Origin of the sequence: Streptosporangium sp. NPDC051023 (assembly GCF_040689595.1) — a bacterium.
Classification (GTDB): Bacteria; Actinomycetota; Actinomycetes; order Streptosporangiales; family Streptosporangiaceae; genus Streptosporangium.
On record NZ_JBFBCE010000003.1, the window covers coordinates 1 to 57089 of the forward strand.

The window sequence follows — 57089 nt, forward strand, 5'->3', positions numbered from 1 at the left end:
TCCCGGTAGACGACCGGGTTGATAGGCTGGAAGTGGAAGCGCGGTAACGTGTGGAGCTGACCGGTACTAATAGGCCGAGGACTTGACCACAAAGCAACGTCTTGTTGCACTGTTGTGGGGTTCTTCGCGGCGCTCTGTATCCTTTGTTGGGTCGGAGTGCGCAGATCCTCTTGTGTGTGAGGTGTGTTGCTCGCGTCCACTAGGCAATTCTGAGACAACAAGCGCCGGGTTGGTGTTTGATAGTTTCATAGTGTTACGGCGGTTATGGCGGAGGGGAAACACCCGGTTACATTCCGAACCCGGAAGTTAAGCTCTTCAGCGCCGATGGTACTGCACCGGGGACGGTGTGGGAGAGTAGGTCGCCGCCGGACAATCTTTTGAGGGAGGGTCACCCGTTTGGGTGGCCCTCCTTCTGCATTTTGGGGGCTACCCGGTTCGGGTGGCCCTTTTTGCGTTTCCAGAGCATTTTCCGATGTTCAGGCGTGGAGTCGTCCTGAGAGCACGGTCACCGCGCGCCCGGCCAGCTCGACCCGGTCGCCTCGGACGGTGGTGCGGATCGAGCCGCCGCGTTCGGACAGCTGGGCGCCGACCAGGGTGTCGGGGCCGAGCTTGCCCGACCAGTACGGTGCCAGGGCACAGTGGGCCGAACCGGTCACCGGGTCCTCTGGAACACCGACCCTGGGGGCGAAAAACCGGGAGACGTAGTCCGCGCCGGGCTGCGATGCTTGGGCCGTGACGATGATCCCTCTCGCGTCCACGGCCTCCAGCGCGCGGAGGTCGGGAGAGACGGTCCGTACCGCCTCCTCGGACTCGACTTCAACCAGATAGTCCAAGTCGTTCCTACCGACCCAGCAAGGCTCGACCCCGAGCGCCTCAGCCAGCCCTTCTGGAGGACCTACCTCCTGAAGGACCTTGGCGGGGAAATCCATACGGATCAGACCCGTGTCGTCCCTGGTCACGGACAGGATTCCGCTCTTTGTCGCGAACCTGAGGGTTTCCGCAACCGAGCCTGTGGAATACAGCACGTGCGCTGCGGCCAGGGTCGCGTGTCCGCACAGGGACACCTCGACCAACGGGGTGAACCAGCGGAGTGAGTACGGTTCGCCGGCCTCTCCGCTGAGCAGGAAGGCTGTCTCAGAGTGCCTCATCTCTGCGGCGAGAGCCTGCATCCAGGCGTCCGACGCAGGATTGTCGAGTATACAGACCCCTGCGGGGTTACCCTTGAAAAACTGATCAGTAAACGAATCAACTGTATAGATATGCATGACGTAACCCTAGCCGTGTAGGAGATAAGCGATCCAAAGCGGGTAGAGGGACCAGGCAGACCGGTGCGCTAGCCGTACAAAGTGGGAATATGCGCTGGGCGTGTCGCGCGGCGAACCTTACTTCGTCGGTTACCGTCCAAGGGTGTAGGGACAGGCCGAGCGCGGCGTGGTCCTGAGGAAAGGACGAGCCGATGGGGGCAGTGCGTAAGGTGGCGAGCTACCTTGGTCTGGGCGGTGCGGAGGACTACGACGAGGCCTACGACTACGAGGACGAGGTCGACGCCGAGGGTGAGGACTGGCAGCCCGCTTCCGAGCGCGCGGCCAAGCGCTGGCGCGCGATGGTCGAGCCCTCACGGATCGTCATGCTCACGCCGCGTATGTACAACGACGCTCCGACCATCGGCAAGCACTTCCGCGAGGGCCAGACCGTCATCATGGACGTCAACTGCATGAGCACCGCGGAGGCCACGAGGATGGTCGACTTCGCGGCTGGTCTGGCCTATGGCTGCGAGGGCCGCATCGAGCGCATCGCGGAGAAGGTCTTCCTACTGGCTCCAGCAGAGGTGGAGATCACCACCGCCTGATTTCCTGGGACGACAGATTTCCAGGGGCGGCGGTGCTCCATGGCCCGGTGACCCTGGTTCTCGGGATGACCATCGCGTTCACCGGGTCGCGCGCCGCTCGCCGTACCGGTGCCGTCAGGGACCTTGGAGACGGCGGGAGAGCTGAGAGGACGAAGGGGCGGAGCGCTTGGGGGAGCGCTCTGTTCCGTGTCGCGGGCTTGGAGAGGCCCGCGAGGTTCGTCGGTTAGGCCGCTCGCGGGCCTCTGCGGAGCAGGCGGATCAGCTCCGCCAGGTCGGAGTTGGCTCCCTGGGAGCGCTTCTCGGCCTCTCTGGCGTACTCGTGCAGCGCCCACACCGCGCCGTCGGCCAGCTCTCGCAGCTCGGAGAGCTGTTTCGTGACGTACTCCGCATCCGCCCGCTCGCGTTCGCGATGAAGCCAGAGCTGATGGGCTCCTCCCCCGGCCAGGAGCAGCGCCAGCGCGGCTGCGGGCAGCGCGATCGGGGTGACGACCGCGGCGACCAGGGCCGCGACCGCCAGGGTGAGCAGGGCGTAGGCGAGCCAGGGCCTGCCTCGTGTGGGGACGCCTTCCACGGTGATGTGCCGTTCGGCGGCGGCGAGCGACTCGGGGTCGGGTCCTCCGGGACGGAGGATCACCTGGTGTCCGAGGAGCGGCATGGTGACCGACTCCGGCGGGGCGACCTGGGTGGCCTTCGCGAGGCCTTCGGCGGCGGTTCGCACGATCGGCGCGACGACGTGCAGGGCGATGGCCGCGAGAGAGGTGTCGGAGCAGGGGCGCAGGTCGGCGAGGAGGTGCTCGACGAGCGGCTTCGTCGGCCTCTCCGGGGCGTGGGAACCAGGTGGCGTGCCGGAACCGTCCGAGGGGCCTGAGCCGTTCAGAGGGCCGTGTGGAGCGCCGGGAGCGGAACCGTTCGAGGTGCCGGGGACGTGGGACGCGGTGGGGCCGTGTGGGGTGCCTGGGGCGTCGAGGGTGTCGGGAGTGTCCGAGCCGATCAGGTCGCGCAGCACGCTCAGCGTCTCGCTCGCGGCCCACGGGGTTGAGGGCGTGCCCGCACGACCAGCGGGTTTCCCCGCGGCACCCGTCCTGGTGGTGGTGATCTCGGTGCAGCGGCCGAGCAGGCGACTCAGCTGGTCCGCGGCCTGCACCGGTTGTGCGAGCTCGGGGAGCTCGGCCAGCTCGGGAAAGTCGACCAGGGACGGCGGCACGACCATCGACGGTTCGTGCAGGGTCAGCGCGCTCAGCCACCTGGCGGGCTCACAGTGTGAGGGTACGGCGACCGCGTCGAGCTTGCGGAGCACGAAGATCTTGCCCGCCGGGCCGTACGCGCCCTGGGCCGCGGCGAGCCAGAGCGCGCGCTGGCCGTGGGTCACCGGACGGTCGAGGGACAGCTCGCCGAAGGCGATGCCCATCCAGGAGGCGTGAATGCGGTCGCCCTGCCCGCACAGGGCCAGGGCGAGGCACAGGAACAGGGCGGTGCGTCGCTCGTCGAGCTGGGCGGCCCGGCCGAGGGGTTCGAGGGCGTCCTCACCGCGGACGAGCAGCACGAGAGCCTCGACGGCGGGGGACAGCCAGTATCCGGGGACGTTCGGTGAGCTCGCCGGAATCGTGGAACAGGTGGCGTCGGAGGCCAGGTTCGCCAGGAGCGCCTCGGTGTGACGGCGCAACTCCGTCCTGGCGTGAGGGTTCGCGGTCAGGTCTGTGCTCAAGGCAGAGAACTCTCCGAAGTCGTGACCGGTGACCGCGCCAGCGTAGTGCGATTCGGTCATCCCCGGCGGGAGGCGCGCCGAACCCAACTTTGCCGGATGATCGCCTTGATTTGCCGAATCAAGGCGATCATCCGGTGAATGGCTACATACGTTCGGGCACCGGGACGCCGAGCAGGCCCAGACCGGTCTCGAGCACGCGCAGGGTGAGCGCGCACAGGGCGAGTCGTGAGGCGCGGGTGGCCTCGTCCTCGGCCTTCAGGACGGGGCACTCCTCGAAGAACGTGGTGAAGGCGCTCGCGGTGTCGAAGAGGTAGGCGGCGAGCCTGTGCGGGGTCGAGTTCTCCGCGACCTCCGCCACGATCGCGCCGAACCCGAGGAGCTTCAGTGCCAGGGCGCGCTCGGCCGGGTTGCCGAGCACGATCGGGCCGGTCGCCTCGGCCGGATCGACTCCGCCCCTGCGGAAGATGGAGCGGATCCGCGCCTGGGCGTACTGCAGGTAGGGGCCGGTGTTGCCGGTCAGCGCGAGCATGCGGTCGAAGTCGAAGACATACTCGCTGTCGTGGCTGACCGACAGGTCGGCGTACTTGACCGCGCCCATGCCGACGGCGTGGGCGATGTCGCCGCGCTCCGCCTCGCCGTACTCGCTGTCGCGGATGACCTGGGCGGCCCGCGTCTCGGCCTCGTCGAGGAGCTCCGCCAGCTTGATGGACTTGCCGATGCGGGTCTTGAACATCTTGCCGTCGCTGCCGAGCACGCTGCCGATCTGGATGTGCTCGGCGTGGACGTGCTCGGGCAGCCAGCCGGCCATCCTGGCGGAGTCGAACAGCATCGACATGTGCTGGGCCTGGGTCGCCCCGATCACGTAGAGGATCCGGTCGGCCTTCAGATCCTGGACGCGATAGCGGATCGTGGCCATGTCCGTGGTGGCGTAGCCGTACCCGCCGTCGCTCTTGCGGATCATGAAGGGGAGCGGCTGGCCCTCGCGCCCGATGTAGCCGGGCGGGAAGACGCACAGCGCGCCGTCGCTGACGACGGCGATCCCGCGCTCCTGCAGCTCGTCGCAGACCTGGGCGAGCACGTGGTTGTACATGCTCTCGCCGGCGATGTCGTCGTCGGTCAGCGTCACGCCGAGCTGGCTGTAGACCTTGTTGAAGTAGCGGACCGTGGCGTTCATGAAGATGTGCCACAGCCGCATGGTCTCCGGCTCCTCGGCCTGGAGGGTCACCACCCGGGTGCGGGCGCGCCTGTTGAACTCCGGGTCGGAGTCGAACTTGGCCCTGGCGGCCTGGTAGTAGGCGTTGCCCTCGCCCGCCTCGAGCTGGGCGACGGCGGCCTTCTCACCGATGTCCAGCAGATGCTCGATGAGCATGCCGAACGGGGTGCCCCAGTCACCCAGGTGGTTCTGCCGGATGACCTTGTTGCCGAGGTGCTCGTGGACGCGGACCAGCGCGTCGCCGACGATGGTCGTGCGCAGGTGGCCGACGTGCATCTCCTTGGCGGCGTTCGGCGCGGAGTAGTCGACCACGACGATCTGCGGGGACTCGGGCACGGCGACACCGTGGCGCGGGTCGGCGAGCACCTCGTTGGCCTGGGCGGTGACCCAGTCGTCCGAGAGCGTGAGGTTCAGGAAGCCGGGGCCGCTGACCTCGACCGTTCCGGGGAAGTCGGTGAGGTGGTCGGCGATCTCCTGGGCGACCTCCCGTGGAGCTCGTCGCAGCCGCTTGCTCAGGCTCATCGCCACGTTCGCCTGGTAGTCGGCGAACTGCGAGGGACGGATCAGCGGGTCTGCGTCGGAGTACTCCGCACCGAAGGCGGCGGCCAGCGCCTGCTGGACGCGCTCGGTGAGTACGAGCTGCGGGTCGGTCATACCTCAAGGGTATCGGTTGGTCCGTTGTGACCTCGCGATTTATCGGGGGATCGCCCGATCTTGAAAACGACCGTCAGCACGGCCGAGGCCACGATCCCGATCCCGATCGCGACGAGGTCGTCGCCGAGGTTCCCCGGGGCGAGGGCGAAGAACTCGCGGGTGAACGGGATGGCGACGGCCAGGGCGAACAGCGCGGCCATGGCGGCCACCAGCGCGACGCGCCACCAGAGGTACGGCCTGGCGATCAGGACCAGCACCCACCAGGTGACGACGAAGAGGGTGATCACCGCCGCCGTGCGGCTCTCCTCGAGCGTCGAGGCGCGGGCTTCGGCGAGCCAGTACGACAGGTGGACGGCGAGCGCGCAGACGACTCCCCAGGGGATCGCCAGGCGGAGCACACGGGGGACGAACCCCGGCCTGGCCCGTTCGTCGCTCGGGGCGAGGGCCAGGAAGAAGGCGGGAACGCCGATCGTCAGTGCGTTGACCAGCGTGGAGTGCCGGGGCGCGAACGGGAAGACGAGCCCGAGGAGACCGGCGAGCAGCGACAGGACGAGCGCGTAGAAGGTCTTGGTGAGGAAGAGGCTGGAGACGCGCTCGATGTTGGCCAGGACCCGTCTGCCCTCGGCGACCACGGAGGGCAGGCTGGTGAAGTCATCGTCCATCAGCACGATCTGGGCGACCGCCCTGGTCGCGCCGCTGCCCGATCCCATCGCCACGCCGAGGTCGGCGTCCTTGAGCGCCAGGACGTCGTTGACACCGTCGCCCGTCATCGCGACGGTGTGTCCCCGGGACTGCAGCGCGCTGACGAAGAGCCGTTTCTGGTGTGGGGTGACCCTGCCGAAGACGGTGGTGGTGTCGAGGATCTCGGCCAGTTTGTCCGGGTCGTTCTCCGGCAGGGTGCGGGCGTCGACCGCGTGTCTCCCGCCGGGGACGCCCAGGGAGACGGCGATGGCCGAGACCGATTCGGGGTTGTCGCCTGAGATGATCTTTATGGCGACGCCCTGCCTGGCGAAGTAGCTCAGGGTCGTGGCGGCCTCGGGGCGGATCCGCTGCCTGAGCACGACGATGGCGGCGGCCTCGACGGGGCCGAGGTCGGCGGAGGTGTCCAGGGAGGCGGTCCGGCCGAGGGCGAGGACGCGCAGGCCGGTCGCGGCCAGTTCCTCCGCCTGGGCGTACTCGGGGGTGCCCGGCGTGAGCAGGATGTCGGCGGCGCCGAGGACCCAGGCGCCCCTCCCGGCGAACTCGGCCCCGCTCCACTTGCGGGCGGAGGAGAAGGGAACCTTGGCGGTCGCGGTCCAGCCGGGCGGTGACTCCGGGTTCTCGGCCCTGATGGCCTGGACGGTGGGGTTGGGGGTCTCGTCCAGGTTGGCGAGCGCGGCCAGGGCCTCGCGTGCGGGCAGGTCGTCGCGGAGCGGGCGGACCTCACCGAGGCTCATGCCTCCCGAGGTGAGCGTGCCGGTCTTGTCCAGGCAGAGCACGTCCACCCGGGCCAGCACCTCGATCGCGGGCAGTTCCTGGACCAGGCAGCGGCGGCGGCCGAGCCGGATCACGCCGACGGCGAAGGCGATGCTCGTCATCAGCACCAGGCCTTCCGGGATCATCGTGACGATGCCCGCGACGGCGCCGGTGATGGCCTGGCCGAAGTCGTCGGCCTTCCTGAGCTGGCTCCAGATGAGCAGGGCGCCGATGGGGACGACCAGCCAGGTGATGTACTTGATGAATGCGGTGATGCCCGTGCGCAGCTCGGAGTGGGACAGGTTGAACGCGCTGGCCTCCTGGGCGAGCCTGGCGGCGTAGGCGTCGCCGCCGACCTTCGTCGCGACGTGGGAGCCGGTGCCCGCGACCACGAAGCTGCCGGACAGCACCGGGTCGCCGGGGAGCTTGTGCACCGGGTCCGCCTCGCCGGTGAGCAGGGACTCGTCGAGTTCGAGGCCGTCGGAGCCGACCACCTCGCCGTCGACCAGCAGGCGGTCGCCGGGGCCGAGCAGGACCAGGTCGCCGAGCACCACCCGCCGGGGCGGGATCTCGACGTCCACGCCGTCCCGCCTGACCCTGACGGGCGCCTCGTTGACGACGGCGAGCCGGTCGAGGGTGCGCTTGGCCCGCAGTTCCTGGACGATGCCGATCGCGGAGTTGGCGACGATCACCAGGCCGAACAGTCCGTCCTGCCACTGCCCGAAGATCATGATCAGTGCCCACAGAACGGCGATCACCCCGTTGAACAGGGTGAGGACGTTGGCGCGGACGATCGCGGAGAGCGATCTGCTTGAGCGTCTGCGAACCTCGTTGACCTGCCCGCGGGCCGTGCGCTCCGCGACCTCCGCCGTGGTCAGCCCTCGCTCCGCCAGCTGCTCCACGCGTCCCCCCGATTCGTGCGGCCCCTCCACCATACGGTGAGGGTCACCGGGGGTGGTGATCCGTGTGGTCCTTCCCCAGGGTGAGGGTCACCAGAGGCGGTGGGGCCGGTGCGAGGTGGCGAGGCGCTCGCCGATGCGGGTCACCACGCCGTGCCGGGCCAGCTCGGCGGCGAGCACGCACGCGGCGCTCACGCCCTTGGCCTGCGAGGCGCCGTGCGCGATGACCACGGTGCCGTTCAGGCCGAGCAGTACGGCTCCGCCGTGCACCTCGGGGTCGAGGCGCCGCTGCAGCTGCCTGATGCGCTTGCGCTGCAGCAGCCCGCCGATCCGGGCCGCGGTGCTCTCCTGGATCGTCTCGCGCAGCTCGGTGAAGGCGTAGCGGACGCTGCCCTCCATGGTCTTGAGCGCGACGTTGCCGGTGAAGCCGTCGGTGACGATGACGTTCACGGTCCCGGTCAGCAGGTCGTGTCCCTCGATGTTGCCCGCGAAGTTCAGGCCGGGGGCGGCGGAGAGCAGCTCGTGGGCTCGTTTGACGAGCTTGTTGCCCTTCTCGGGTTCGCTGCCGATGGTCAGCAGGCCGATCCTGGGGTTCTCGATCCGCAGCGCGGTCTCCGCGTAGGCGGCGCCAAGGTGGGCGAACTGCACGAGCATTTCCGGTTTGACCTCGGCGTTCGCCCCCGCGTCCAGCAGGATGGTCGGGGTCGGGAGGGTCGGCAGGGCGACGGCGATGGCCGGTCTCAGCACCCCCTGCTGGCTACGGAGCCTGAGCTTGCCCGTGGCCACGATCCCCGCGGTGGATCCGGCGGAGACCACGGCCGAGGCGTCGCCCCGCCGTACGAGGTGGCAGGCGATGGCGATGCTCGAACGTGGGCGGCGCAGGCTGGCGAGGGCGCCCTCGTCCATGGCCAGCGCCTCCTCGGCGCGGATGACCGGGATCTCGGTGATCGCGTCGTGCAGGGAGAGCGCGTCCTGGAGGGGGCGGGGCGCGCCGACGAGGACCACGCCGATCCCGTGCTCCCTGACGGCCTGTACGGCTCCCGCCACGATCTCGTCAGGGGCGTGGTCGCCGCCCATCGCGTCCAGCGCGATCGGCAGCGTGACCGGCGGGGCGGCCGCTGTGGCGCGGGGAGCGTCGGTGTCAGGCAAGCGGTCACCTCGTGCGGGATGGTTTGTCCGCATCGTAGGCGGGACTGGTACCGGGTGACGCAGCCGGGGGGATCAGGGTCTGTCCGGAAGGTTCCAGTCGCTTCGTTCCCTGGCCACGATGATCTTGCCGAAGGTGGCTTTGCCGATGACCCTGATGACGGGACCGTTGTCCGAGCCGAGGCCGCCCGAGATGCCGCGCTTGGCGAACAGTGCGCCGACCTCGTCGATGACGTGGGCGTTCTCCGGCACCCTGACGATCAGCTTGCCGAAGAGGGAGTTCACCTCAAGGGTGATCTCGCGGCCGGGCAGCACGGCGTCCGACAGGTCGACGATCAGCGCGCCGAACGTGGCGCTCAGCGTCGTGTGGCGTCCGGCGATCCACCGGCCGCCCCTGACGACTTTGCTGAAGACGGCGCTGACCTCCTGCCGGACGGCGCTCGGTTGACCGGAAGAGGCTGTGATGTCGGGGAGGTCACCGGTGATGGGGGCGAGCTCGCCCACGGTGACGGCGTTGTAGGTCGCTTCGAGGCGGTCGGCGTGCTCGACGCTCGTGAGGCGGCCCGTGGCGAGCGCCTCGGCCAGCACGGTCGCGACACGGTCGCGGTCGGCGTCCGACGCGCGCAGGGCGGGATTGACATCCGGGACGCGCAGCACGGGGTCCGATGCGCGCCGTGCGGGGTGAGGGGAGGTCATAGAGAAGATTGTACGGGTATTCGAGATATATCGCGAGGATGTTCCTTTGCGGATTTGGTGGGTAATGGAACCGGCCGTAGATGTGGTTACGTCCGGGTATATACGCGCCAACGACGCGCGAGTAGTAGGAGAGGTTTACCCCAAGAGCACGAAAAAACGGAAGGAAAGCCTTAGTGAGCATGCAAGAGAGCGCTGCGCGCGGGTTTCGGGCCTACACCGCGAAGCATCTCGACGACTTGCTGCGACGGGCTGGCCTCGATGACGAGGGCCGGATCCGGGTCAGGGCGGTCGCGACCGTGCTGCCCTTCCGCACCAACGCCTACGTGGTCGACCACCTCATCGACTGGTCGGTCGTGCCCGACGACCCCATCTACCGCCTGGTCTTCCCCCAGGCGGACATGCTGCCTGAAGCGGATGTCACCAGGCTGGCGGGTCTCCTGAGGGGCGGTGCCCCGAACGCGGAGATCCAGGCGGTGGCGCACGGCGTCAGGGAGCGGCTCAACCCGCATCCCGCGGGGCAGCTCGATCTCAACGTCCCGCACATCGGAGCGGATCCGGTGCCAGGGATGCAGCACAAGTACCCCGAGACAGTGCTCTTCTTCCCCAAACAGGGCCAGACCTGTCACGCCTACTGCACCTACTGCTTCCGGTGGGCGCAGTTCGTCGGCGAGCCCGACCTGAAGTTCGCCTCCAACGACGTCGCGAGCCTGGTCGGCTACCTGAAGGACCATCCGGAGGTGACCGGGGTGCTGATCACCGGCGGCGATCCCATGGTCATGGGGGAGCCGGTGCTCCGGCGCTACCTGGAACCCCTGCTCGGGCTGGAGCAGCTCGAGTCCATCCGCATCGGCACCAAGGCGCTGGCCTACTGGCCGCAGCGCTTCGTCTCCGACCCGGACGCCGACGACACGCTGCGCCTTCTCGCCTCCGTGGTCGAGACGGGCAAGAACCTGGCCCTCATGGCGCACTTCTCCCATCCGCGGGAGATGGAGTCGCCTCTTGTGGAGGCGGCGGTGAAGCGCGTCCGTGCCACGGGCGCGGTGATCAGAACCCAGGCCCCGCTGATCAGGTCGATCAACGACCGTGCGGAGACGTGGTCGTCCATGTGGCGCGCGCAGGTCGCGATGGGCATGGTGCCGTACTACATGTTCGTCGAGCGCGACACGGGGCCGCAGGACTACTTCGCGGTTCCTCTCGCCAGGGCGTACGAGATCTTCAGGGACGCGTACGCGAGTGTCTCCGGGCTGTGCCGTACGGTGCGGGGGCCCTCCATGTCGGCCACGCCGGGCAAGGTCTGCGTGGACGGCGTGGCCGAGATCGCCGGGCAGCGGGTCTTCGTGCTCCACCTCATCCAGGCACGTGACCCCGGGCTGGTCGGGCGTCCTTTCTTCGCGCGGTACGACCCGGCGGCGGTGTGGCTCACCGACCTGCGGCCCGCGTTCGCCGACCGGTTCCCGTTCGAACCCGCGGAGGTCGGGCCCGTGATGGCCGAGCCCGCGACGGTCGAACCGGCCGGGTCCGTGATGGCCGAGCCCGCGACGGTCGAACCGGCCGGGTCCGTGATGGCCGAGCCCGCGGCCGTCGGGCTCGTGCCGGCCGCCCGGCGGATGCCCGCCTGATCTTGGAGGGTCAAGCGGGCATCCGGCGATCGGAAAATCTGCCCCAGCGCTCCGGAGCCTCTTTTTCCCGGCTCTTTCCCCGGGCTTTCCCGGTTCCCCCGTTCCGGTGTGGAGCGGTTATGCCTCTTGCCTGTGTGGTTTCGTGGCTTGTGTAGCGGCATATGGGGGCGTTGGCTGTCATTCTTAACAATATTGTTTCTGGATTTATCGGTTGTGCCGGGCGGCCTTCTGCGGTCGTCCGGTACGGCCCTGCTGGGGCTCCAGACCCTGCCCTGAGGGGAAAATCGATCATCGCGGGCGGGCCGGGGCGCGGCTCGCCGCGGTGATACAAATGCCGGGCAGCTTCCGGCCGGTGCGTCTCGTGTGGACTCCGTATTACGCCCGCCGGTGATGAAGGGTCTCAGGCCCGTTATTTCCTGGGAATTCCAAGAAATCAGGCGGGCCGATTACAAGCCGGAAAGGCAATCATGAAGCGAGTCATCAGCACGGTCGTGGCCGTGGCGGCGTTCGGTCTCGCGGCGGCGACCTGCGTCCCCGCCCAGGCGCAGTCACAGGGGCGGGGGCGTGACGTGCTCGGGGGGCGTGACGTGGCGGACGCCCTCTCCCCGAAGATCGTCGGGCTCACCGGCGGCCTGGTCGGCGGCGGGACCATGCTGAACGGCCTCGGTGACAGGATCGCGCTGGGCGACGCCCTCGTCGGCGGGAACGCGCCGGGTGGTCTCGACGGGCTTGACCGTCTGGCGGGCGGTTCGGGTCTGACCGGTCCTGACGGGCCGGTGAGCGCCTGGGAGGCGCCGGTGGGTGAGGAGGCGCAGGGCGGCCGGAGCGCCGACGGGGTCGAGCGTCTGCTCATGAGGGTCTCGGACGCCGTCGAGGAGTTCGTCGACATCTCCGCGGACCGCTTCGCCTCCGACGGGGCCTCCTACGGCTCGCCGACGGATGCCGGCGCGAACTCGGGATCGCTGCTGCCGAAGGGGGCAGGAGGCCTCACCGGCCTCATGGAGCTCATGAACGGCCCCGGTGGTCCCAGCGGGCGAGGAGAGGTTCTGGAAGGCGGTGGGGAGGGGCGGTCACCTGGTCAGGAGTAGTGGCCGCGTTGGGGGTCCTGGAGGCCAGGGGGCCGCACGGAGGTGCGACGGGCTATCTGGGCCTGAAGTCTGGCCATCTGCCAGTGCAGCTCGATGAGCTGCTCGGCGAGCTGGAGACGGGGAATCTCGGATGGGTCCTCTGTGGCCAGGTGGTCGATCGCGGTCGACAACTCTTGCATCGCGCGCCCCCACTCCATGACGAATCCCTAGGATCGAAACAACGTTCGAATCATAGCGGAACGCCGATCGTGGTGTCAGTTGATTGCCCTCCGGGGCGCTCCGTTGTCCTTTACCTTCGCGAGAGGGGGGCATTGCGGACGCATGACCTGGAAGAACATCTGCCCGAGAGGGGTGTCGCGACACGCCGGCGGCCGTGCTGCGACACGCCGGCGTCGCGATCGAGGGGTGCTCAGGTCTCGTAGACCGGGGCGATGTATCCACGGGCCAGGGTGTGGGCGGTGATGTTGAAGCCGACCACGGCGGGCGGGGAGTCCGGGCTCACGTCGAGCTTGTCCACGTCGAGGGCGTGCACCGCGAAGAGGTAGCGGTGCGGCCAGCCGGGGGGCGGCGCGGCGCCGCCGTAGGCGTTGATGGCGTAGTCGTTGCGGCCGTGCACGCCGAAGGTGGTGTCCGGGGTGCCCGCGCCCGTGGGCAGCTCGGACACGTCGGCGGGGATGTCGAACAGCAGCCAGTGCCAGAATCCGCTGCCGGTTGGGGCGTCGGGGTCGAAGCACGTCACCGCGTAGCTGAGGGTGCCCTCGGGGGCGCCGGACCAGCGCAGGTTCGGGGAGATGTTCTGCCCGTTCGATCCCCAGTCGTCGAACACCTGGGCCAGGGACAGGGTCTCCCCGTCGCGGACGTCGTCGCTCTCGACGGTCAGCGCGGGGACCTGGGGCAGGAAGTCATATGGAATCGGTGGCCGTGTGGACACGGATTCACCTCCGGTTGGAGCGTCGTATTCGGTCGCTCCTCATCCTGCCTTGTCGCCGGGCCCCGTGGCGATCTTGTGCCGCTGTCAGGCGTTGTAGGCGTCGAGCACCGTCTTCGGGTCGCCGTCCATCTTGATCTTGCCCTTGTGCAGCCAGATGACCCTGTTGCAGGTCTCCTCGATCACGTCGAGGTTGTGGGCCACCAGGAAGACGCTGCCCGCCTCCTCGCGCATCTGCATGATGCGCTCCTGGCTCTTGCGCTTGAAGTCGCGGTCACCGGTCGCCAGGGCCTCGTCGATGAGCAGCACGTCGTGCGCCTTGGCCGAGGCGATGGCGAAGCGGAGCCTGGCGCCCATTCCCGAGGAGTAGGTGGACATGGGGAACTGCACGAACTCCCCGATGCCGGAGAAGTCGACGATCTCGTCGTACTTCTCCCTCACCTGGGCGGGGTTCATGCCCATGGCGTAGCAGCCGAGGACGATGTTGCGCTCACCGGTCAGCTCGCGCATCAGCGCGGCGTTGACGCCGAGCAGGGAGGGCTGGCCGTCGGTGTAGACCGCGCCCGAGTGCGGCGGCAGCAGCCCGGCGATGGCGCGCAGCAGCGTCGACTTGCCCGAGCCGTTGCGGCCGATGATGCCGATGGCGTCGCCGTGGTAGGAGACGAAGGACACCCCGCGTACGGCGTGCACCTCCTTCATCTCCGGCCTGCCCTGACGCTTGACCAGACGCATGAGGGCGTTGGCCGCGTTGCCCTTCTCGGACTCCGTGGCCGCGCCGTACACCCGGTAGATGATGTGCAGGTCGTCCACGATGACCGTCGGAGTGCCCGCGCGGGGATGGCGTGGGGGGTCCGGGGCGGGGTGCACCTTGACGTCCGCGCTCGGGACGCTGGACTCGTCGGCCTTCACTTGGGGCAGCTCCTCGGTCAACTCAGCCACGGCCGTACTTCTCCTCGGCTCGCCAGAAGTACCAGAAGCCACCGATCAGGGCGAACACCGCCCAGAATACGCATGTGAACCATACCCAGGGCCTGACGGGATGGCTCTCGATGAGCAGGTCCCGCATCAGCTCGATGTGCGCAGCGGCCGGGTTGAAGTACATGAGGTCGGCGACCCATTGGGGCAGGTGACCGCTGTCGACGACCTTGTCCTGGATGTAGAAGAACACACCCGAGGCGTAGAGCCAGGTGCGCGTGATGAAGGGCAGCAACTGGTTCAGGTCGCGGGAGGTCGCGCCGATCCTGGCCAGGACCATGCTGGCACCGATGTTGAACATCGTCTGCAGCAGCAGGGCGACCGGGACCAGCAACCACAGCACGGTCAACGGCTCGCCGGTGATCAGCACGAGCACGAACAGCACGCCCATGGAGATCAGTAGTTGCTGGAACTCCTGGATCGTGTAGGCGAGCGGGAGCGCCGCGCGGGGGAAGTGCAGGGCGCGGATCAGCGACAGGTTGCCGGAGATCGACTTGGCGCCGCCGCTCACCGAGCGCTGTGTGTAGGTGAAGACGAACATCCCGGTCATGAGGAACGCGGGGTAGTTCTCCACCTTCTTGCTCGCGCCGAGGATCACGCCGAACATCACCCAGTAGATCGCCGCGTTGAGCAGCGGCGTCAGGACCTGCCAGAGCTGGCCCAGGGCTGAGGTGCTGTACTTCGAGACGTTGCGCGAGGTGGCGTACGTCATGACGAAGTGCCGTCGGTCCCACAACTGGCGTAGGTAGACGGGCAGACTGGGGCGTGCGATGGCACGCCGAAGTCCGTAACGCTCGGCGAGCTTGGCCAGCGGCTCCTGCTGTTTGGCAGAGGTGCCGTTACTCGGGCCGCCCGCCTGGGCGTCCGCGACCGCGGATTCCGGCTGGCTCATGGCAAGGACTCTATTGGATGCGAGTGGATGAAGTGCCTGCGGCGGTGCTCCGCCGCACACATTGGACGGGATCTCCGGGAAAGAGGTTCCAGGGCAATTGTGCGGTTCGCCGCCGAGCCTTCAGCCCTCCGCGACCTTGTCAACGGTAGCCCAGTCGTCCGTCGCCCGTGGGCAATGGACGTGAGCACCCAGGGTACGAGGTATTTTTGCGTGACCCTTCCGTGTCACATGTAACTCTATGTCGCTTTTATTGCTTCCTGTGAGGTTGGACGGGTCGAGTTGGTGGCCGCGCGGTGCCTGGCGGACGTGTGCGTGACCGAACTGCAACGTCACAGAGACGACTCGGTGTGGAGCGGTGCGGGATAGTCGCGTCCGACCGGTGTGGCGTCGGCGCGTCAGCCGGGACGGCGGGGGTGGGGGGACACGGGATCCTCCCCCGGTCGCCTGGGCTTCGGGAGCTCAGTGCGACGTCCGCCTGCAAAGGGAGGAAACACCGTAATGCGCGTTACTAAGGGCGCACGGGTCATCGCTGGTATCGCGCTGCTCGCCCTCGGCCTTGCCGCGTGCGGCGGTCAGGCCGAGACCGGCACGGGGGCGGGGGACCCGCCTGTGCGCATGGAGCTCGCCGAACCGCAGAAGCTCTTCTACCCGGGCGACACCATCGAGACCGAGGGTGCCGAGGTGCTGGGCGCGATCTTCGCCCCGCTGGTGAGCTACAGCGACGACAAGCAGGTTGTCGACAACGTCGCCGAGTCGATCAAGTCCAGCGACAGCAGGGTCTGGAAGATCGAGCTCAACTCTGACTACACCTGGCACAACGGCGAGCCGTTGATCGCGGAGAACTACGTCGACGCGTGGAACTTCGCCGCCAACCGCGACAACGCCCAGGGGGCTAACAGCTTCTTCAGCCGCATCGAGGGCTGGGAGGACCTGAACCCGCCGGAGGGCCAGCCGGTCACGGTCAAGAAGATGAAGGGTCTCAAGGCCCTCGACGAGCACACCCTCCAGGTCACGCTGAGCAAGCCGTTCTCCCAGTTCAAGACGATGCTGGGCTACGTGGCCTTCTATCCGCTGCCCAAGGCGGCCTTCGACTCCGACGGCAAGGTCACCGAGGCGTACGCCAAGCAGCCCATCGGCCAGGGCTACTTCAAGATGGACAAGCCGTACAACAAGGGCACCGATCAGACGATCGACCTGACCCGGTACGACAAGTTCCCCAAGGAGAAGCCCAAGTTCGACAAGCTTCAGTTCAAGATCTACACCGACTCCGAGACGGCGTTCAACGACCTGCGCGCGGGCAACCTGGACATCCACGACTCGTTGCCGCCCGCCTCGATCGCCAGTGCGAAGGCCGAGCTGGGCGAGCGCTACATCGACCAGGCGGACGCGGGCGTCGGTTACATCGGCTTCCCGCTGCAGTACAACGACACCTACTCCAACGTCAAGGTCCGTGAAGCCATCTCGATGGCCATCGACCGCAAGACGATCACCGAGACGGTCTTCGCCGGAACCCGCGCCCCCGCGGACGACTTCATCAACCCGCTCCTCGACGGCTACCGGCCCAACATCTGTACGGCCTGCACCTACGACCCGGCCAGGGCCAAGACGCAGTACGCGGAGAACAACGGCCCGAAGTCGATCGAGCTTGGCTACAACACCGACGGCGCGCACAAGGAGTGGATCGAGGCCATCGCCAACAACCTCCGCGCCAACCTCGGTGTCGAGGTCAAGGTCAAGACGTTCGAGAAGTTCGCCGTACTCCTCGACGGCCTGGTCAAGAAGGAATATGGCGGCATGTTCCGGATGGGCTGGTTCATCGACTATCCCTCGGTCGAGAACTACCTGACCCCGGTCTTCTCCACCAACGCCATCAAGACCGGCTCCAACTATGCGGGCTGGTCGAACAAGGACTTCGACGACTTCTTGACTCAGGGCGATGGTGCGGCCACCTTGAAGGACGGTCTGAAGTACTACCAGCAGGCCGACGACATCCTGATCAAGGAACTGCCGTACATCCCCGTCTTCTACTACCGGACCAACGCCGCGTACTCCCAGCGCATCAGAGGTCTGAAGATCAACCTGATCAACCTGGTCGAGTGGAACAAGATCGAGAAGGTCGCCTGACAGGCGGCGGGAGTCGTCCCCCGGCGGTCCACGGGCCGCCGGGGGACGGCCCTCGCGGACCCCTCGGCGCCGCGTGATCCGTCGGCCCGCCGAAGGGCGTCCCCCCGTGGTACGTACCGGAGGCTGAATGGGCCGTTACATCGTCAGGCGCCTGGTCCAGGCGATTCCTGTCCTGCTGGGCGCGACCCTGCTCGTCTACGCCGTCGTCTTCGCACTGCCCGGTGACCCCGTCGAGGCGCTCGCGGGGGACAAGCGGATGGACCCTCACATCGTCGCCGTCCTGCGGGAGCGGTACCACCTGAACGACCCGTTCCTGGTCCAGTACTGGCACTACCTCACCGGCCTGTTCCACGGCGACTTCGGCGTCACCTTCGCCGGCGTCCCGGTGACGGACGTCATGGCGGGTAAGTTCCAGGTGACCGCCAACCTGGCGATGACGGCCCTGATCATGGAGGCGGTCGCCGGGATCGGCCTCGGCCTGTACGCCGCGCTGCGCCACGGTAAGGCGCAGGAGTCGCTGGTCCTCGCGGCCACGCTGGTGCTGATCTCCATCCCGCCGCTGGTCACCGGCTTCGTGCTCCAGCTGCTCCTGGGCGTCAGGCTCAAGCAGGCCGGGATCGACCTCTTCCCCGTCGCGGGCGTCACCGGGGACTGGCGTGGCTACCTCCTGCCCGGCTTCGTGCTCGCGGGGACGTCGATCGCCTACCTCACCAGGCTCACCCGGACGAGCCTGGTGGAGACGCTGCGCGCCGACTACATCCGCACCGCGGTCGCCAAGGGGCTGTCCAGGCGCAGGGTCGTCGGGCGGCACGCGCTGCGCAACGCGCTGATCCCGCTGGTCACCTATCTCGGTGCCGACTTCGGCACGCTGATGGGCGGCGCGGTGATCACTGAGACGATCTTCAACCTTCCCGGGATGGGGCAGCAGCTCTTCACCTCGGTCTACCTGCGCGAGCAGCCCGTCGTCGTGGGCATGGTGACCCTCCTGGTGCTGGTCTACATCCTGGCGAACCTGGTCGTCGACCTGCTCTACGCCGTGCTCGACCCGAGGATCCGTTATGAGTGAGGCCCCCGCTCAGGCCGCGTCCCGTGACCGGTACGGCAGGCGCGGCAGGCACATCAGAAGGCCGGGACGGTCCGGCTCCCCGGGCTCGTCCAGGCGGGCGGGACGGCCATGGCGGTTCGGGCCGCCGAGGGCCGCGAGCCTGTGGAGCGATGCCTGGCAGGACCTGCGCCAGCGCCCGATGTTCGTCGGCGCGGCCTTCATCATCGCCATTTTTCTGGTTATGTCAGCTTTTCCCGGGCTTTTCACCTCAATCGACCCGTTCGACGCCGCGGGCTGCCACCTCGCCGACGCCAGGCAGGGCATCAGCGACCTCCACTGGTTCGGAACCGACAACCTGGGCTGCGACGTCTACGCCCGCAGCGTCTACGGCGCCCGCAACTCGGTCCTGATCGGCGTGGCGACCACCGTCGTCACCGCGCTGGCCGGTGGCCTGCTCGGCCTCGTCGCCGGGTTCACCGGCGGGGTGGTCGACGCCCTGCTCTCCAGGGTCACCGAGGTCTTCTTCGCCATCCCCTCGGTCCTCGGCGCCCTGCTCATCCTGTCGGTCTTCCGCACGGGCAACGTCTGGACCGTCGTCCTGGCGCTGGCTCTGCTGGCCTGGCCGATGACGTTCCGCATCACGCGGGCCGCGGTGATCACCGCGAAGGCCCACGAGTATGTGCTCGCCGCGCGGGCGCTCGGCGCCTCGGCCGCCCGGATCATGTTCCGGCACATCATGCCGAACGCGATCGCGCCCGTGATCGTGGTCGCCACGATCAACCTGGGGACCTTCGTCGCGGCTGAGGCGGGCCTGTCGTTCATCGGCGTCGGGCTGCGCTCGCCCGACATCTCGTGGGGACTCATGATCTCCGACGCCCGGAGACGGTTTCTCGAGGCTCCGGAACCGCTCCTGTTCCCCGCGCTGTTCCTGAGCCTGACCGTGCTGGCCTTCATCATGCTGGGCGACGCCGTACGCGACGCCCTCGACCCGAAGCTGCGGTAGGGGGAGCTGTGTGGAAGTCCTCGACATCGGCGGCGCGGGGCGGGGAGAGGCCCTGCGGTGAACCGCTGCTCGCCGTCGACGACCTGCACGTGGAGTTCGCCACCAGGCAGGGTGTCGTCAAGGCGGTCAACGGGGTCAGCTACTCGCTGAACCCCGGGGAGACGCTCGCCGTTCTCGGCGAGTCGGGCTCGGGCAAGTCGGTGACCGCGCAGGCGATCATGGGCATCCTCGACACGCCGCCCGCCCGCGTCTCCGGAGGCCAGATCCGCCTGCGCGGCACCGACCTGCTGAGGCTGCGGGAGGACGCCCGCTCCCAGATCAGGGGGCGGCGGATCGCGATGATCTTCCAGGACGCCCTCTCCGCGCTGAACCCGGTGTTCACCGTCGGCTCGCAGATCGGGGAGATGTTCCGGGTGCACGCGGGCGCGTCGAGGCGTGAGGCGGAGCGCAGGGCGATCGAGCTGATGGACCGGGTCCGCATCCCCGGCGCCAGGCAGCGGGCGCACGACTACCCGCACCAGTTCTCCGGCGGCATGCGCCAGCGCATCATGATCGCCATGGCGATCGCGCTCGGCCCCGAGGTGCTCATCGCCGACGAGCCGACCACCGCGCTGGACGTGACGGTCCAGGCCCAGATCATGGAGCTGCTGGCGGAGCTGCGGCGCGAGAGCGACATGGGACTGATCCTGATCACCCACGATCTCGGCGTGGTCGCGGACGTGGCCGACAAGGTCGTCGTCATGTACGGCGGCCGCATCGTGGAGAACGCCCTCGTGCACGACGTCTACCGGGCCCCCGGCCACCCGTACACCAAGGGCCTGCTCGAGTCGATCCCCCGGCTCGACCGCAAGGGCAGGGGGCTGTCCGCCATCGAGGGCACGCCGCCGAACCCGCTGGCCCTGCCCTCGGGCTGCGCCTTCGACTCCCGGTGCTCCTACCGCCAGGACAACTGCGTCACCGACGCGCCGCCGCTGTACCGGATCGGCCCGACGCGCGGCAGCGCCTGCCACTACTGGAGAGAGGTCCTCGATGGCAGCCACGGGTGAGCCGATCCTCGAGGTGCGGACCCTGGTCAAGCACTTCCCGATGAGCCAGGGCGCCGTCTTCGGGAAGCGGATCGGGGCGATCAGGGCGGTCGACGGGGTCTCCTTCGACCTGAGACGCGGTGAGACGCTCGGCATCGTGGGCGAGTCGGGCTGCGGCAAGTCCACGCTGGCCAGACTCCTGATGGCGCTGGAGCGGCCGACCTCGGGCTCGGTGTGGATCAAGGGGCGGGAGATCGCCAGGGCCAGGGGCGCCGAGCTCAAACAGGTCCGCCGCAACATCCAGATGGTCATGCAGGACCCCTACACCTCGCTGAACCCCAGGATGACCGTCGGTGACATCGTCGGCGAGCCGTACGAGATCCACCGGGAGGTCGTCCCCAAGGGGGACCGGCGCCGTGTGGTGCGAGAACTGCTCGAGGTCGTCGGCCTCAACCCCGACCACGCCGACCGTTACCCGCACCAGTTCTCCGGCGGCCAGCGCCAGCGCGTCGGCATCGCCAGGGTGCTGGCGCTCAGACCGGAGATCATCATCTGTGACGAGCCGGTGTCCGCCCTTGACGTCTCGATCCAGGCGCAGGTCGTCAACCTGCTGGAGCGGCTGCAGGACGAGTTCGGTCTCGCCTATGTCTTCATCGCCCACGATCTGTCGGTCGTCCGCCACATCTCCGACCGGATCGGCGTGATGTATCTCGGCAAGATGGTCGAGCTGGGCGCGGAGAGCGAGGTCGGTCACCGCCCGGCCCACCCCTACACCCAGGCGTTGCTCTCGGCGGTGCCGGTGCCGGACCCGGAGGGGCGGGAACGGCGCAGGCGGATCATTCTCCAGGGCGATCCGCCCTCACCCGCGAACCCGCCGTCGGGCTGCCGCTTCCGCACGCGGTGCTGGAAGGCGAGGGACGTCTGCGCCGAGCGGGAGCCGTCACTGGAGGTACGGCCCGGCATCGCGCACGCCGTCGCCTGCCACTTCGCGGAGCCGTACGGCGGGGCGGGCTTCCCGGGCCTCCTCTGAGCCGTACCGCATGACGCCGGGCCCTCCTCGGGGCAGGTAGGGCGGGCAGCGCGTGCCGCGTCTGTTCGCCCCGGACACGGCGAAGCCCCCGCGCCTGTTCGTCCCCCGCGCCTGTTCGTCCCCCGCGCCTGTTCGCTCCGGGCACGGCGAAGCCCCCCGCGAATTCGCGAGGGGCTCCTGCCGGATCGCCCGTTGACTCAGTGGCCGTAACGGTTGTAGGCGGCGAGGTTCGCCCCGTCGTCCACGTTTGAAAGGTCCCTGGGGCCGCACAGGGCGCCCCCGAGCAGGCCACTGCCCCTGTCCGAGCTGCCGAGCACGCCGCAGAGGCCGTTGTACCCGTCGTTGCCCGTGAGGAGGTTGTGGAAGAACTGCTCGACCGGGTCGCCCTCGTTCGGCGTGTCGGCGAAGGCAACGGTTGCCGAGCCGGCCACGACGAGGCCGGCGATCGCGGAGGCGACGAGAATACGACGGATCATGGTTGGTTTCCCCCGAAACACCCCGGAGCGGGCGCATCCCTGTTGACGCGCTCCGCTTCCGGGCGACTACGTAGTGTCGCCACGAGTATTCCGGGCGGCGGCGCGCCGATCCAACACCGACGGGCCCGGACTACGTCAAGCGGTGGCGATGACGGTGGAACCGCGGCGGGCTAAACCCCTGCCCGGGGTAAATCGGGGTCCGCTTCCGGCGATCCCCCGGGTCCCGCGGGGGTGGTTCCCGGGTGAGCATCAGGGCGCGGGGGACAGGCGCACGTGCGCCCCCGGCGGCAGCGCGAGCCGCTGGGAGGCGTCGCCCGAGTTGACCGCCAGCGCGACCAGGCCCGCCGAGTCGGTGAAGGCGACCAGTTCGCCCGGCGGCACCGCGGCGAACGTCTCCCTGAACGGCACGGAGACGTGCCTCCTGCCGAGCCAGACCACCAGCGTGCTTCCCGGGTGCACCCCCAGGGTCGCCAGGTCGCCGGCGCTGATCGAAAGCTGGGTGTTGCCGTGGCCGTCGACCGAGAGCACCTCGCCCTCGACCGCGTCCTCGTGCACCAGCGAGGTCGGCGCGGGCAGCGAGACCAGCCGGTCGAGCGGGACCTCGGGGCCCAGGTCGGCCATGGCCTGCCCGCGCGCCAGGCGCGCGGCCACGGGGGCGAAGACGTCGCGGCCGTGGAAGGTCGGCGAGACCGGTTTCCTGAAGAGCTCCTCGTTGGCGAGCTCGCGGGCCGCCCTCGCGCCGCCGCTGGCACCGACCGCCCAGGAGAGCACCCCGTTGTCCGGGCCGAGGAACACGTGCTCGCCCGCCTCGACGGCCACCGCCCTGCGCGAGCCGCCGACCGGGTTCACCGCGGCGATGTGGATGCCGGGCGGGAGGTGGGGGATCGTCTGTGCCAGGATCGCGGCGGCGCGCCGTACGTCCCCGGCGGGGACCAGGTGGCACACGTCGATGATCCGGGTCTCCGGTGATATGCCGACGATCACGCCGTGGCAGGCGGCCACGTAGCCGTCCGCCAGGCCGTAATCGGTGAGAAGGGTGATGACTGAGGTCACATCTGGTGACTGTACGTCTCCACATCGGTCATGAACAGCAGGAAATTCCCGACTATCCTGGCATCGGGCCCGTGGACGCGGCCTGGTCGCCGCATGCCCGACCGAGGAGGACAGTGATGGACACCGCACCGACTCCCGGTGACAGTGGTGACAGTGGTGACAGGGCCGCCCGCGAGCCCGTTCCGCGGCCTCTCACCGACAGGGAGCGGGAGCTGCTCGCCTTCGAGCGTCAGTGGTGGCGCTATCCGGGGGCCAAGGAGCAGGCGGTGCGGGAGGTCTTCGACATCTCCGCCACCCGTTACTACCAGTTGCTCGCCGAGCTCATCGACAGGCCGGAGGCGCTGGCCCACGATCCGATGCTGGTCAAGCGCCTGCGCAGGCTCCGCGAGACACGCAGACGTGACCGTGCCGCCAGAAGGATGGGCTTGCGCCCTTGATGTCCTGGCCCGCACTCGTATGTTGGTGCTTGCGCCCCTGATCTCCGGGGTACGGCCGGTCATGCGCGCGGCCGTACCTGGCGCCGGAGCGCACCCCACGAGCCGGGCGGACGCCGGGCCGACGATGACCGGGAGAAGCATCGCCATGGAGACCCCCGAAGGACTGCGCGCGATTCTGGCCGATCCCGCGGGGGCGGTGATCGGTCTTGACTTCGACGGCACGCTCTCCCCGATCGTGCCCGATCCCGACGCGGCCAGGATTCACCCCGAAGGCCCCGCGGTGCTCGCCAGGCTCGGCGAGCGGGTCGGCGCCATCGTGGTCGTCACGGGCCGTCCGGCGGCGACGGCCGTCGAGTACGGCTCGCTGGCCGGCGTGCCCGGACTGGTCGTGCTCGGCCACTACGGCCTCGAACGCTGGGAGGCGGGCACACTCACCGCGCCGCCCCCGCACCCCGGTCTCGCCCTGGTCAGGTCCGAGCTGCCCGCGCTGATCTCGGGCATCCCCGGCGCCAGGTTCGAGGACAAGGGGAAGGCGGTCGCCGTGCACACGCGGCAGACGGCGCAGCCGCAGGCCACGCTCGACGCGCTGCGCGAACCGGTGGCCAAGCTGGCGGCCGAGGCGGGGCTGGCGGTCGAGCCGGGCAAGTTCGTGCTGGAGCTGCGGCCCCCGGGTATGGACAAGGGGATCGCGCTGAGCGCCTTCCTCACCGAGCGCGCCGCGCGTTCGGTGCTGTTCGCCGGTGACGACCTGGGGGACCTTGCCGCCTTCGCGGCCGTTCGGGCGTCCGGGCTGCCCGGCGTGACGGTGTTCAGCGGCTCCGCGGAGATCAGTGTTGAGGCCGACATCGTCGTGGACGGTCCCGAAGGGGTGATGGAGCTGCTCGGCTCGATCGCCGATGCCACTGAGCGTTAAGTCATCGACAAGTGGGGGCCGTTAGCGTCCCCGGCATGAGAAAGAGCTCCCTCGCACTCGCCGCGCTGGCCGGCGCCGCCCTGATCCTTTCCCCGATGACCGCCTCAGCCTCGACCCCGACCTCGTCCGCCTCCGCGTCGGCCACGCAGACCCTCTCCTTTCGCGGCATGACCCTCAGGATCCCCTCAAGCTGGGAGGTCTACCGCGACACCGACCGGGTCAAGGTGGTGACCGGAGCGTGCTCCAAACCCTCTGCGGGGTATTTCACGCCGAAGTGCGAGGCTTTCTGGATCTTCGGCCCGAAGGTGATCAAGTACGGGCACGAGGGCTTCTCCGCCTACACGCCGGAGCAGCCCTTCTACCCCGCCAGCGACGTGCAGCCCTGCCCGTTCAACGGCAAGGACGGCCAGGTCCTCGGCAAGGCGTACGCCGCGGGCCTGCGCCCGGTTGGCCGGGGGCACAAGGCCGACTTCAGGGGGTGGCTCGGCCGGTGCGTCAAGAACAGCAACGGCCGGCAGACCGCGACCTTCTACCAGCGCGAGTGGTTCCTGCCCAAGTCCAGGATCCTGATCGTGGACGTGTGGGACAACTCCTGGCTGGTCGACGTGCTCAAGTCGGCTACCTGGAGCTGACCAGGATTCCGCAGACGGCCAGCCCGATCATGACCGGGACCATGAGGAACGCCTGCTGGGTGCCGAAGGCGTCGGCGAGCGCGCCCAGCAGGAACGGTCCCACGCCCGTCGCCGCGCTCGCGTAGAGGGAGGCCACGGCCGTGGCTTTGGCGGCCCGCCCGGGACGGCCGCCGGCCGCCGTCAGCACGCGGGAGAGCGCCAGCGGGAAGTGCAGTGAGACCCCGGCCCCCGACAGGACCAGCCCCGCGTAGGACAGGACGGGGGTGGTGCTCGTCCAGAACACCAGCCATCCGGCGGAGGTGAGCGCGAGCGCGCCGAGGAGGAGGGAGGAGGCAGGGACCCGCAGGGCCAGCCTGGCCCCGCCGAACCGCCCGATCACCAGCCCGGCCGTGAAGGCGGTCAGCGCGGTCGCGGCGACCGCCGCCGACAGTCCCGTCCTGTCGGTCACCAGCTTGGCCGCCCACAGGTTGAAGGAGAACTCCAGCGCGACGCAGCAGAACAGCACCGCTCCCGCCAGGTGGAACCGCCAGCCGAGCCTGAGCCTGTCACCGCCGTCCCCGCTCCCGGGTGTGGTTCCGGCTTTCGCGTCCTCGCGTTCCGCGTCCTCCCGCCCGGAGTCGTCCTGTCCGGAGCCGTCTCGCTCGGAGCCGTTTTGCGCGGGGATCCACACGCGGCCGAGGGCGAGTGCGAGCAGCACGGTCATCAGCGGGGTGACCAGCAGCGCGGCCCGCCAGCCGAGCGCGCTCTGCGCCGCCAGGCTGACGAAGAACGGCGCGCCGATGCCGATGGTCCCCCCGACCGCGTTGGCCTCGCTGATCGCGGAGGGACCCGCGGGGCCGTGGTGGTCGCTGAGCACGGACATGCCCGTGTAGAGGCTGATGGCGCCCATCCCGCCCGCGAGGCCGTAGCCGAGGAGTGTGACCGGCAGCGCGTCGCCGAGGACCACCAGCAGCACCCCGGCGTTCATCCCCGCAAGGCCCGTCCAGGTCGCGGCGCGGCGGCCGATCCTCCTGATCAGCCAGGGGAGCGCCAGGCCGGTCGTGACGCCGCCGATCGCCATCATGGTGCCGTGCAGGCCCGCGACCGTCTGGGAGACGCCCTGTTCGATGCGGAGCATCGGGAGCGCGGCGCTGAGGCCGTACAGGTAGGTGGCGAAGACGCCGAGTTGTAGGTAGAGAAGCCAGGTCGGGCGATCACGGGTGAGCCGGGCGGTCACTGGTTCCCCTGCACATGCAGCTAGTGTGAAAAATCCCCCCAAACTATCTCACGTCAGGTCAAGCCTTATGGGAGAGCGGCGAGCTACGGGAGAGCGGCGAGCTGTTCGGAGAACCAGCGATGCGGGGGGAGCGCGGTCGCCGCGCAGGCCAGCCTGCCTCCTCTGCTGACGCGCTCGTCCTCCGGCATGACGAGGCCCTCGTGGATGGCCTGCGCCGTCGCCGAGACGTCGTACGGGTTCACCAGCAGCGCGTCATCGCCCAGCTCGGCCGCGGCCCCCGCCTCGCGGGACAGGATCAGCGCGCTGCGCGGCGACAGGACGGGCCCCTCCTTCGCCACCAGGTTCATCCCGTCGCGGATCGGGTTGACCAGCATCACGTCGGCGAGTCGGTAGGCGGCCAGCGACCGGGGATAGTTGTCCTGGACGTTGAGGATCAGCGGGTCCCAGTCCTCGGTGGCGTACTCGTCCTCGATCTCCAGGGCGCAGCGCTGCACCGCCGCGGTGTACTCCCGGTACTCAGGCAGGTCGTGGCGTGAGGGGTAGGCGAAGGCGAGGTGCACGACCCTGCCGTGCCACTCGGGGTGCGTCGCCAGGAACTCCCGGTAGGCGGTCAGGCCCCTGACGATGTTCTTCGACAGCTCGGTCCTGTCGATCCGCACGATCAGCTTGCGGTCGCCGACCAGCTCCCGCAGGGCGGACATGTGGGACTCGACGTCCGGTTCCGACGCGCGCGCCCAGAGCGCCTCCCCGTCGACGCCGAGGCCGTGCACGCCGATCCTGGTGGTCCTGCCCTCGTGAGTCACCGTACGGCCGGCACGGTCGACCTCGGCGCCGAGCACGCTCTCGCAGCAGTCCATGAAGGCGCCGGCCCAGCGGGCGGTCAGGAAGCCCGCGCGGTCGGCGCCCAGGATGCCTTCGAGCAGCTCGGCCGCGACCTCGTCGGGCAGCAGGCTGAAGTATTCGGGCGGGGCCCACGGGGTGTGGGAGAAATGGGCGATCCGCAGGTCGGGTCGCTCGACCCTGAGCATGGCCGGGACCAGGCCCAGGTGGTAGTCCTGCACCATCGCCTTCGCCCCGTGCGAGGCCTCTTCGGCGATCGCCGTCGCGAACGCCTCGTTGTATGCCTGGTAGGACTCCCACTCCCTGCCGAACCTGGCGTCGAACTGCGGCCTGTTCGGGGTGTCGTAGAGGAGGTGGTGGACGAACCACAGGGTGGAGTTGGCGACCGCGTTGTAGGCGCGGTGGAAGGTCGCGGCGGGGATGTCGAGCATCCGCAGCGCCCCGGTTTCGTAGCCCGCCTGGTCGAGACGGCCGCCCGGCGCCAGTCGTACGGCGCTGCGGTCGCCGTCGGAGAGGGCCGCGCAGACCCACAGGACGTCGAGGTCCTTGGCCACCTCCGACAGGCCGGAGACCAGGCCGCCGCCACCCCTGCGCATGGTCAGTGCGCCGTCCTCCGACAGGGTGAAGGAGACGGGGCCGCGGTTCGAGGCCACCAAAATCGCACTCATTTTGATCCCCTCGCCTAGGGACGTGCTTGTCCCGAAGGTTAACCAAACATAACCGGCGACCGTAGGATGTCGAGCGACTATGACCGCTGATGGGGGCTCGTGATGGCGCTGGACGAGACGACCGAGGAACTGGCCCGCGCAGCTGCCGGAGGCGACCACCGGGCGCTGGGCGAGCTGCTGAAGCGGATCGAGCCCGAGGTGCTGCGGCACTGCGGGCGGATCCTTCCCTACCGGCAGGACGCGGAGGAGGCCTCCCAGGACACCCTGCTGGCCGTGGCCCGCAACATCGGTCGCTTCGAGGGGCGGGCACGGTTCAGCACGTGGCTGCACATCGTGACCGCCAACTGCGCGCGTACCACCTACCGCTCGCTGAAGCGGCGTTCCGCCGAGCAGAGCTCGGACGAGCTGCCGCTGCACAACAAACCCGACGTCGCCCGGGTGAGCGTGATCGCCGGCTCCCGGCTTGACCTGCTCGACGCGATGGAGGCGCTCGAGGCGGAGAAGCCCGACCTGGCCCAGGCGCTGGTGCTGCGCGACATCTGCCAGCTCGACTACAACGAGGTCGCCGACCAGCTCGGCATCCCGCTCGGCACCGCGAAGTCGCGCATCCACCAGGCCCGCAAGTACGTCCAGGGAGCGCTCGGCGACGCCTACGGCTTCTGACCTCCGGCACCCGTCTCCCGACGCCCTGTCCGATCTTTGACATGCTTTGTCTCATTTGGCGAGACGGCTGGCCAGGATCGCGGCGGGGCGAGGTAGAGTGCATGAGACCTGCGTGTCAGGTCCACAACTGCATATTGCTCATCCAGAGGGGTGGAGGGACCGGCCCTGCGAAGCCCCGGCAACCCTCCCGGTTCAAGACTCGCGATCTGGCGAGGTCGGCCGGGACAGGTGCCAATTCCGGTCTGTGACCAGGGTGGTCGCAGACGAAGATGAGGGAAAGGCCTCGCTTCATGGCGCTCGCAAACACTGAAACCACCTCCTCGCTCGGCCGCGTCGACGACGTGCGCGATCGGCGTTTCGGCCCCGCCGCCGCGCTGTCCTGTCGTGAGTGCGGTGCCCGCTACGAGCTCGGCCCGAGCTTCGCCTGTATCGAGTGTTTCGGGCCCCTTGAGATCGCCTATGACTTCGGGCGTGTGACCCGAGAGCAGATCGCACAGGGGCCGACCAACATCTGGCGCTACCGTTCCCTGCTGCCGGTTCCCGAGGACGTCGCCACCAAGCCCAACATGGCGCCGGGCTGGACCAAGCTCGTCAAGGCCGACAACCTCGCGCGTGAGCTCGGCCTCCGCTCGCTGCACGTGAAGGACGACTCGGGCAACCCCACGCACTCCTTCAAGGACCGCGTGGTCGCCATCGCCGTCGAGGCGGCGAGGAACTTCGGCTTCCACACCCTCTCCTGCTCCTCGACCGGCAACCTGGCCGGTGCCGTGACCGCGGCCGCAGCGCGGGCCGGGCTCGACGCCTGCGTGTTCATCCCCGCGGACCTGGAGCAGGCCAAGATCGTCATGGCCTCCGTCTACGGTGGCAGGCTCGTCGGCATCGACGGCACCTACGACGACGTCAACCGCTTCTGCTCCGAGCTCATCGGTGACGAGCTGGGCGACAAGTGGGGCTTCGTCAACGTCAACCTGAGGCCGTACTACGCCGAGGGCTCCAAGACCCTGGCCTACGAGATCGCCGAGCAGCTCGGCTGGCGCATCCCCGACCAGATCGTCATCCCGGTCGCGTCCGGCTCCCAGCTCACGAAGATCGACAAGGCGTTCAAGGAGCTGATCGCGCTCGGTCTCGTCGAGGACAGGCCCTACAAGATCTTCGCGGCCCAGGCTGAGGGCTGCTCCCCGGTCTCCGCCGCCTACAAGGCGGGCCACGACGTGATCCGCCCCGTCAAGCCGGACACGATCGCCAAGTCGCTGGCCATCGGCAACCCCGCGGACGGTCCCTACGTGCTCGACATCGCCAGGCGCACCGGCGGTGCGGTCGAGGACGTCACGGACGCCCAGATCGTCGACGCGATCCGCCTGCTGGCCAGGACGGAGGGCATCTTCGCCGAGACCGCGGGCGGTGTCACGGTCGGTGTGCTGCGCAAGCTGGTCGAGTCGGGGAAGATCGACCCCGACGCGGAGACGGTGGTTCTCAACACGGGCGACGGCCTGAAGACCCTCGACGCGGTGGCCGACCAGGCACGCCCCACCGCCGTCATCAGGCCCTCTCTTGACGCATTTCGTGCGGTTGTCGCCTAGAACTCGTGAAAGGTACTGAATTATGAGTGTTTCTGTACGGATTCCGACGATTCTCCGTACGTACACCGACGGCGCGGCCGAGGTGAACGGAGAGGGCGAGACTCTTCGGGACGTGCTCCAGAAGCTCGACGCTGACTTCCCGGGCATCGGCGCCCGTATTCTCGATGAAACGGGCAAGATTCGTCGTTTTGTGAACGTGTACGTGGGTGATGAGGACGTCCGTTTCGCTGACAACCTGGACACGGCGACTCCGCCCGGAGTTCAGATCTCCATCATCCCGGCGGTCGCCGGAGGCTGAGCCTCGGCGAAGACCCTGAGAGGGCCCCAGGTGGGCCCGGGCGCCCGTTGTCATGAAACGGCGCCCTTCGACCGTGTTCACGACACCCGCACCGGCCTGGCCGCGTGCGGGTGTCGTGTTTTGTGATGCAAGCTCATATTTTTGAGGTCAAGACATAATGTAATATTTAACTAACTAATCGTGATAGCAAAACTATGTCAGGGCGCTGAATGCGTCCGTAAAGCGGTAGTTTGCTGGTTGACTCTGTTGCCCTACGGGCTCCCACAGGTATGGTCGAGGGCGATCGACGTAGGCGATGTCTCCGCCTCGGAGATTGAGGACATCGCGAAGGAATGGGCGGTGTCCCTCAAGCCCAGTAAGAGGAGTCGGAAGTGGCGCAAGGCACCGTCAAATGGTTCAACGCGGACAAGGGCTACGGCTTCATCGCGGTAGACGGTGGTAAGGATGTTTTCGTCCATTACTCCGCGATCATGATGGATGGGTATCGTGCGCTCGAACAGGGCCAGCGGGTCGAGTTCGAGATCACGCAGGGACAGAAGGGACCTCAGGCGGAATCCGTCCGGACAGTCTGACTCGCCTCCGTCAGAGCTCGCCGGGAACCGTCGGCGGATCCCGCGACAGCGCAGTTCGTGCGGATCGCCTCCGGAACGTTGGCCCGGCTCGTCGTTTCCATCGGCGGGCCGGGCCTTCGCCTAAGCTGAGACCAGGTCAACCGGACCTTGGCTTGCACTCGCCAGGGGAGAGTGCTAAACAGTTGGTTAGCACTCCTCATTGGTGAGTGCCAACCCTGGATCGAGACGATGGGGCCCGCCGAACGGAGTCGCGGGCCCGTATGCCGTCGCGGGCGTCGGCTCGATCTGGTGCAAGCCACCCTGTGTTTGGGAGGTCTAGCCGTATGGCAGCCAAGATGATCGCGTTTGACGAGGACGCCCGGCGCGGTCTCGAGCGTGGTATGAACCAGCTCGCGGACGCCGTCAAGGTGACCCTCGGCCCGAAGGGCCGTAACGTCGTTCTGGAGAAGAAGTGGGGCGCCCCCACGATCACCAACGACGGTGTCTCCATCGCCAAGGAGATCGAGCTCGAGGACCCGTGGGAGAAGATCGGGGCCGAGCTCGTCAAGGAAGTCGCCAAGAAGACCGACGACGTCGCGGGTGACGGCACCACCACGGCCACCGTGCTGGCCCAGGCGCTGGTCCGCGAGGGCCTGCGCAACGTCGCCGCGGGCGCCAACCCGATGTCCCTGAAGAAGGGCATCGAGGCCGCCGTCGAGCGCGTCTCCGAGGAGCTGTCCAAGCTGGCCAAGGACGTGGAGACGAAGGCGCAGATCGCCTCCACCGCCTCCATCTCCGCGGGCGACCCGCAGATCGGCGAGATGATCGCCGAGGCGATGGACAAGGTCGGCAAGGAAGGCGTCATCACCGTCGAGGAGAGCAACACCTTCGGCCTCGAGCTCGAGCTCACCGAGGGCATGCGCTTCGACAAGGGTTACATCTCGCCCTACTTCGTGACCGACCCGGAGCGTATGGAGGCCGTCCTCGACGACCCGTACATCCTCGTCGTCAACTCCAAGATCTCCGCGAACAAGGACCTGCTCCCGGTTCTCGACAAGGTCGTGCAGGCCGGCAAGCCGCTGCTGCTCATCGCCGAGGACATCGAGGGCGAGGCCCTGGCCACCCTGGTCGTCAACAAGATCCGTGGCCTGTTCCGCTCGGTCGCGGTCAAGGCGCCGGGCTTCGGTGACCGCCGCAAGGCCATGCTGGGCGACATCGGCATCCTGACCGGTGCCCAGGTCATCAGCGAGGACCTTGGCCTGAAGCTGGAGTCCACCTCGCTGGACCAGCTCGGCCGGGCTCGTCAGGTCATCGTGACCAAGGACGAGACCACCATCGTGGACGGCGCCGGTGACGCCGAGCAGATCGCGGGACGGGTCAACCAGATCCGCGCCGAGATCGAGAACACCGACTCCGACTACGACCGCGAGAAGCTCCAGGAGCGCCTCGCCAAGCTGGCCGGCGGCGTGGCCGTCATCAAGGCGGGCGCGGCCACCGAGGTCGAGCTCAAGGAGCGCAAGCACCGCATCGAGGACGCCGTCCGCAACGCCAAGGCGGCCGTCGAGGAGGGCATCGTCCCCGGCGGTGGTGTCGCGCTGCTGCAGGCCGGCGCCAAGGCCTTCGACAAGCTCGAGCTGGCGGGCGACGAGGCCACCGGTGCCGCGATCGTGAAGAAGGCCCTTGAGGAGCCGCTGAAGCAGATCGCGGTCAACGCCGGTCTCGAGGGTGGCGTCGTGGTGGAGAAGGTGCGCAACCTCACCCCGGGTGAGGGCCTGAACGCCGCCACCGGCGAGTACGTCAACCTGTTCGAGTCGGGCATCATCGACCCGGCCAAGGTGACGCGCTCCGCGCTGCAGAACGCCGCCTCCATCGCGGCGCTCTTCCTCACCACCGAGGCTGTTATCGCCGAGAAGCCCGAGAAGGCCGGAGCCGCTCCTGCCGTTCCCGGCGGCGGCGACATGGACTTCTGAGTCCAGGCGCTTTCCCAAAGAGGCGGTCCCGAGGTGCCGGGGCTGCCTCTTTGGTTTTCTCGGGCACCGGATTCTTTCCTGCCGATGCTCCAGAGCCTGATGTTCCGAAAGGGGATTGACCTTCCGGAGCCAATTGTCGTTCGTTTCACGGCGGTTCCGAGCACTGATGAGATCAGGGCGGCTCGTTTTCCCGAGAAGTCTCACCTTTGCCGGGAAGACGCCAGAGGCTTCACCCATCTGGACCATTCAGGCTGTGGAGCATAACCGGCGGCGTTCCAGGCGAGAGGGGCGGAACCTAACGCAGCTGGGCGGGAAGGTCGCCGGTGTGCAGGACGGTCAGGGAGGTGACCGCCCTCGTCAGAACCACGTAGAGGCGGGCCAGACCGCGGGGCTCCGCGTTCACGATGTCGGCGGGCTCGACCACGATGACGTGGTCGTACTCCAGGCCCTTCGCCAGGGTCGCGGGGACGACCAGAAGGCGGTGCTCCTCGGCCGAGTCCTGGCTCAGCACCCGGTGATCCAGGGACGCCAGGGCAGTGGAGACCTCGGTGACCGAGGCGTCGGGGACGATCACGCCGATCGAGCCCTCGCGGGCCAGTGCCTCCCGCACCGCCTCCGTCAGGGACGCGGCCGGGTCGGGGGCGGGCCGTACGGAGAGGGAACCGATGCCCGGCCGCAGCGACCGGGGCGGAGCCAGGTCGGGGGCGACGGAGGGCAGCAGCCTGGCGGCGTAGTCGAGGACCTCCCGGGGAACGCGGAAGCCGAGGGTGAGCTCGGTGACCGCCCCGTCCTCGAAGCCCAGGTGCGCGAGCACCTCCTTCCACGAGCGGGCGGACCAGGGGGTCGTCCCCTGCGCGAGGTCGCCGAGGACGGTGGCCGATCCCGTACGGCAGCGCCGCCCCAGAGCGCGCAGCTGCATGGCCGACAGGTCCTGGGCCTCGTCGACCACCAGATGCCCGAGCGGGGCGGTCCGTTCGATCATGTCGCCGAGCTCGTCCATCAGCGCGCCGTCGGCGGCCGACCACTTCGCGGACCGGAAGGACTTGGCGGGTTTGACCCACAGCAGCAGAGCCTGCTCCTCGGCGGTCAGGTCCTCCTTGGCGGCGGTGGCGAGGAAGGCGGGGTCGCTGAGCAGCCTGTGGAGCACCTGCTGCGGGGTCAGCTTGGGCCACACCGCGTCCACCACCTGCTTGACCGGCTTCGATCTGGCGACGGCGTCCTGCACCCGGTCGTCGGGAGACTCGCCGCGTTGCTCCATCCGGACGAGCACCATGTGGGCCAGCCGCTGGGCGAGGGCCGCGCGCCCCGGGCCGTAGCGGGTGGTGCCGCGCAGCGAGGCGACGATCTCGCGAACCTCGTGGTCGGCCACCCGGTACCGGTTGATCCCCTTGGTGAACAGCACGCCTTCGACGGGCTTGACGATGTGCATCCACAGCGCGCGCTTGAGCACCGGCACGATCCTCGCGTCGCCCTTGATCGCGCTGACCGCGGGGTTCTCGGGCGTCGAGTGGTCGCCCAGGATGCCCGCGACGGTGGTCTGGTCGACCTTGACCTCGCCGAGCGCGGGGAGCACCGAGGAGATGTACGACAGGAAGGCCCGGTTGGGGCCGACGATCATCACGCCGGACCTGGCGAGCCTCTCCCGGTGGGTGAAGAGCAGGTAGGCGGCCCTGTGCAGGCCGACGGCGGTCTTTCCGGTGCCGGGCGCCCCCTGGACGCACACGGTCCTGCTCAGCTCGGAGCGGACGATCTCGTCCTGGTCCGGCTGGATGGTCGCGACGATGTCGCGCATCGGCCCGGAGCGGGGCCGTTCGATCTCCTCGGTGAGAATCCTGCTCTGCCCGAGGGCGCCGCCCTGATCGAGCGGCTCGTCCTCGTAGGCGGTCAGGTCGCCGCCGTGATAGCCGAACCTGCGGCGGCGGGCGAGGTCCATCGGTTCCGACGGGCTCGCCTGGTAGAACGCCCGCGAGACCGGCGCCCGCCAGTCGATCACCAGCGGGCGGCTGCGGTCGTCGTGGACGTGCCTGCGCCCGACGTAGACGGTTCCCGGGAGATCGTCCTCGACCGCGCGGTCAAGGCGGCCGAAGAACAGGGGAGTACCCGAGTGGTCGGCCAGCGCCGCGACCCGCTGGTCCAGCAACGCCTGCAGGATCTGCTGGGAGACCCAGTCTCCCGCGGCGTCAGAGGACAGGGACTGGGCGTGCTCGCGCATCGCGCGCAGCGCGGCTCTCGAGGTGGCCAGATGCGCGCGCTCCGCGGCGAGGATTTCGGCGGGATCTTCGGGGGGATTGTCGGAGGAATGGCTGATTCGGTCAGGAGATAGTCGGGATCCGGACACGCGGAAGCGCCTCCCATTCGATAAACGGAGGTGGTGGTCATCAGGCAGCGAATCGATCAGCTTACCGGCGGTCTTCGGGTGGCTCAAAAGAATTAACCGCGCCTCCGAGCCGGGCCCGAGGCCGGGTTTTGGAGGCGAGGCCCGGGCCGGTGGCACAGGCCGTTCGGTGACCTGCCTCTCACGGGTGGGAGAACGCCGGCCGATGGTAACCGACCTCTTAGTGAGTGCCCTAACACCGTCCGTGTTTGTGCGCCAAAATCCCTAAAAAGGCGGGCAAATCCGGTGACTCGCGTAGATCATGGGGGTATGTCGCCAGTGGCCATCGAGGCCTAGCGAGGGGGTGGTTGCTTTGACGAAAGCCTGTGGAATTTCCTGGACCTGACACACGCGACGACGTGTTCGCCGCGTGACACTAATCGTCGGCGAGCACGTCGTCAGCGTCGATGATCTGGTAGGCGTACCCCTGCTCGGCCAGGAAGCGCTGCCGGTGCGCGGCGAACTCCTGGTCGACCGTGTCCCGGCTGACCACCGAGTAGAACCGCGCCCCGCCGCCGTCCGACTTGGGACGAAGCACACGGCCGAGGCGCTGGGCCTCCTCCTGCCGTGACCCGAAGGTGCCCGAGACCTGGATGGCGACCGCGGCCTCCGGCAGGTCGATGGAGAAGTTCGCCACCTTGGAGACGACCAGCACCTGGATCTCCTTGTCACGGAACGCCTGGAACAACCGCTCCCGCTCCTTGACCTTGGTCTCCCCCTTGATCACCGGTGCGTCCAGGTGCTCGCCGAGCTCGTCGAGCTGGTCGATGTACTGCCCGATGACCAGCACCTGCTCGTCCAGATGGCGCCTGACGAGCGCCTCCGTCACCCGCGTCTTCGACGGAGTGGTCGCGCAGAACCGGTAGCGCTCCTCCGATTCGGCCATCGCGTACGCGAGCCGTTCCTCGTCGGTCAGGGTCACCCGCACCTCGACACAGTCCGCCGGGGCGATCCAGCCCTGGTTCTCCATCTCCTTCCACGGCGCGTCGTAGCGCTTCGGCCCGATCAGGGAGAACACGTCGCCCTCCCTGCCGTCCTCGCGCACGAGCGTCGCGGTCAGCCCGACCCGCCGCCTGGCCTGCAGGTCCGCGGTCATCCGGAAGATCGGCGCGGGCAGCAGGTGGACCTCGTCGTAGACGACCAGGCCCCAGTCGCGGGCGTCGAACAGCTCCAGGTGCCGGTAGACCCCCTGCTTGCGGGTCGTCATCACCTGGTAGGTGGCGATGGTGACGGGCCGGATCTCCTTCTTGGTCCCGGTGTACTCGCCGATCTCGTCCTCGGTCAGCGAGGTCCGCTTGATCAGCTCCTGCTTCCACTGGTGCGCCGAGACGGTGTTGGTCACCAGGATCAGCGTCGTCGCCTTCGCGTGGGCCATCGCCGCCGCGCCCACGATCGTCTTGCCCGCGCCGCAGGGGAGCACGACGACGCCGGAGCCGCCGTGCCAGAACGCCTCCGCGGCCTCCCGCTGGTAGGTGCGCAGCTGCCAGCCGTCCTCGTTCAGCGTGATCGGGTGGTGCTCGCCGTCGACGTATCCCGCGAGGTCCTCCGCGGGCCAGCCCAGCTTGAGCAGGTGCTGCTTGATGTTGCCACGCTCGCTCGGGTGCACCGCGACGGCGTCGGTCTCAAGGCGCTCGCCGAGCAGCGGCTGGATCTTCTTCGAGCGCAGCACCTCCTCCAGGACCGCCCTGTCGGTGCTGGTCAGGACGAGCCCGTGGACGGGGTGCTTGTCCAGCTTGAGCCTGCCGTACCTCGCCATGGTCTCGGCCACGTCGACCAGCAGGGCGTGCGGCACCGGGTAGCGGCTGTAGCCGATCAGCGCGTCGACCACCTGCTCGGCGTCGTGCCCGGCCGCCCGCGCGTTCCACAGGGCGAGCGGGGTCACCCGGTAGGTGTGCACGTGCTCGGGAGCGCGCTCGAGCTCGGCGAACGGCGCGATCGCCTTGCGGCACTCGTCGGCCTTCTCGTGGTCGACCTCGAGCAGCAGGGTCTTGTCCGATTGGACGATCAGCGGTCCGTCAGTCAAAGACTTCTCCCTCGTGTACGGCTGGCGAGCCCATGGTCGCATCCCCGGGGGGAACTCGCCCATCGGCTCCCCGCTCCGTATGTCCAACGGAGAGGAGCCCTCGGACAGTCCCGGGCCGCCGGTGCGATTCAGAGGCTCGTGTGGTCCGGAGATGCCCGATGTGGTGCGGAAATCCTTGTGCCGCGGGGAGCCCGTGTGGTCCCGGGGCTCAGTCGAAGGCGCCGTTCACCCCCGCGACGATGATGGCGCCGACCCCCAGGACGACCAGGGCGATGTTGATGCCGATGCTGATCCAGGTCCACTTGAGCAGGTTCCTGGCCCCCTGGGGGTCCCTGTCGACCTTGCCGAGCGCGATGCCGGACAGGACGGCCCCGGTGATGCCGCCAAGGCTGACATAGCAGGTCAGGCCGAGGAAGATGCTGATGACCAGCGCGACGATCGCGTGGGTCCTGACGCCGTCGGTGTTCTGCTGGGGCCCGGGGCCGTAGTCGTAGCGCGGCGGATACTGTCCGTACGGGGACTCGCCGTACCCCTGTGAGCCGTGGCCGGGCTGACCGTATCCCTGCTCGTGACCCTGCCCGTATCCCGGGTCACCGTAGCCGAGCTGGCCGTACCCCGGATCGCCGTACGAGGGCTGGGTGTAGCCCGGCTGGTCGTACCCGGGCAGGGTGTGGCCCGGCTGGTAGTACCCGGGCTGACCGTAGCCCTGCCCGTGATCCGGCCGGCCGTGGTTCTGCCCGTACGCGGGGGTCTGGCCCGGGCCGGTGCTGTACGGGCTCTTCCAGTCATCCGGATTTGTGCTGGGACCTTCGGGCTGACCGCTGCTCACTGGGGATCGTCTCGCTTCTGTCGAACGCCGAACATCAACAAATATCACGATATGAGGATCAGGGCGGATGTCGTGGCTCAACCAGGCTAAACCGGGTTCGAGCGCTCCTTCGGGCGGTCCTGTGGCGCGCGGTCACGCGCGGGGCGGTCAGTTGATGTCGGCGATTCCGGTGATGCGGTGCAGGGCGAAGCGGTGCACCGCCGCGCGGGTCTCGTCGTATGCGGTGAGGTAGCCGCCCTCCATCCGCGCGGGCTCAAGGATCCGGCTGGTCGCGTTGCCTTGGGAGTCGAGGTAGCCGATCCAGACCTGGGAACCCTGCCGGATGGCCTCGCGCAGCGCGTTGATCGTGGCGGTCGCGGGGGAGCGGGGAACCTGGCCCTCCGGGGCGTCCACGGGCGCCCTGCGCGCCAGATGGGCCGCGTCGCCTGCCCGCACCGCGCGTACGGCTGCCGCGACCACGTCGGCCTCCGGGCCGTTGAACGCGACGGACGGGCGCGGCGACGGCTGGCCGTCAGTCCTGCGGACGTCGAGCCGCGTGATGATCACGTCACCGTCCAGGGACTCGGCCGCGGGGGCGTAGCCCATCGCGCGCAACGAGTCGACCAGCGTTGACCTCGAGGTCTTCGAGGCGATCACGGTGGGGGCGAGCCTGCGCAGCCGCAGCGGGAGGGCACGCCTGTCCGCCGTCACCTCGTCGAGCAGGGAGGGGTCGTCGCACCGGATGTAGGCGCTGGCCGTACCGACACGCATGCGGCCGTGGCGGCGGGCCACGTCCGTGACGAGGTAGCTGAGCGGCTGCGGGACGGGCGTCGTCGAGTGCCGCTCCAGCATCGACAGCATCTCGTCCGCGCCCTGCCCCGCGTCGAGCGCCCGCCGGATCGACTGCTCACAGAACCGGTAGACCGTCGCGCCGCCGGTCGACTCCACGTCGGCGGCCATGGCCAGCCAGCGCCTCAGGTCGCCGGTGAGGGGCCCGGGGGCGACGGCGGTCAGGTCGGCCTGCAGGAGCACGTGGTCGAGCGGCTCGGGCAGCAGCGGGGCCAGCGACAGGGCCGCGGCGCTCGCACGGCCGCCGCAGCAGGGCAGCAGGGCACGGCCGTGGTCCGCGATCGCGCCGAACCCGGTCATCCCGATCTGCTCGGCCTCACGCAGCGTGAACTCGACGAGTTGGTCGCGCTGGCCGCCACGGCGGCGCGGCTGCTCCCAGGCCAGGCGCTCGCGCACCGAGTCGAGGGACGGGGCGACGCCGGGCCCTGCGGCGGAGAGCATGCCCAGGGTGGTCGCGCGGACCTCGGCGGCGGCCGAGCGCCGCAGGTCGGGGTGGAGGGCGTTGAGCAGCCTGTCGCGCTCGTCACGCTCGCCGATCACCCCGGGGACCCGGTCCATGGACAGCCAGCCCGCGGCCAGCACGGCCCAGCGGTCCTCGGTGCTCTTCACCCGCCAGCCGTCGTAGGCCGGGGTCGGCAGCCAGTCGCCGTCGACCGAGCCGCTCGCGGCGATGAGCCCGACGGCGTAGGCCACCTCGATGATCAGCCCGGTCACCCATTCGGGCAGGTCGAGCAGGCCCGCGGTCCGCTTCAGGTCGCGTACGGCCAGGCCGCCGCTGCGCAGCACGCCGGGCGGGTCGACGCTCCAGCGCTCGCACAGTTCCTCGATCGCGCGGACGAAGGCGAACGCCTGCCCCGCCGCGGTGCGGTTGGCCATCGCCTGGTCGCGCTTGGCGCCGTCGAGCGGCGGCGGGACGGGCGAGAGATCCTGGTGGATCCGGCCGTCACGCAGGAACAGGCCGACCTCGCGGGGGAGCACGACAGTCTCCTCGCCGGTCGCGCCGAGCAGCGCGCGGGAGAGCAACTGCTCGATCGGCGACTGGGCGGTCGCGGTCCGCACCTCCCTGCGGGCGTTCGGCACCCGGCCGCTGGCCGGTCCCCAGGCCAGCTCGTTGAGCGCGGACCTGGCCTGCGGCGAGACGCCCTGGATGAGGCGCTCGACGACCTCCTGGCCGCCGAGCAACTCGGCGAGGACCTCCTTGGTGTCACCGGTCTCGCCGCCGATGTCCTGGATGAGCTCGGCCAGCCGCTCCGCGGGATGGTGCCTGAACACCTCGACCACGGGCGGCCCGAGCCCCGCGGGCGTCTCCAGGATCTCCCGCACCCCCGGAGCGGGGGCAAGGGCGCTCTGCGGCCCGTAGACCAGGGCGAGGGTCCGCAGCCGCTCGACGGTCTCCTTGAGTGCGCTCCGCAGCACCGAGGCGGGCACCCTCTCGGGCAGGGCACGGGCCATCTGGGTGCGCAGCGAGCGGTAGTCGACCGGGGACGGCAGCACCACCAGCGTCTCGACGACCGAGAGTGTGAACCGGTCGAGCCGGTCGAGCACACGTCCGACCGCCGACGGGCTGCTCGCCCGCCCCGCCAGCCCCTCCACGTGCGCCGGGACCGGGGTGATGAGCTCGGGTCGCACGGTGACCAGGGCCCGTAACTGGTCATCGCTCCGGTTGCGCAGCCACTCGGTGAACTCCGTGCTCATTCCGTCAATGGTAAGAGGCCTGACCGACAAAGCTAGGTTTGGGAAAGTTCGCGTTCGCGTGAACAGCCGTGGACCATGGTGTGAACCACCGTCGAAGCGATGGTCGGACGGGTCGCGGGGCTCCGCTCAGCCGATCGTCTGGACCACGGGCCTGGGCAGCAGACCGAGCGCGAGACGCACCCAGGAGGCCACGAAACGGTCGCGCTCCGCGCGGCCGGGGGGTTCGCCGACGGTCTCCTCGAAAAGCCGGTAGTGGACCACCGCGCCACCGAGCACGGCGCCGATCGCGGGCCAGTCGAGGTCGGCCCCGGCATATTCGGGCTGGGCACGAAACCAGGTGGTGATCGCGTCGAACATCGGCTGGAGCAGCCCCTCACGCACGATCGCGACCAGCTCGGGGAACTGGCTCAGGTCGCGGAAGAAGACACGTGTCAGCTCGCTCTCCTCGCGAACCTTGGCCAGTCCGGCCTTGCACAGGTGCGCCAGGCGCTCCTCGACGGCGACCGAGGGGTCGATCGCGCTCATCTCGGCCAGCGTCTCGGCGATCTGCGCCCTGGTCCTGGCGGCGTGCTCGTTGATCGCCGCGGCCAGCACCTCGTACTTGGACCTGAAGTGCCGGTAGAGACCTCCAGCGCCGGGAGACAGCCCGGAAGCGGCCTCGATCTCGGCCACCGAGGTCGCCGAGTAGCCTCGTTCGGCGAACAGGCGCAGGGCCTCGTCGACGATCCGCTCGCGCGTCGATCTGGTCATCTCTTTACCGATACCTCCACCGTGACCCTATCCAGTGCCGGACCTGTGAGGTCGTGGCTCGCCAGGCCGCGCGTGCCCGGACCCGTCGGTGCGCGACGGTGTCGGCGGCAGGGGCGGTACGGCGCGCGGAGCGGTGGGGAGGGGCCCCGGCTGCCCGGGCACGGCCGTGTCCCGGCTGAAGAGCGGGTTCTCCAGCAGACTTTCACAGCGGGGGCGTCCCGTACAGCAGGTCGGGATTACCCGTGTTCTCCGGAGATTTGACATCCTGCGAGAGCCTCGCGGAGCCCGATCCCTCCGCTGGGCGGAGGGGAGCGGTGGAAACCAGATGAACTCGGTCGGGTTCGACCTGGACATGACGCTGGCTGACACGCGCGCGGGTATCGCCGCCGTCTATGACGAGTTGGCGCTGCGCATCGGTGTGTTCATCGACAGCGCCGCCGTGGTCGCCAGGCTTGGGCCGCCGCTGGAGTGGGAGCTGGCCAACTGGTTGCCCGCAGAGGAGATCCCGCGAGCCGTCGACGTCTACCGGTCGCTGTACCCCTCGATCGCCGTCCCGGCCACAACCCCGATGCCCGGCGCGTTCCAGGCCGTCGAGACCGTACGGCGGGCGGGTGGCAGGGTCATCGTGGTGACGGGGAAGAACCCTCTGGACGCGACGAGGACGGTCAAGGCCCTTGGCCTGGACGTCGACGAGGTCGCGGGCTCGGTCTTCGGGCCGGCCAAAGGGCCCTCGCTCGCCGCGTTCGGTGCGGCCGCCTACGTCGGGGACCATGTCGCCGACATCGAGGCGGCGCGGGCGGGCGGCGCCGTCAGTGTGGGAGTGGCGACGGGTCACCATCCGGTGGGGGAACTGCGTGATCACGGAGCCGATGTGGTGCTCGCGGATCTGACCGAGTTCGCCGAGTGGTACGACGGCTGGAGGAGCCCCACTGTATTCGTGTAATTCAGGGCTGAATACACGGTCGCTCGAAGCGCTCGCTGGGCATAACCTACATCCATTCCTTTTCACGACAGTCTGAACGAGGTCACCCCTGTGCCGAGTGGCAAGGTCAAGTGGTACGACGCCGACAAGGGTTTCGGCTTCCTCACCCGCGACGACGGCGGTGAGGTCTTCGTGCATTCTTCCGCGCTTCCCGATGGCGTGGATTCCCTCAAGCCGGGCCAAAAGGTCGAGTTTGGCGTGGCCGAAGGGCGCCGTGGGCAGCAGGCGCTCTCGGTGCGTGTAATCGACCAGCCCCCGACGCTCGCCAAAACCGTCAAGCCGAAGGGCAAGCGCAAGAAGCCCGACGAGATGGTGGTCATCGTGGAAGACCTGATCAAGCTGCTGGACGCGGTCTCCACGTCCTACCAGAAGGGCAAGCACCCCGAGGCCGTGCACGCCAAGAAGATCGCCGCGGTGCTCCGCGCCGTGGCCGACGACCTGGACGACTGACCCGCTTCGCACCCCTCACGACTTTCCCCCGGCCCTCGCGGCCTTCGTTCCTCGAAGGCCGCTCGGGGCCCGGTTCCCCCTTCCCTGGAGCGCTTTTCCGGGAAACGTGAGCGCTCTTTCGGGAAGGGGCGGCGCGCACCCGTTCCCGCGGCTCAGCCGTGGGGGTTGGTCAGCGGCTTGGTCCGCTTGTCCGCGGGGGGATCGTCGCGCTGTACGACCGTGGTCGTCGTGTTCCCCGTCCCGGGCCCGTGTCTCCTCAAGGGGACCGGGCGCGGGGCGTCGGGGACGCTGGGCAGGAGGCTCGTTCCCCCGTCGGGCCGTGCGCCGTTCCCGTCAGACCGTGCGCCGCCTCCGGCACCGGCCCGCGCGCCGCTTCCGGCGTTGGCCCGCGCGTTCACGGGGCCGCTCCGGGAGCCGGGCCGGGCGTCCGAGGCACCCGAAGCGTCCTCGCTCTCTGCGACATCCGGGACATTCACGATATTCGAGGCATTAGAGGTTTTCGGAGTCCTTGAGGCCTCCGCCCTGGCCTTCTCGAACCTGGCGTCCCTCGCGTCGACCCGTCTGCGGCGCCGTACCAGGAGCCAGCCGAGTGAGCCGCCGAGCACGACGGACATCACCGCCAGCCCGGCGCGGCCGCCGGCGAACAGCGAGAACAGCAGCCCGACCAGGCCGCCCCCGACCCAGGCGACCTGCAGGAACGCCTCGACCACGCCGAAGGTCGACGAGCGGACCTCCTCACCGATCTCGCGCTGCACGATCGCGTCCAGCGCGAGCTTGCCCAGTCCCTGGGCGAACGCGGCGACCAGCGCGACGGCGACCGCCGTCCACAGGGTGAACACCACGGCCGCGGCGATCGTGGTCACGGTCGCCAGTGCGAGCGTGATCAGCACGATCACCTGTGGCGAGCGGCTGCGCACCCACGAGGCGACGGCGGTTCCCGCCAGGCCGCCCGCTCCCGCCGCCACGGCGAGCACGCCGATCGTGACCGGGGGCGTCAGGCCGGGCAGGTGTCTGTCCTGCACCAGGAACAGCAGGTAGAACAGCAGGAACCCGGAGTAGAGGCGGACGGCCACGTTCGCGGCCATCGCCTCGGTGACCACGGGGCCCACGTTCAGCAGCGTGCGCCAGCGGTCAGGCCGCGCCTGCCCGTCCTCCTGCTCCTCGTCGAGCACGTCGAGGTCGGGGGAGTCGACGTGACGCGGCAGTCGTACGGCCAGCACGCCCAGGAGCAGGAAGAGCACCAGGGCTCCCCGCAGCGTCCACTCGGCGCCGAGCCAGGCGCTGACCCCCGCGCCGACAGGCAGCGCCACACCCGCGGTGACCAGGGCGAACAGGGCGACCCTCGCGTTCGCGGTGACCAGCGCGATGTCGGCGGGCAGCACGTTCGGCATGATCGCCGCCCGGGAGACGCTGTAGGCCTTCGACAGCACCAGCACGGCCAGCGCCGCGGGGAAGATGGTGAACACGTCGCCGGGAACGATCGCCGCGGCCATCGCGAAGCAGAGCAGGCCCCTGCCGAACAGGGTGCCCGCCATCACGAAGCGCCTGCCCGAGCGGAACCGGTCGAGGACCGGCCCGACGAACGGCGCGACCACCACGAAGGGGATCATCGTGATCAGCAGGTAGAGCGCGACCTGCCCCCTCGCCTCGTTGACCGGAAGCTTGAACAGCGTTCCGGCCAGGGAGGCGGTGACCAGCGCGTCACCCGCGCTCTCCAGCGCGGTCAGCTCGATCAGCTGCCCCAGTCCCGTACGGCCCGCGCCCTGGGCATGGGTCAGCCGCCGTGACGCCGTACCGATCCTGCGGGTCCCGCTGGCCGCGCCGCGGCCCGCGCGTACGACGGTCCGCCCCGCGCCGCGGCCGGCGCGCGCCGTCGCCCGCCCCGCTCGTACCGTCGCCCTGCCCGCACCCGCCGCCGAGCGACCGATCAGACGGGAGGCGTCGCCGACCGTCCTCTGTGCTTGTTCCCACCCACCTGCCACGCATCCAGTCTTACCCGAATGGCGGGTGGGATGCCCGATGCGGTATGTCACTTGGCGTCCGGTCCCGCGAGACGCCGCCTCCCGGTCCTGGCGGTGACCGTTCCGGGTCCGGGAGAGTAAGGGGCGTCGTCCGATGTGGTTACGGACCGCCTATCGGGGGTTGCGGACCGTCGGCGGGGGCGACCCCAGGTCACGGTTCGGCTGGCGCGAGATCACGGTTCGGGTGGCGCCATCAGGTCCTCGAAGTCCTTCCTACGCCGGAAGTGCCACTCTCACTGGGCTCCACCGCGAGGCCGTCTCCGGCGGACCCCCCGGGCGGGCGGGAGATAGGCGGGTAGCGGTGCCGTTCGCTCCGGGCATAGGTGAGAATGAACTGTGAGTCAGCGTAGCGAGCTAGGAAGTAAGGACAGCAGCCGCCTGGTTGCGAGGCCGGTGGAGGTGGACTCGTGACCCGTTCCCGGGCCCGCGCCGCGGTTCTCGACCCGGCGTGTGCCGCCGCCGTCGACCTGGCCCGTTCCGCGATCGAGGAGAACGTCAGGCCGGACGAGGTGGGCGACCACCTCGGCGCGGAGGCCGAGGCCGAGCGGGTCGTCACCCATTACTTCACCTGCCTCGACCGTGCTTACCGGGGCTGGCGCTGGGCCGTCACCGTCGCCAGGGCCTCAAGGGCGCGCAACGTGACGGTCAGCGAGGTCGTGCTCCTGCCCGGCACCGGCGCGCTGCTGCCGCCCGAGTGGGTGCCGTGGAGCGAGCGGCTGCGCCCCGGAGACCTCGGCGTCGGCGACCTGCTGCCGACCCCCGCGGACGACGTGCGGCTCGCCCCCGGCTTCACCCAGACCGAGGACGACTCCGACCGTCAGATGATCTTCGAGTACGGCCTCGGCCGGGCCAGGGTGCTCTCCCCGATCGGCAGGGACCGCACCGTGCGCCGCTGGCACTCCGGCGAGTCGGGACCGCACACCCCGCTCGCCCACGCCGCTCCCGCCCAGTGCTCGACCTGCGGCTTCTACTGGCCGCTCGCCGGCGCGCTCGGCATCGGCTTCGGGGTGTGCACGAACGAGTACGCCCCCGACGACGGGCGCGTGGTCGCCGCCGACCATGGCTGCGGCGCGCACTCGGAGGCGGCCGTGCTGCCGCACCAGGTCGAGCCGACCTCACCGATCCTCGACGATCACGCCTACGACCTCACGGAGGAATCCCCCGAGGCTGACCTGGCGGGCTCCGTGGACGACACCGCCGCGGAGCCGCTGGGTCATTCCTGATCCGACGCCGTCCTCACAGGCCGCCGGGCCGGTCACGATCCGGCGGGCCGCGATGCGGCGTGGCCTGTGGGGCCCCCGACCTTTGGACTCATCGCTGTGACTGACATCTTCGGCACCGACAGGTTGCGCGCCGCCGTGCTCGCCGCCTGGACCGCCTCACCCGCGCGGTTCCGCGAGGACGCGAACGCGGAGGAGGACTTCGCGCTCGGCGGATACCGCGATCGTCTGATCGTCGAGCTCGCCCAGAACGCCGCCGACGCCGCGCTTCGCGCGGGAGTGCCGGGACGGCTCCGCCTGTCGCTGCGCGAGGGGGTGCTGTCGGCCGCCAACACCGGCGCCCCGATCGACGCGGCGGGAATCGAGAGCCTGTCCACGCTGCGCGTCTCCAACAAGCGCGACGAGTCCGGCGCGGCCGGGCGGTTCGGCGTCGGTTTCGCGGCCGTGGTCTCCGTCTGCGACGAGCCGGTGATCGGCTCGCTCGGTTCCGGCGTCGTCCGCTGGTCCCGCGACCAGACCGCCGTCCTGGTGGCCGCCGAGCCCACGCTGTCCAAGGAGTTCGCCGAGCGCGGCGGGCACGTGCCGCTGCTGCGCCTGCCGTTCCCCGCGGGGCCGCTCGAGGTGCCCGGGGGGTTCGACACCCTCGTACGGCTGCCGCTGCGCGACAGGGCGGCGCAGGACGCGGTACGGCGGATGCTCCACGAGACCAGTGCCGCACTGCTGTTGGGCCTGCCCGCCCTGGAGTCGATCGAGATCGACGTCGACGGCCAGATGAGGACGGTCCTGCCGGATGGCTGGCGGGTGGTCTCCGCCTCTGGGCGCTTCACCCCCGAGGAGGTCGCCGAGCTGTTCGCCGACCGGCCGACCGAGGAACGTGCCAGGCCTCACTGGCTGGTCCGTTGGGCCGTGCCCGTTGAGGAGCCCAGGCTCCCTGGCGGTGCCGCGAATGGCGCGGGCCGGGTTTCCCCGGGTGGATCAGGCGACGTTTCCCCGGGGGGATCGGGCGGAGCGAAGGGGACCTTCCCCGGTGGCGAGCCCAAGCCGCTGCCCGCGCAGGTGCCGCCCGTGGTGCACGCGCCGACGCCGAGCGACGAGCCGCTCGACCTGCCCGTGCTGCTCATCGCCTCGTTCCCGATGGCCACCGACCGGCGGCACGTGGCGATGGGCCCGCTGACCGACTTCCTGGTCGAACGCGCCGCCGACGCGTATGTCGAGCTGCTGTCCGGGCTGTCCCGCACGCCCAAGCTGCTCAACCTCGTCCCCGGCCTGATGGGCAAGGGGGAGCTCGACGCCCATATCCGCAGGGCCATCCTGCGCAGGCTCCCTGACGCTCCGCTGCTGCCCGCCCTCTCCCGGCCCGCCGACGAGGACAAGCCCGTGGAGGGCGGCGCCGTACAGGGATCCGCGGACGGCGGGGAGAAGCCGCTCCCCGGCGCGCTCCCCGGCGGTGACGAGCTGGTCGTGGCCGGCAGGCAGGCGTCGGTGGTCGCGGCCCCCGGCGAGCTGCTGGAGAAGGTGGCCGCCATGGTCCCCGGCCTGCTGCCCGCGGGGTGGCCCTCCCGGCATCCGGCGATGATCGCCCTCGGTGTGAAGCGGGTCGAGCTCGCCGACGTCGTGGACATGCTCTCCGGTGACGTCGTCGAGGACAGGGAACCCGCCTGGTGGCGCTCGCTGTACGAGGTGCTGCCCGCCGACGACCCCGAGGCGCTGGGCGCGCTGCCGGTGCCGCTGGCCGACGGTCGCCTGGTCAGGGGACCGCGTGGCACGCTGCTGCTGACCGACGGCTCCTCGCTCGACCCGGCCGTGCTGGCCCCCCTGGGACTGCGCGTCGTCCACCGCGAGGCCGCCCATCCGTTGCTGCTGCGGCTGGGCGCCGCTGAGGCGACGCCCAGGACGGTTCTGGAAGACTCCCTGACCCGCGCCGCCGTCGCCGAGTCCCTGGAGAGCGCCGACTCGGAGCCGGTGGCGCAGGCGGTGCTCGCGCTGGTCGACGCCGCCGGGCTGGTCGCCGGGGAGGCCCCCTGGCTGTCGGACCTGGCGCTGCGCGGCGCGGACGGCGAGCTGTACCCCGCGGGTGAGCTGCTTCTCGCCGACGGGTCGCTGGCCGGGCTGCTGGATGAGGAGACGCACTTCGGCACGGCCGCGCCCGAGCTGGTCGACCGGTACGGCTCGCGGGTGCTGGCGGCTGCCGGGGTGCTCGACGGCTTCGCCGTCGTCAACGACACCGACGTGATGATCGACCCCGATGACTGCGACCACGATCTGGACCGCGAGGACGAGTGGCTGGAAGCCGTGCTCGACCTGCTTCCCGACGTGGACGTGCCACCGGTCGCCAGGGAGTTCTCCGCGGTCCGCGACCTGGAGTACATCGCCGACTGGCCCTCCGCCCTCGCTCTGCTGTCACAGCCCCCGCTCCGCTCGGTGCTGCACCCGCTGCGGGTCCTCGTGGCGGGCGAGGTCGTCGAGGTGCCGTCCTACACCGCGTGGTGGCTGTCCACCCACCCGGTCCTCGGCGGCAGGCGCCCGACCCAGCTGCGGCTCCCCGCCGCGGACCCGCTGCTGTTCGGCCTGTACGGCGACGCCCCCGCGACCGTCGACGAGGCCGCGCTGGCGATGATCGGCGTCCGGACGACCCTGCCCGACCTGCTGGCCTCGCACGGCGGTCCCGACGAGCTTCTCGAACTGCTCGGCGACCCCTCGATCGAGGTCGACCGGGCCCAGCTCCGCGCCCTGTGGGTGGCCCTGGCCGCGGTGGCCCCCGTCCGCGTCGCCCCTCCCCGGGCGGTGCGCGCCGTCCTCAACGGTGAGATCGTCGTCGCCGACGTCGAGGACGGCCACCTGCTGTCCGCGGGGGACGGCGATCCGTCCGGCGCGGCGGCGGGGGAGCCGGTGGTCGTCGAGGCGCCCGACCTGCTTCCCCTGGTCGCGGACCGGCCGCTGGTCCTGGCCCCGTTCGATCTCGCCGAGGCGCTGTCCGAGCTGCTCGACCTGCCGCTGGCCGGGGAGGAGGCCACGGGAGAGGTGACCTCGACGGGTACGGCTCGCGAGGTCCCCGCCGCCGTGCGGTCACTGCTTCCGACGGCGCCGCCGACCTATGTGGAGCACGAGAGCCTGCTCGTGGACGGGGTGCCCGCCGCCTGGCGGTTCTTCGAGGGCACGGTGCACGCCACCGGCGTCGAGGGCCTGGCCCGCGGACTCGCTTGGGCGTCCGGGCAGTGGGGCGACCGCCTCGCGGTGGCCGCCCTGCTTCGAGACCCGGCCGCGGTGCCCCTGCTCCTCGCCGAAGCCGACCTCGACAGCTGGACCGCCTCAACCTGACCCGTCCTGGCTTCCCGCCCCCGGGATGATCGACGTCCCGGGGGCCGGGGGGATCCGGCAGTCGTCAGGGAGCGGCGGGCGGTGCGGGGGTGACAGGAGGTGCCGAGGACACCGACGACGAAGGTGAGGCGGGCGAAGCCGGAGACGAGGAGGAGACGGGCGGGAGCGCCGTGACCGGTTCGACCGGTTCCTGTGATGCCTCTTGTAACGCCTCGTGCGACGCCTTTTGCGACGCCTCGTGTGACGGTGACCGGGTGCCCTCGCGGCGGTCGCGGCGGCGGACGAACCAGAGGCCGAACAGACCGCCGCATATGCCGGACACACAGGTCCAGATCCACCACTGGTGCGCGGGGTCCGGCCGTACGATCAGAAGCACTACCAGGGCGGCCGCCCACAGGCCGGTGCCCACGAGGATCGCGGCCGAGTCGTTGGTCCTCAACGGTTGGAGGTCCGGCAGGCGAGGCTGGTTCACACGCTCCAGCGTAGGCGACGCGGTCTCCCTCCTGGCAAAACGCGTGCGGATCCCTTCATCCCGCCTGTCCTGCCGACTGCTCATGATCGTTACGCTCCGCGAGGACGCGGGTCATCGGGCGCGACAGCTCGACTATCTCGGCCGCCAGTTCGACCGCCCGACGTGTCTCTCTCACAGACGGGTGATATCCGGCGTGAATCACCTTGTTCCGCACCTCTGCGAGATCCTTCTTCAGCGAGCTCGGCAGCTCCACGCCCAGGGTTCTGAGCGTGGAGGTGAGCGGCCCGATCTGCCGGGCCGACTGCCGGATGATTTCGCCGACCGCCTGTGGCAGTTCTCCGAGCTTCTCGTCGAGCATGCGGGTCAACGAGATCTCCGTCGCGGTCGCCGCGTCGAGCACGGCCCTTCGGTGGTGATCCTGTCTCAGCTCAACCCGGGAGTCGCGTAGAAGGATCCGTTCGTTCGGCGCGTCCGTTCCGGCGTTCACATGATCAAGAATGTTCGACCATGCGCTTTCCTCCAGCTGACTGACGACTTCGAACCTGTGCAGGGTGGCCTGGGCGGACGCGAGCAGGGTGGAGCCGCGGCCCGCAGGGTCGACGTAGTCCAGGGCCAACCCGTCGACTGTCCTGTGTGTTCTCTCTTCGAACGGCCATGTCATCGGGGTCGGCTCGCTGGGATTCCTGTCAAGCACCACGCTGATCCAGTCTTCGAGTCGTCTGGACCACGGTCCGACCGATTCGAAGAGCTCGTTGGCGGCCTGCTGGACTGACTCCGGCCGGGTGTCCGGAAGCGAGAAACGTATCGCCAGCATGGTGACGAAAACCGTGCCGGTCTCGTCCAACTGATCGCCGAAGGTGGTTCCCCAGACCGTTGAAGGTCCCCTTCCGTCTGACCAGCCGACGGATTTTCCGCCTCTGATCAACGACGGAGTCACCAGGCGCGGTCTCCCGAACGCTCCGGCGCGTAGCTCGGGAAGGGAGACAAGGCCCCGGACGTCGCCTATCCGGATGGGGAACTCAACGGGATCGCGGGTGAGATCGGCGTCGACACAGATGCTGCCCCGGCCGAAGCGGTGTGTGCCCTTGATGTACGGCCCCAAGACGCCTCCACACTCGGCTGATGTGTCCGGCTCCGGAGCGTACTCGCGAGGGGCTCGACGACGCCGGCACTTTGCCGGTTCGCGCGTCGCTGATCATGTTCGTGTGGTGGGCATCATGGTCGCCGGGTGGGCTGGTCAGGGCGGGGTCACTTCCAAGATCTGATCTCCGGGTAGCGAGGCGAGAGGCGGTTCAGCAGGGGCTGAGGGCGGCGGCCAGCGCGCCGCGGAGGATGGATGTCGGCATGTGAAGGATTTTTTCCACGACCGGTCGCGAGCGCTTCGGCTGAAAAGGCGAACGGGAGATGCGACTCTCGCCGGTGGGATACGACGACGGTCGCAGGTGGGCGCCGCGGGTGTTCCACACGGGTATGACAGACTGGCGAGCGGGGGCGTTCACGAGCGTCTCGTGAACGGTGCGAACGTCACCGGCCAGACGGCTGAGAAGGACGAAGGGCGCTACCGGTCGCAGCGGGGCCCGGGATACGAACGCCGTCCACGGCGGATCGCCCGCGGGAACATGCGGTGAATTCTCATGTCGTACGGTGGCCCACCGCGTGAGACCATGCGGGTCTACCGTACGAGGGCCGAGAACCGGCGGTTCCCGGTCGTTGGGCGGCAGATCCGTCACCATACGCCTTTGTGCTTGGCGCCTCGTCGCCCGTCCTCCGGCTGGCGTAGCTTCCCCAGGAGTCCCGGAATGACCCGCTACAGATCCGTCACCAGCAGCGATGTCGGCTGGGAGGCGTTACTGGCCGACGCCTTCGGAGCCCTCCTCAGTCGTCCGCTCGCCGGTTACGATCCCGGCGCCGAGTATGCCGCCTACTACCACGGCAACTTCTTCCACGAGACGAGGATCGACCGGGATCCGACCTGGTTGAACCCGGCGGTCCTGTCCGGGGGCGAGCCGGTCGAGGTGGGAGACCTCTACCTGTACGACATGGGGGAGCCGCCCCTGCGGTTCGACGCGGGCCGTTCGCTCTTCCAGTTCTCCAGCCACGGCCTCCCCAGGGACTTCGCCGCGGACCTGGCGGCGGCGTGTTTCGCCCCCGACGTCATCAGGGGCGCCGACCTGGCGCCGGTGCTGTGGCGCCACGATCTCGACCTCGCGGACCCCGTCCTGGCGGAGAACTGGCACGTCTGCCACGCCCGTATCGCCTCGGACGGCACGCTCCTCGACGCGATGCGGGTCGCGACCGGCATCGGGTACGGTCCCGGCAGCCTGATCCCCTTCGAGGGGAGTGTCGACGAGGAATGGGAGTCCGCGCTCGCCGCGATCTCCCACCCCGAGCTCCGCGCGCATCTCCGCCTCGGCTGCTGCGACGCGTCCGACGCCGAAGGCCTCACCTACCGGGGAGCCGACGCCCCCCTTGGTTCCCTCCTCGAAGACGGCGACTGCTCACTGGTCGCGGCCTGGGAGGACGGCCACGGCCAGGTGGACGTCACCGTCGTCCAGCTCGGCGCTCCCGTCGCGGGCCCCCGCAGGGCTTGACCGCCGCGGGGACACCCCCGTCGGCGCCTCGCCTCTCGGTTGGAGTCAGCCTGGTGTGGTGGGCGATGCCGTGTCCGGGTTGGGGATCGTGGGTCGGTCTGGCACGCTGTACGGCTCACGCCCAAGAAAACCCCGCCGGGAGGGAATCACGTGCGCAGGTATATAGTTAGCAAAGGTAATGACTTATGCTAACGAACCAATCCAGGAAGGACCCCGTCGCGAGCCTGCGAAGCGACGCCGGTCTGGCTTCGGCACTGCGCGTGTCACTGGCACGGCTGAACAGACGCCTGCGCAGGCAGGCAGGGGGTCACTCGCTGACCCCCACCCAGGTCGCGACGCTCGTCGCGGTGGAACAGCATTCCGGGATAACCCCCGGCGAATTGGCCGATCTCGAGAAGGTGCAACCGCCCTCGATGACGCGCGTGATCGCCGTGCTGGAAGAGCGGGGGCTGGTGTCACGCACACCGCATCCGTCCGACCGGCGCCAGGTGAGCGTGACCGTGACCGAGCAGGGGTCAACGCTGCTGAAGGAGGAGCGCCGCCGCAAGGAGGCGTGGCTGACGCAGCGGCTGAAGGAGCTGTCTCCGGAGGAGAGAGCCGTGCTCAGGCAGGCGGCTCCGATTCTGGAGAAGCTCAGCCGGAACTAGCCGACCCCGACGAACGCAGCGCCTCGGCGACCCCACGGGACGCCGAGGCTGGTGAGCCGCGACCTGCCGAACCCGACGCCACGAAGGCGAACGAGGCGCGGTCCGTCGAGGCCGGTGCCGTACAGGCGGCCGAGAGCGATGCCGCGCAGGCGGAGATCGCCGAGGCGGACGAGGTGCAGGCTGTCGAGACCGGTACTGCACAGGCGGTGTCGGAAGTGCGGGGCGGGATGTTCCGCTCGCTGCGTGTCTACAACTATCGGCTCTTCGCCGCAGGCGGCGTGGTCTCCAACGTCGGCGGCTGGATGCAGCGCACCGCGCAGGACTGGCTGATCCTGGACCTGACGAACGGCAGCGCCACCGCGCTCGGTGTGACCACCGCGCTGCAGTTCCTGCCGCAGCTGCTGTTCGGGCTCTGGGGCGGCATGATCGCCGACCGCTACCCGAAGCGGCCAGTGCTGATCGTCGCCCAGTCGATCATGGGCCTGCTCGCGCTCACCCTGGGCACGCTGACCCTGACCGGTCAGGCGCGGGAGTGGCACGTCTACATGATGGCTTTCGCGCTCGGCCTCGTCCTGTGCGTCGAGGTGCCGACCAGGCAGTCGTTCGTGGTCGAGATGGTCGGCCGCAAGGACCTGCCCAACGCCATCGCGCTGAACGCCTCCAGCTTCAACCTGGCCCGTGTGGTCGGCCCCGCCCTCGCGGGTGTGCTGATCTACGCGCTCGGTGGCACCGGTCCGATCTTCGTGCTCAACGCGCTGTCGTTCCTCGCCGTGCTCGGCGGCCTGGCGCTGATGCGGACCTCCGAGCTGACCACCCCGGACCCGGTGCCCAGGGCGAAGGGACAGCTCCGTGAGGGGCTGCGCTACGTCATGGAACGCCCTGACCTGCTGATGCCCATCCTGCTTGTCGCGTTCGTCTCGCTGTGCGCGCAGTCGTTCTCGATGTCCATCGCGTTGATGGCCCGTGAGGTCTTCGGCGCGGGCGCGTCCTCCTTCGGCCTGGCGTCCAGCATGTTCGCCGTCGGCGCGCTCGTCGGCGCTCTCATGGCGGCCAGACGCGTACGGCCCAGCAGGAAGCTGCTGATCGGTGGCGCGCTGTCGTTCGGCCTGTTCCAGGTCGTCACGGGACTCGCCCCGTGGTACCCGGTTTACCTGCTCCTCCTCGTCCCCGCGGGCGTCGCACTGATCTCGGTCAACACGACCGCGAACACCAGTGTGCAGCTCGCCGCCTCCCCCGAGATGCGCGGCCGGGTGATGGGCATCTACGTGCTGGTGTTCACCGGCGGTGCCCCGATCGGCGCGCCGCTGCTCGGCTGGGTCGCCGAGATGGGCGGCCCCCGCGCGGGCGTCGTGGTCGGCGGGGTGCTCACGGTGATCGGCACCGGGGCCGCGATAATGCTGACCAAGGCGATCGGCAGGAGGTCGCATGCGACTGTTCGTGGGAGTGCTGCCGCCCCGGCGGGCGCGTGACGAACTGGCCCGCGCGCTGCGCCCCCACCAGGGGGCGTGGCCGGGGCTCCGCTGGATCGACCGGGCGAACTGGCACGTGACGCTGTCATTTCTCGGGGAGGTCCCGGAGGAGATCCAGCCCGAGCTGGAGACGAGGCTCGCCCGCGCGGCCTCGCGCCACGCGCCGATGACACTGTCGCTGGCCGGGGCCGGAGCCTTCCCCTCCGCCCGCCGGGCCCGGGTCTTCTGGACCGGTCTGTACGGCCCCCGCCTCCCGCTCGTCCGCCTCGCCGAGTCCCTGGGAGCGGGGGCGCGGCGGGCCGGAGCCGTACAGGTCGACAGGAAGCGGCTCAGCCCGCACCTGACCCTGGCCAGGACGCGGACGGAGACCGACGTCACCGGCCTGGTCGAGGCGTTCGCAGCGTTCGAGGGAGCCGAGTGGGAGATGAGCGCCGTGCATCTGGTGCGGAGCCATCTCGGATCCACTGTCCGCTATGAGGAGATCGCGGAGTATGCCCTGACGGCCCCGGCACCCTATGGGCGAAGCTAAGCTCCAGAACGTGGATCGTCCCCGTCGCTGGCTCCTGCCCACGGTGCTCGCACTGCTCGTGCTCCTCGTGGTGATCGGCGCCCTCATCACCTGACGCCTTCCCGGCTCCCCTCGTCCGGCGACCGGCGGGCAGGGCGTATTCGGGGAACCAACCATCTGGCTCGCAACCGGGGACCCGGTCCAGGATCGTCGCGGTCAGGTTGGCTGAGACTGAGCCGGTGATGCGGATCGCCACGTAGGTCTCGTTGCCGTCATCGGCGCGGATCTGGATGCCGAGCCGGAAGCCGGGGAAATCGGCGGCGTGCTCGTGACCGTCGCGCAGGGAGTCGCGTGCCAGATCGCGGATTGTGGCGTTGAGGCGGGGGACGAATCGGGTGGCGGCTTCGAGCCGATAGCGGTCGTGGTCGTCATCGTTGGGCAGGAGATGTCCGCTGTGGGGGCTGGTGGTCAGGGGGTGGTCGTGTTCGCTGTTGTAGCGGGCACGGGCCGTCGCCAACGCTGCACCTTCACCTTGAACATGACCACGTCGTCGATGGCGCGGATGCGCTCGTGCGCGGTGCCGGGGGCGGCGAACTGCTCGGATGCCTTGTCCAGCAGGGGATGGTTAATCGAATCCAGAGGGGTTCGGGTGGAGGGTGGGGGCATTTTCAGATCGTCACGAAGGACGCGGAGAGTGGGGCGTACCCGAGGCACAGGGATGTCAGTCTTCCCAGTCGCCGGTGCCGCCGAGCTCATTGACGCGCTCAGGGGACAGACCGGTGAGAAGGGACACGCTGGAGGTGAGGGAGCCGTCCAGGACTTTCATCGACTCGATCATGCCTTGCCGGATGTGCTCACGCTGCTGCTCCAGGTAGACGCGGACGGCGGCGGTGACCAGATCCTTCTTGGTCATCCCGAGGAAGTGGGCGGCCTGGGAGATCAGCTCGTCGGTCGCCGGATCGACTTTCAGCGGTGACTGCCGCTTGGTCGTATGAGGCATGGTCATGGGTTCCTCCTGAGTCCCATAGTACCTAGGTACCTCAATGTGTGCCGATACTTCATCTCCTGGAGTCGTTGTGGTTTGGGGCAGGCGCACCAAAGGCTCCACCAGACCCGGCATGGTTCGATGTCGTTCGGATTCCAAGAGGAAGACTCCCCGCTCAGGCGGGGAGTCTTCCCGGTGAATCGGTCGGGCAGGTTAAGGAATCAAAACTCTCACCTTGTGCGGTGACCTTGAACGTTTGCCGGTTGTTCATCGTTCACGGCGCCGAGTGTGATCGCGTCACCGCTCGCCGTACCGGCGCCGTGGAAGGTCACGACGTGCTGAGGAGACACAGCCCGTCCGGTGAATACAGAGTGTGGCCTGTCCGCCTGGGGAGAGGCGCGGTCTGTCCAGGGGAAGGAGGTCGCCCTGGGGTTACCAGGCGTAGTCCTCCGGAGCGGTCTTGTGGCCGGGGAAGATCTCGTCGAGTCCGGCGAGCGCCTTCTCGTCCAGCGTGATCTCCAGCGCCCTCGTGGTGGCGTCGAACTGCTCCAGCGTGCGCGGGCCGACGATCGGGGCGGTGACGACCTTCTGGTGGAGCAGCCAGGCCAGGCCGACGTTGGCCGGGTCCTCACCGAGCTCGTCGCAGAACGCCTCGTACCGCTCGATCTTGTCGCGGTGCTTGCCCAGCTCCCTGGTGATCGTCTCCGATGCGGAGCGTCCCTTGTCGATCTTGCGGAGGATGCCGCCGAGCAGGCCGCCCGCCAGTGGGCTCCACGGGATCAGGCCGAGCCCGTAGTCCTCGCACGCCGGGATGACCTCGAGCTCGGGGGCCCGGACGAGCAGGTTGTAGTGCGACTGCTCGGAGACCAGGCCGAGGGTGTTGCGGCGGGCGGCCGTCTCCTGCGCCTTGGCGATGTGCCAGCCCGCGAAGTTGGACGACCCGACATACAGGATCTTGCCCTGCTGCTTCAGGACGTCCATCGCCTCCCAGAACTCCTCGAAGGGGGTGTTCCTGTCGATGTGGTGAGCCTGGTAGACGTCGATGTAGTCGGTCTGCAGGCGCTTCAGCGACGCCTCGGCGGCGCGGCGGATGTTCAGCGCCGACAGCAGGTTCTCGTTGGGCCAGTCGCCCATCGAGCCGTAGAGCTTGGTGGCGATGACCGTCTTCTCGCGGCGCCCGCCCCCCTTGGCGAACCACCGTCCGATGATGTTCTCGGTGATGCCCTCGCCCTGCTTCCAGCCGTACACGTTGGCTGTGTCGAAGAAGTTGACACCCAGCTCGTG

50 protein-coding genes, 2 rRNA genes and 1 riboswitch (1 of these 53 running past the window's edge) are annotated in these 57089 nt (G+C 69.2%); of the genes, 26 read left to right on the forward strand and 26 right to left on the reverse strand.

Annotated elements, in window-relative coordinates; genetic code table 11:
• Nucleotides 1–90, forward strand: a 23S ribosomal RNA gene (locus AB0395_RS02565); the annotation flags it as partial.
• Nucleotides 91–254: 164 nt separating this feature from the next.
• Nucleotides 255–371 (forward strand): 5S ribosomal RNA (gene rrf / locus AB0395_RS02570).
• A 105-nt stretch (nucleotides 372–476) separates the two neighbouring features.
• Here the strand turns inward: rrf and AB0395_RS02575 are convergent.
• Nucleotides 477–1265, reverse strand: coding sequence for a PhzF family phenazine biosynthesis protein (locus AB0395_RS02575; RefSeq protein WP_366276226.1), 789 nt, complete (start codon nucleotides 1263–1265; stop codon nucleotides 477–479).
• Nucleotides 1266–1456: 191 nt separating this feature from the next.
• Here AB0395_RS02575 and sepF point away from each other — a divergent pair, with 191 nt between their 5' ends.
• On the forward strand, nucleotides 1457–1849 hold the full coding sequence (sepF, locus tag AB0395_RS02580) for a cell division protein SepF (RefSeq protein ID WP_366276227.1): 393 nt from the start codon (nucleotides 1457–1459) through the stop codon (nucleotides 1847–1849).
• A 223-nt stretch (nucleotides 1850–2072) separates the two neighbouring features.
• Here sepF and AB0395_RS02585 read toward each other — a convergent pair whose 3' ends face one another.
• From AB0395_RS02585 to AB0395_RS02605, 5 genes are all read right to left on the reverse strand, one after another.
• The gene (locus tag AB0395_RS02585) at nucleotides 2073–3554 is read right to left on the reverse strand and encodes a hypothetical protein (protein WP_366276228.1); all 1482 of its coding nucleotides are present in this window, start codon (nucleotides 3552–3554) and stop codon (nucleotides 2073–2075) included.
• Nucleotides 3555–3696: 142 nt separating this feature from the next.
• The gene (gene argS, locus AB0395_RS02590; RefSeq protein WP_366276229.1) at nucleotides 3697–5421 is read right to left on the reverse strand and encodes an arginine--tRNA ligase; all 1725 of its coding nucleotides are present in this window, start codon (nucleotides 5419–5421) and stop codon (nucleotides 3697–3699) included.
• Complete coding sequence (locus AB0395_RS02595) at nucleotides 5418–7778, reverse strand: HAD-IC family P-type ATPase (RefSeq protein ID WP_366276230.1); 2361 nt, start codon at nucleotides 7776–7778, stop codon at nucleotides 5418–5420. Before AB0395_RS02595 ends, argS begins: the two co-directional genes overlap by 4 nt.
• A gap of 87 nt (nucleotides 7779–7865) precedes the next feature.
• The gene (gene plsX, locus AB0395_RS02600; RefSeq protein ID WP_366276232.1) at nucleotides 7866–8924 is read right to left on the reverse strand and encodes a phosphate acyltransferase PlsX; all 1059 of its coding nucleotides are present in this window, start codon (nucleotides 8922–8924) and stop codon (nucleotides 7866–7868) included.
• A 72-nt stretch (nucleotides 8925–8996) separates the two neighbouring features.
• Nucleotides 8997–9617: a DUF1707 domain-containing protein gene (locus AB0395_RS02605; protein WP_366276234.1), complete on the reverse strand. Its 621-nt coding sequence runs from the start codon at nucleotides 9615–9617 to the stop codon at nucleotides 8997–8999.
• 179 nt (nucleotides 9618–9796) lie between these two features.
• Here AB0395_RS02605 and AB0395_RS02610 point away from each other — a divergent pair, with 179 nt between their 5' ends.
• Together AB0395_RS02610 and AB0395_RS02615 are read left to right on the forward strand one after the other, a co-directional pair.
• Nucleotides 9797–11236: a lysine 2,3-aminomutase gene (locus AB0395_RS02610; RefSeq protein WP_366276573.1), complete on the forward strand. Its 1440-nt coding sequence runs from the start codon at nucleotides 9797–9799 to the stop codon at nucleotides 11234–11236.
• Between the two features lie 467 nt (nucleotides 11237–11703).
• Nucleotides 11704–12324, forward strand: coding sequence for a hypothetical protein (locus tag AB0395_RS02615; RefSeq protein ID WP_366276236.1), 621 nt, complete (start codon nucleotides 11704–11706; stop codon nucleotides 12322–12324).
• Here the strand turns inward: AB0395_RS02615 and AB0395_RS02620 are convergent.
• From AB0395_RS02620 to AB0395_RS02635, 4 genes are all read right to left on the reverse strand, one after another.
• Nucleotides 12315–12521 (reverse strand): hypothetical protein, encoded by a 207-nt coding sequence (locus AB0395_RS02620; protein ID WP_366276237.1) that lies wholly within the window; start codon nucleotides 12519–12521, stop codon nucleotides 12315–12317. The two genes, AB0395_RS02615 and AB0395_RS02620, sit on opposite strands and share 10 nt — an antisense overlap.
• A gap of 212 nt (nucleotides 12522–12733) precedes the next feature.
• Nucleotides 12734–13255 carry a YbhB/YbcL family Raf kinase inhibitor-like protein gene (locus AB0395_RS02625; protein WP_366276239.1) on the reverse strand — a complete coding sequence of 174 codons (522 nt, stop codon included), beginning with the start codon at nucleotides 13253–13255 and terminating at the stop codon, nucleotides 12734–12736.
• A gap of 84 nt (nucleotides 13256–13339) precedes the next feature.
• Nucleotides 13340–14191 carry an ABC transporter ATP-binding protein gene (locus AB0395_RS02630; protein ID WP_366276241.1) on the reverse strand — a complete coding sequence of 284 codons (852 nt, stop codon included), beginning with the start codon at nucleotides 14189–14191 and terminating at the stop codon, nucleotides 13340–13342.
• Nucleotides 14184–15119 carry an ABC transporter permease gene (locus AB0395_RS02635; RefSeq protein WP_366276242.1) on the reverse strand — a complete coding sequence of 312 codons (936 nt, stop codon included), beginning with the start codon at nucleotides 15117–15119 and terminating at the stop codon, nucleotides 14184–14186. The genes AB0395_RS02630 and AB0395_RS02635 overlap by 8 nt, the downstream gene beginning before the upstream one ends.
• 498 nt (nucleotides 15120–15617) lie before the next feature.
• Between AB0395_RS02635 and AB0395_RS02640 the strand changes: the two genes are divergently transcribed.
• Nucleotides 15618–17243: an ABC transporter substrate-binding protein gene (locus AB0395_RS02640; RefSeq protein WP_366276243.1), complete on the forward strand. Its 1626-nt coding sequence runs from the start codon at nucleotides 15618–15620 to the stop codon at nucleotides 17241–17243.
• A gap of 127 nt (nucleotides 17244–17370) precedes the next feature.
• Nucleotides 17371–18309, forward strand: a complete 939-nt coding sequence (locus tag AB0395_RS02645; protein ID WP_366276245.1) for an ABC transporter permease — start codon at nucleotides 17371–17373, stop codon at nucleotides 18307–18309.
• A gap of 9 nt (nucleotides 18310–18318) precedes the next feature.
• Here AB0395_RS02645 and AB0395_RS02650 read toward each other — a convergent pair whose 3' ends face one another.
• On the reverse strand, nucleotides 18319–18519 hold the full coding sequence (locus tag AB0395_RS02650) for a hypothetical protein (protein ID WP_366276594.1): 201 nt from the start codon (nucleotides 18517–18519) through the stop codon (nucleotides 18319–18321).
• Between AB0395_RS02650 and AB0395_RS02655 the strand changes: the two genes are divergently transcribed.
• Genes AB0395_RS02655 through AB0395_RS02665 form a run of 3 tightly spaced genes read left to right on the forward strand, consistent with a single transcriptional unit; the run spans nucleotide 18449 to nucleotide 21346 of the window.
• The gene (locus AB0395_RS02655; protein WP_366276575.1) at nucleotides 18449–19291 is read left to right on the forward strand and encodes an ABC transporter permease; all 843 of its coding nucleotides are present in this window, start codon (nucleotides 18449–18451) and stop codon (nucleotides 19289–19291) included. The two genes, AB0395_RS02650 and AB0395_RS02655, sit on opposite strands and share 71 nt — an antisense overlap.
• Before the next feature lie 8 nt (nucleotides 19292–19299).
• Nucleotides 19300–20337 carry an ABC transporter ATP-binding protein gene (locus AB0395_RS02660; protein ID WP_366276246.1) on the forward strand — a complete coding sequence of 346 codons (1038 nt, stop codon included), beginning with the start codon at nucleotides 19300–19302 and terminating at the stop codon, nucleotides 20335–20337.
• A complete protein-coding gene (locus AB0395_RS02665; protein ID WP_366276248.1) occupies nucleotides 20321–21346 on the forward strand; it encodes a dipeptide ABC transporter ATP-binding protein in 1026 nt (341 codons plus the stop codon). Before AB0395_RS02660 ends, AB0395_RS02665 begins: the two co-directional genes overlap by 17 nt.
• Before the next feature lie 197 nt (nucleotides 21347–21543).
• Here AB0395_RS02665 and AB0395_RS02670 read toward each other — a convergent pair whose 3' ends face one another.
• Together AB0395_RS02670 and AB0395_RS02675 are read right to left on the reverse strand one after the other, a co-directional pair.
• Nucleotides 21544–21822, reverse strand: coding sequence for a hypothetical protein (locus AB0395_RS02670; RefSeq protein ID WP_366276249.1), 279 nt, complete (start codon nucleotides 21820–21822; stop codon nucleotides 21544–21546).
• 249 nt (nucleotides 21823–22071) lie between these two features.
• Nucleotides 22072–22875, reverse strand: a complete 804-nt coding sequence (locus AB0395_RS02675) for an SAM-dependent chlorinase/fluorinase (RefSeq protein ID WP_366276250.1) — start codon at nucleotides 22873–22875, stop codon at nucleotides 22072–22074.
• Between the two features lie 116 nt (nucleotides 22876–22991).
• On the opposite strand from AB0395_RS02675, the gene AB0395_RS02680 reads away from it, so the two are divergent.
• The 3 genes from AB0395_RS02680 (at nucleotide 22992) to AB0395_RS02690 (ending at nucleotide 24857) form a co-directional block, all read left to right on the forward strand.
• Nucleotides 22992–23312: a DUF3263 domain-containing protein gene (locus AB0395_RS02680; protein WP_366276251.1), complete on the forward strand. Its 321-nt coding sequence runs from the start codon at nucleotides 22992–22994 to the stop codon at nucleotides 23310–23312.
• 145 nt (nucleotides 23313–23457) lie between these two features.
• Nucleotides 23458–24225, forward strand: a complete 768-nt coding sequence (gene otsB, locus AB0395_RS02685) for a trehalose-phosphatase (protein ID WP_366276577.1) — start codon at nucleotides 23458–23460, stop codon at nucleotides 24223–24225.
• Nucleotides 24226–24260: 35 nt separating this feature from the next.
• Nucleotides 24261–24857 (forward strand): hypothetical protein, encoded by a 597-nt coding sequence (locus AB0395_RS02690; protein WP_366276253.1) that lies wholly within the window; start codon nucleotides 24261–24263, stop codon nucleotides 24855–24857.
• On the opposite strand, the gene AB0395_RS02695 is transcribed toward AB0395_RS02690, so the two are convergent.
• Entirely contained in the window at nucleotides 24844–26073 is a 1230-nt protein-coding gene (locus AB0395_RS02695; protein ID WP_366276255.1) for an MFS transporter, read from the reverse strand. The two genes, AB0395_RS02690 and AB0395_RS02695, sit on opposite strands and share 14 nt — an antisense overlap.
• Nucleotides 26074–26156: 83 nt before the next feature.
• Nucleotides 26157–27587: a trehalose-6-phosphate synthase gene (locus AB0395_RS02700; protein ID WP_366276580.1), complete on the reverse strand. Its 1431-nt coding sequence runs from the start codon at nucleotides 27585–27587 to the stop codon at nucleotides 26157–26159.
• A gap of 96 nt (nucleotides 27588–27683) precedes the next feature.
• Between AB0395_RS02700 and AB0395_RS02705 the strand changes: the two genes are divergently transcribed.
• The 5 genes from AB0395_RS02705 (at nucleotide 27684) to groL (ending at nucleotide 32643) form a co-directional block, all read left to right on the forward strand.
• A complete protein-coding gene (locus AB0395_RS02705; protein WP_366276257.1) occupies nucleotides 27684–28244 on the forward strand; it encodes an RNA polymerase sigma factor in 561 nt (186 codons plus the stop codon).
• A 135-nt stretch (nucleotides 28245–28379) separates the two neighbouring features.
• Nucleotides 28380–28520, forward strand: a riboswitch (SAM riboswitch).
• Nucleotides 28521–28534: 14 nt separating this feature from the next.
• The gene (gene thrC / locus AB0395_RS02710) at nucleotides 28535–29824 is read left to right on the forward strand and encodes a threonine synthase (protein ID WP_366276259.1); all 1290 of its coding nucleotides are present in this window, start codon (nucleotides 28535–28537) and stop codon (nucleotides 29822–29824) included.
• 22 nt (nucleotides 29825–29846) lie between these two features.
• Nucleotides 29847–30122 carry a MoaD/ThiS family protein gene (locus tag AB0395_RS02715; protein WP_366276260.1) on the forward strand — a complete coding sequence of 92 codons (276 nt, stop codon included), beginning with the start codon at nucleotides 29847–29849 and terminating at the stop codon, nucleotides 30120–30122.
• 371 nt (nucleotides 30123–30493) lie between these two features.
• Entirely contained in the window at nucleotides 30494–30694 is a 201-nt protein-coding gene (locus AB0395_RS02720) for a cold-shock protein (RefSeq protein WP_113704857.1), read from the forward strand.
• Nucleotides 30695–31017: 323 nt separating this feature from the next.
• Nucleotides 31018–32643, forward strand: a complete 1626-nt coding sequence (gene groL, locus AB0395_RS02725; RefSeq protein ID WP_366276261.1) for a chaperonin GroEL — start codon at nucleotides 31018–31020, stop codon at nucleotides 32641–32643.
• A gap of 295 nt (nucleotides 32644–32938) precedes the next feature.
• On the opposite strand, the gene AB0395_RS02730 is transcribed toward groL, so the two are convergent.
• From AB0395_RS02730 to AB0395_RS02750, 5 genes are all read right to left on the reverse strand, one after another.
• Nucleotides 32939–34981, reverse strand: coding sequence for an AAA family ATPase (locus AB0395_RS02730; protein WP_366276262.1), 2043 nt, complete (start codon nucleotides 34979–34981; stop codon nucleotides 32939–32941).
• Nucleotides 34982–35393: 412 nt separating this feature from the next.
• Nucleotides 35394–37082: a DNA repair helicase XPB gene (locus AB0395_RS02735; RefSeq protein WP_366276582.1), complete on the reverse strand. Its 1689-nt coding sequence runs from the start codon at nucleotides 37080–37082 to the stop codon at nucleotides 35394–35396.
• Between the two features lie 166 nt (nucleotides 37083–37248).
• The gene (locus AB0395_RS02740; RefSeq protein WP_366276264.1) at nucleotides 37249–37869 is read right to left on the reverse strand and encodes a hypothetical protein; all 621 of its coding nucleotides are present in this window, start codon (nucleotides 37867–37869) and stop codon (nucleotides 37249–37251) included.
• Between the two features lie 147 nt (nucleotides 37870–38016).
• The gene (locus tag AB0395_RS02745) at nucleotides 38017–40392 is read right to left on the reverse strand and encodes a helicase-associated domain-containing protein (protein WP_366276266.1); all 2376 of its coding nucleotides are present in this window, start codon (nucleotides 40390–40392) and stop codon (nucleotides 38017–38019) included.
• Nucleotides 40393–40518: 126 nt separating this feature from the next.
• Entirely contained in the window at nucleotides 40519–41142 is a 624-nt protein-coding gene (locus tag AB0395_RS02750) for a helix-turn-helix domain-containing protein (RefSeq protein WP_366276267.1), read from the reverse strand.
• 325 nt (nucleotides 41143–41467) lie between these two features.
• On the opposite strand from AB0395_RS02750, the gene AB0395_RS02755 reads away from it, so the two are divergent.
• Both AB0395_RS02755 and AB0395_RS02760 read left to right on the forward strand, forming a co-directional pair.
• Nucleotides 41468–42085, forward strand: a complete 618-nt coding sequence (locus AB0395_RS02755) for an HAD family hydrolase (protein ID WP_366276268.1) — start codon at nucleotides 41468–41470, stop codon at nucleotides 42083–42085.
• A 90-nt stretch (nucleotides 42086–42175) separates the two neighbouring features.
• Nucleotides 42176–42574 (forward strand): cold-shock protein, encoded by a 399-nt coding sequence (locus AB0395_RS02760; protein WP_366276269.1) that lies wholly within the window; start codon nucleotides 42176–42178, stop codon nucleotides 42572–42574.
• Nucleotides 42575–42726: 152 nt separating this feature from the next.
• On the opposite strand, the gene AB0395_RS02765 is transcribed toward AB0395_RS02760, so the two are convergent.
• Entirely contained in the window at nucleotides 42727–44556 is a 1830-nt protein-coding gene (locus tag AB0395_RS02765) for an MFS transporter (protein WP_366276271.1), read from the reverse strand.
• A 446-nt stretch (nucleotides 44557–45002) separates the two neighbouring features.
• Here AB0395_RS02765 and AB0395_RS02770 point away from each other — a divergent pair, with 446 nt between their 5' ends.
• Nucleotides 45003–45818, forward strand: coding sequence for a DUF3027 domain-containing protein (locus tag AB0395_RS02770; RefSeq protein WP_366276273.1), 816 nt, complete (start codon nucleotides 45003–45005; stop codon nucleotides 45816–45818).
• Nucleotides 45819–45914: 96 nt separating this feature from the next.
• On the forward strand, nucleotides 45915–49133 hold the full coding sequence (locus AB0395_RS02775) for a hypothetical protein (protein ID WP_366276274.1): 3219 nt from the start codon (nucleotides 45915–45917) through the stop codon (nucleotides 49131–49133).
• A 64-nt stretch (nucleotides 49134–49197) separates the two neighbouring features.
• On the opposite strand, the gene AB0395_RS02780 is transcribed toward AB0395_RS02775, so the two are convergent.
• Nucleotides 49198–49605, reverse strand: coding sequence for a DUF2530 domain-containing protein (locus AB0395_RS02780; protein WP_366276275.1), 408 nt, complete (start codon nucleotides 49603–49605; stop codon nucleotides 49198–49200).
• A 55-nt stretch (nucleotides 49606–49660) separates the two neighbouring features.
• Nucleotides 49661–50449, reverse strand: a complete 789-nt coding sequence (locus AB0395_RS02785) for a hypothetical protein (protein ID WP_366276276.1) — start codon at nucleotides 50447–50449, stop codon at nucleotides 49661–49663.
• A 955-nt stretch (nucleotides 50450–51404) separates the two neighbouring features.
• Between AB0395_RS02785 and AB0395_RS02790 the strand changes: the two genes are divergently transcribed.
• From AB0395_RS02790 to thpR, 4 genes are all read left to right on the forward strand, one after another.
• Nucleotides 51405–52196, forward strand: a complete 792-nt coding sequence (locus AB0395_RS02790; protein WP_366276278.1) for a hypothetical protein — start codon at nucleotides 51405–51407, stop codon at nucleotides 52194–52196.
• 185 nt (nucleotides 52197–52381) lie between these two features.
• Entirely contained in the window at nucleotides 52382–52843 is a 462-nt protein-coding gene (locus tag AB0395_RS02795) for a MarR family transcriptional regulator (protein ID WP_366276280.1), read from the forward strand.
• Complete coding sequence (locus AB0395_RS02800; protein WP_366276282.1) at nucleotides 52750–54312, forward strand: MFS transporter; 1563 nt, start codon at nucleotides 52750–52752, stop codon at nucleotides 54310–54312. The genes AB0395_RS02795 and AB0395_RS02800 overlap by 94 nt, the downstream gene beginning before the upstream one ends.
• Nucleotides 54269–54841, forward strand: coding sequence for an RNA 2',3'-cyclic phosphodiesterase (gene thpR / locus AB0395_RS02805; RefSeq protein ID WP_366276284.1), 573 nt, complete (start codon nucleotides 54269–54271; stop codon nucleotides 54839–54841). Before AB0395_RS02800 ends, thpR begins: the two co-directional genes overlap by 44 nt.
• A 447-nt stretch (nucleotides 54842–55288) precedes the next feature.
• Here the strand turns inward: thpR and AB0395_RS02810 are convergent, their stop codons facing one another.
• From AB0395_RS02810 to AB0395_RS02820, 3 genes are all read right to left on the reverse strand, one after another.
• Complete coding sequence (locus AB0395_RS02810) at nucleotides 55289–55486, reverse strand: hypothetical protein (protein WP_366276285.1); 198 nt, start codon at nucleotides 55484–55486, stop codon at nucleotides 55289–55291.
• Nucleotides 55487–55541: 55 nt separating this feature from the next.
• On the reverse strand, nucleotides 55542–55826 hold the full coding sequence (locus AB0395_RS02815) for a hypothetical protein (RefSeq protein ID WP_366276287.1): 285 nt from the start codon (nucleotides 55824–55826) through the stop codon (nucleotides 55542–55544).
• 411 nt (nucleotides 55827–56237) lie between these two features.
• Nucleotides 56238–57089 carry the 3' portion of an aldo/keto reductase gene (locus tag AB0395_RS02820; protein ID WP_366276289.1) on the reverse strand. Its footprint extends 117 nt past the window's final position, so the window shows 852 of its 969 coding nt (coding positions 118–969); the start codon falls outside the window, past its right edge; it ends in the stop codon at nucleotides 56238–56240.

Bases quoted from the DNA above. Each gene is read 5' to 3' on its own strand.
- AB0395_RS02575 (WP_366276226.1), bottom strand. From the start codon at position 1,265: ATGCATATCTATACAGTTGATTCGTTTACTGATCAGTTTTTCAAGGGT.
- sepF (WP_366276227.1), top strand. From the start codon at position 1,457: ATGGGGGCAGTGCGTAAGGTGGCGAGCTACCTTGGTCTGGGCGGTGCG.
- argS (WP_366276229.1), bottom strand. From the start codon at position 5,421: ATGACCGACCCGCAGCTCGTACTCACCGAGCGCGTCCAGCAGGCGCTG.
- AB0395_RS02605 (WP_366276234.1), bottom strand. From the start codon at position 9,617: ATGACCTCCCCTCACCCCGCACGGCGCGCATCGGACCCCGTGCTGCGC.
- AB0395_RS02610 (WP_366276573.1), top strand. From the start codon at position 9,797: ATGCAAGAGAGCGCTGCGCGCGGGTTTCGGGCCTACACCGCGAAGCAT.
- AB0395_RS02615 (WP_366276236.1), top strand. From the start codon at position 11,704: ATGAAGCGAGTCATCAGCACGGTCGTGGCCGTGGCGGCGTTCGGTCTC.
- AB0395_RS02620 (WP_366276237.1), bottom strand. From the start codon at position 12,521: ATGGAGTGGGGGCGCGCGATGCAAGAGTTGTCGACCGCGATCGACCAC.
- AB0395_RS02635 (WP_366276242.1), bottom strand. From the start codon at position 15,119: ATGAGCCAGCCGGAATCCGCGGTCGCGGACGCCCAGGCGGGCGGCCCG.
- AB0395_RS02640 (WP_366276243.1), top strand. From the start codon at position 15,618: ATGCGCGTTACTAAGGGCGCACGGGTCATCGCTGGTATCGCGCTGCTC.
- AB0395_RS02645 (WP_366276245.1), top strand. From the start codon at position 17,371: ATGGGCCGTTACATCGTCAGGCGCCTGGTCCAGGCGATTCCTGTCCTG.
- AB0395_RS02650 (WP_366276594.1), bottom strand. From the start codon at position 18,519: ATGGCGATGATGAAGGCCGCGCCGACGAACATCGGGCGCTGGCGCAGG.
- AB0395_RS02665 (WP_366276248.1), top strand. From the start codon at position 20,321: ATGGCAGCCACGGGTGAGCCGATCCTCGAGGTGCGGACCCTGGTCAAG.
- AB0395_RS02670 (WP_366276249.1), bottom strand. From the start codon at position 21,822: ATGATCCGTCGTATTCTCGTCGCCTCCGCGATCGCCGGCCTCGTCGTG.
- AB0395_RS02680 (WP_366276251.1), top strand. From the start codon at position 22,992: ATGGACACCGCACCGACTCCCGGTGACAGTGGTGACAGTGGTGACAGG.
- otsB (WP_366276577.1), top strand. From the start codon at position 23,458: ATGGAGACCCCCGAAGGACTGCGCGCGATTCTGGCCGATCCCGCGGGG.
- AB0395_RS02690 (WP_366276253.1), top strand. From the start codon at position 24,261: ATGAGAAAGAGCTCCCTCGCACTCGCCGCGCTGGCCGGCGCCGCCCTG.
- AB0395_RS02705 (WP_366276257.1), top strand. From the start codon at position 27,684: ATGGCGCTGGACGAGACGACCGAGGAACTGGCCCGCGCAGCTGCCGGA.
- thrC (WP_366276259.1), top strand. From the start codon at position 28,535: ATGGCGCTCGCAAACACTGAAACCACCTCCTCGCTCGGCCGCGTCGAC.
- AB0395_RS02715 (WP_366276260.1), top strand. From the start codon at position 29,847: ATGAGTGTTTCTGTACGGATTCCGACGATTCTCCGTACGTACACCGAC.
- groL (WP_366276261.1), top strand. From the start codon at position 31,018: ATGGCAGCCAAGATGATCGCGTTTGACGAGGACGCCCGGCGCGGTCTC.
- AB0395_RS02735 (WP_366276582.1), bottom strand. From the start codon at position 37,082: ATGCGACCATGGGCTCGCCAGCCGTACACGAGGGAGAAGTCTTTGACT.
- AB0395_RS02745 (WP_366276266.1), bottom strand. From the start codon at position 40,392: ATGAGCACGGAGTTCACCGAGTGGCTGCGCAACCGGAGCGATGACCAG.
- AB0395_RS02750 (WP_366276267.1), bottom strand. From the start codon at position 41,142: ATGACCAGATCGACGCGCGAGCGGATCGTCGACGAGGCCCTGCGCCTG.
- AB0395_RS02755 (WP_366276268.1), top strand. From the start codon at position 41,468: ATGAACTCGGTCGGGTTCGACCTGGACATGACGCTGGCTGACACGCGC.
- AB0395_RS02790 (WP_366276278.1), top strand. From the start codon at position 51,405: ATGACCCGCTACAGATCCGTCACCAGCAGCGATGTCGGCTGGGAGGCG.
- AB0395_RS02795 (WP_366276280.1), top strand. From the start codon at position 52,382: ATGCTAACGAACCAATCCAGGAAGGACCCCGTCGCGAGCCTGCGAAGC.
- thpR (WP_366276284.1), top strand. From the start codon at position 54,269: ATGCGACTGTTCGTGGGAGTGCTGCCGCCCCGGCGGGCGCGTGACGAA.
- AB0395_RS02810 (WP_366276285.1), bottom strand. From the start codon at position 55,486: ATGCCCCCACCCTCCACCCGAACCCCTCTGGATTCGATTAACCATCCC.
- AB0395_RS02815 (WP_366276287.1), bottom strand. From the start codon at position 55,826: ATGACCATGCCTCATACGACCAAGCGGCAGTCACCGCTGAAAGTCGAT.